Source organism: Peptostreptococcus stomatis DSM 17678 (assembly GCF_000147675.1).
Lineage (GTDB): Bacteria > Bacillota > Clostridia > Peptostreptococcales > Peptostreptococcaceae > Peptostreptococcus > Peptostreptococcus stomatis.
Genome location: NZ_ADGQ01000072.1, coordinates 1 through 53,941, shown reverse-complemented (window position 1 = coordinate 53,941; position 53,941 = coordinate 1). Strand labels below are relative to the sequence as shown.

Annotated in this window: 41 protein-coding genes, 1 other RNA gene, 1 pseudogene and 1 other annotated feature; of the genes and pseudogenes, 36 read left to right on the top strand and 7 right to left on the bottom strand. The window is 37.5% G+C overall.

The features are described 5' to 3' along the window. Window positions 1-52: 52 nt before the first annotated feature. Together HMPREF0634_RS08830 and HMPREF0634_RS08825 are read right to left on the bottom strand one after the other, a co-directional pair. On the bottom strand, window positions 53-1,426 hold the full coding sequence (locus HMPREF0634_RS08830) for an MATE family efflux transporter (RefSeq protein WP_007791243.1): 1,374 nt from the start codon (window positions 1,424-1,426) through the stop codon (window positions 53-55). Then, window positions 1,419-1,892 carry a MarR family winged helix-turn-helix transcriptional regulator gene (locus HMPREF0634_RS08825; protein WP_007791213.1) on the bottom strand — a complete coding sequence of 158 codons (474 nt, stop codon included), beginning with the start codon at window positions 1,890-1,892 and terminating at the stop codon, window positions 1,419-1,421. Before HMPREF0634_RS08825 ends, HMPREF0634_RS08830 begins: the two co-directional genes overlap by 8 nt. 236 nt (window positions 1,893-2,128) lie before the next feature. Between HMPREF0634_RS08825 and HMPREF0634_RS08820 the strand changes: the two genes are divergently transcribed. The 11 genes from HMPREF0634_RS08820 to HMPREF0634_RS08770 all read left to right on the top strand — a co-directional run bounded on the left by HMPREF0634_RS08820 (window position 2,129) and on the right by HMPREF0634_RS08770 (window position 14,347). Then, window positions 2,129-2,914, top strand: a complete 786-nt coding sequence (locus HMPREF0634_RS08820; protein ID WP_007791193.1) for a Cof-type HAD-IIB family hydrolase — start codon at window positions 2,129-2,131, stop codon at window positions 2,912-2,914. A 273-nt stretch (window positions 2,915-3,187) separates the two neighbouring features. Next, the gene (locus tag HMPREF0634_RS08815) at window positions 3,188-4,213 is read left to right on the top strand and encodes a sugar-binding transcriptional regulator (protein WP_007791170.1); all 1,026 of its coding nucleotides are present in this window, start codon (window positions 3,188-3,190) and stop codon (window positions 4,211-4,213) included. Window positions 4,214-4,355: 142 nt separating this feature from the next. Then, the gene (gap, locus tag HMPREF0634_RS08810; protein WP_007791211.1) at window positions 4,356-5,363 is read left to right on the top strand and encodes a type I glyceraldehyde-3-phosphate dehydrogenase; all 1,008 of its coding nucleotides are present in this window, start codon (window positions 4,356-4,358) and stop codon (window positions 5,361-5,363) included. Window positions 5,364-5,623: 260 nt separating this feature from the next. Further along, on the top strand, window positions 5,624-6,823 hold the full coding sequence (locus HMPREF0634_RS08805; protein WP_007791166.1) for a phosphoglycerate kinase: 1,200 nt from the start codon (window positions 5,624-5,626) through the stop codon (window positions 6,821-6,823). A gap of 60 nt (window positions 6,824-6,883) precedes the next feature. Next, window positions 6,884-7,624 (top strand): triose-phosphate isomerase, encoded by a 741-nt coding sequence (tpiA, locus tag HMPREF0634_RS08800; protein ID WP_007791163.1) that lies wholly within the window; start codon window positions 6,884-6,886, stop codon window positions 7,622-7,624. Window positions 7,625-7,643: 19 nt separating this feature from the next. After that, the gene (gpmI, locus tag HMPREF0634_RS08795) at window positions 7,644-9,170 is read left to right on the top strand and encodes a 2,3-bisphosphoglycerate-independent phosphoglycerate mutase (protein ID WP_007791173.1); all 1,527 of its coding nucleotides are present in this window, start codon (window positions 7,644-7,646) and stop codon (window positions 9,168-9,170) included. Between the two features lie 170 nt (window positions 9,171-9,340). Further along, window positions 9,341-10,633 carry a phosphopyruvate hydratase gene (gene eno, locus HMPREF0634_RS08790; protein ID WP_007791232.1) on the top strand — a complete coding sequence of 431 codons (1,293 nt, stop codon included), beginning with the start codon at window positions 9,341-9,343 and terminating at the stop codon, window positions 10,631-10,633. A gap of 226 nt (window positions 10,634-10,859) precedes the next feature. Further along, entirely contained in the window at window positions 10,860-11,090 is a 231-nt protein-coding gene (gene secG, locus HMPREF0634_RS08785; protein WP_007791220.1) for a preprotein translocase subunit SecG, read from the top strand. Between the two features lie 115 nt (window positions 11,091-11,205). Continuing rightward, entirely contained in the window at window positions 11,206-13,350 is a 2,145-nt protein-coding gene (gene rnr, locus HMPREF0634_RS08780; protein ID WP_408635000.1) for a ribonuclease R, read from the top strand. Further along, window positions 13,350-13,805, top strand: a complete 456-nt coding sequence (smpB, locus tag HMPREF0634_RS08775) for an SsrA-binding protein SmpB (RefSeq protein ID WP_007791248.1) — start codon at window positions 13,350-13,352, stop codon at window positions 13,803-13,805. The genes rnr and smpB overlap by 1 nt, the downstream gene beginning before the upstream one ends. Before the next feature lie 65 nt (window positions 13,806-13,870). Next, window positions 13,871-14,347, top strand: coding sequence for a helix-turn-helix domain-containing protein (locus tag HMPREF0634_RS08770; protein WP_007791185.1), 477 nt, complete (start codon window positions 13,871-13,873; stop codon window positions 14,345-14,347). Here HMPREF0634_RS08770 and ltrA read toward each other — a convergent pair. Both ltrA and HMPREF0634_RS08760 read right to left on the bottom strand, forming a co-directional pair. Beyond that, on the bottom strand, window positions 14,330-15,283 hold the full coding sequence (ltrA, locus tag HMPREF0634_RS08765) for a group II intron reverse transcriptase/maturase (RefSeq protein ID WP_243440528.1): 954 nt from the start codon (window positions 15,281-15,283) through the stop codon (window positions 14,330-14,332). The genes HMPREF0634_RS08770 and ltrA overlap by 18 nt on opposite strands. 793 nt (window positions 15,284-16,076) lie before the next feature. After that, window positions 16,077-16,289 carry a MerR family transcriptional regulator gene (locus HMPREF0634_RS08760; protein WP_007791226.1) on the bottom strand — a complete coding sequence of 71 codons (213 nt, stop codon included), beginning with the start codon at window positions 16,287-16,289 and terminating at the stop codon, window positions 16,077-16,079. A 189-nt stretch (window positions 16,290-16,478) separates the two neighbouring features. Between HMPREF0634_RS08760 and HMPREF0634_RS08755 the strand changes: the two genes are divergently transcribed. Continuing rightward, on the top strand, window positions 16,479-17,138 hold the full coding sequence (locus tag HMPREF0634_RS08755) for a hypothetical protein (protein ID WP_040565954.1): 660 nt from the start codon (window positions 16,479-16,481) through the stop codon (window positions 17,136-17,138). Window positions 17,139-17,599: 461 nt separating this feature from the next. Here HMPREF0634_RS08755 and HMPREF0634_RS08750 read toward each other — a convergent pair. Then, window positions 17,600-17,935: pseudogene (locus HMPREF0634_RS08750) on the bottom strand (transposase); the annotation flags it as partial. A gap of 155 nt (window positions 17,936-18,090) precedes the next feature. Here HMPREF0634_RS08750 and HMPREF0634_RS08745 point away from each other — a divergent pair. The 7 genes from HMPREF0634_RS08745 to HMPREF0634_RS09430 all read left to right on the top strand — a co-directional run bounded on the left by HMPREF0634_RS08745 (window position 18,091) and on the right by HMPREF0634_RS09430 (window position 29,651). After that, window positions 18,091-18,576 carry an amidase domain-containing protein gene (locus tag HMPREF0634_RS08745; RefSeq protein ID WP_040565953.1) on the top strand — a complete coding sequence of 162 codons (486 nt, stop codon included), beginning with the start codon at window positions 18,091-18,093 and terminating at the stop codon, window positions 18,574-18,576. A gap of 10 nt (window positions 18,577-18,586) precedes the next feature. Further along, window positions 18,587-19,165, top strand: a complete 579-nt coding sequence (locus tag HMPREF0634_RS08740; protein WP_040565952.1) for a hypothetical protein — start codon at window positions 18,587-18,589, stop codon at window positions 19,163-19,165. Between the two features lie 68 nt (window positions 19,166-19,233). Then, window positions 19,234-19,441: a binding site (T-box leader), on the top strand. Window positions 19,442-19,640: 199 nt separating this feature from the next. Beyond that, the gene (locus HMPREF0634_RS08735) at window positions 19,641-20,471 is read left to right on the top strand and encodes an ABC transporter substrate-binding protein (RefSeq protein WP_007791237.1); all 831 of its coding nucleotides are present in this window, start codon (window positions 19,641-19,643) and stop codon (window positions 20,469-20,471) included. Between the two features lie 19 nt (window positions 20,472-20,490). Then, on the top strand, window positions 20,491-21,765 hold the full coding sequence (locus HMPREF0634_RS08730; protein WP_007791217.1) for an argininosuccinate synthase: 1,275 nt from the start codon (window positions 20,491-20,493) through the stop codon (window positions 21,763-21,765). A 99-nt stretch (window positions 21,766-21,864) separates the two neighbouring features. Further along, on the top strand, window positions 21,865-23,238 hold the full coding sequence (gene argH, locus HMPREF0634_RS08725; RefSeq protein WP_007791251.1) for an argininosuccinate lyase: 1,374 nt from the start codon (window positions 21,865-21,867) through the stop codon (window positions 23,236-23,238). A 308-nt stretch (window positions 23,239-23,546) separates the two neighbouring features. After that, window positions 23,547-23,999, top strand: coding sequence for a hypothetical protein (locus HMPREF0634_RS08720; RefSeq protein WP_040565951.1), 453 nt, complete (start codon window positions 23,547-23,549; stop codon window positions 23,997-23,999). A 93-nt stretch (window positions 24,000-24,092) separates the two neighbouring features. Further along, window positions 24,093-29,651: a cell wall-binding repeat-containing protein gene (locus tag HMPREF0634_RS09430; protein ID WP_007791234.1), complete on the top strand. Its 5,559-nt coding sequence runs from the start codon at window positions 24,093-24,095 to the stop codon at window positions 29,649-29,651. Between the two features lie 1,046 nt (window positions 29,652-30,697). Here HMPREF0634_RS09430 and ssrA read toward each other — a convergent pair. Then, window positions 30,698-31,048, bottom strand: a transfer-messenger RNA (tmRNA) gene (gene ssrA / locus HMPREF0634_RS09585). A 247-nt stretch (window positions 31,049-31,295) separates the two neighbouring features. Between ssrA and HMPREF0634_RS08710 the strand changes: the two genes are divergently transcribed. The 12 genes from HMPREF0634_RS08710 (at window position 31,296) to panD (ending at window position 44,847) form a co-directional block, all read left to right on the top strand. Further along, a complete protein-coding gene (locus HMPREF0634_RS08710; RefSeq protein ID WP_050786382.1) occupies window positions 31,296-31,991 on the top strand; it encodes a GntR family transcriptional regulator in 696 nt (231 codons plus the stop codon). Between the two features lie 395 nt (window positions 31,992-32,386). Then, the gene (locus HMPREF0634_RS08705; RefSeq protein WP_007791228.1) at window positions 32,387-33,631 is read left to right on the top strand and encodes a CaiB/BaiF CoA transferase family protein; all 1,245 of its coding nucleotides are present in this window, start codon (window positions 32,387-32,389) and stop codon (window positions 33,629-33,631) included. An 83-nt stretch (window positions 33,632-33,714) separates the two neighbouring features. Then, on the top strand, window positions 33,715-34,950 hold the full coding sequence (locus HMPREF0634_RS08700) for a 2-hydroxyacyl-CoA dehydratase subunit D (protein ID WP_007791205.1): 1,236 nt from the start codon (window positions 33,715-33,717) through the stop codon (window positions 34,948-34,950). Between the two features lies 1 nt (window position 34,951). Beyond that, a complete protein-coding gene (locus HMPREF0634_RS08695; protein WP_007791218.1) occupies window positions 34,952-36,070 on the top strand; it encodes a 2-hydroxyacyl-CoA dehydratase subunit D in 1,119 nt (372 codons plus the stop codon). Between the two features lie 32 nt (window positions 36,071-36,102). Beyond that, window positions 36,103-37,236 (top strand): acyl-CoA dehydrogenase family protein, encoded by a 1,134-nt coding sequence (locus tag HMPREF0634_RS08690; protein ID WP_007791157.1) that lies wholly within the window; start codon window positions 36,103-36,105, stop codon window positions 37,234-37,236. A 16-nt stretch (window positions 37,237-37,252) separates the two neighbouring features. After that, window positions 37,253-38,044, top strand: coding sequence for an electron transfer flavoprotein subunit beta/FixA family protein (locus HMPREF0634_RS08685; protein WP_007791160.1), 792 nt, complete (start codon window positions 37,253-37,255; stop codon window positions 38,042-38,044). Window positions 38,045-38,099: 55 nt separating this feature from the next. Further along, entirely contained in the window at window positions 38,100-39,107 is a 1,008-nt protein-coding gene (locus HMPREF0634_RS08680; RefSeq protein ID WP_007791175.1) for an electron transfer flavoprotein subunit alpha/FixB family protein, read from the top strand. A 301-nt stretch (window positions 39,108-39,408) separates the two neighbouring features. Next, a complete protein-coding gene (locus HMPREF0634_RS08675) occupies window positions 39,409-40,401 on the top strand; it encodes a 2-hydroxyacid dehydrogenase (RefSeq protein WP_007791224.1) in 993 nt (330 codons plus the stop codon). A 44-nt stretch (window positions 40,402-40,445) separates the two neighbouring features. Then, entirely contained in the window at window positions 40,446-41,771 is a 1,326-nt protein-coding gene (gene brnQ, locus HMPREF0634_RS08670; RefSeq protein WP_007791189.1) for a branched-chain amino acid transport system II carrier protein, read from the top strand. A gap of 153 nt (window positions 41,772-41,924) precedes the next feature. Then, entirely contained in the window at window positions 41,925-43,109 is a 1,185-nt protein-coding gene (locus HMPREF0634_RS08665) for a pyridoxal phosphate-dependent aminotransferase (RefSeq protein ID WP_007791187.1), read from the top strand. A gap of 280 nt (window positions 43,110-43,389) precedes the next feature. Then, a complete protein-coding gene (locus tag HMPREF0634_RS08660; protein WP_007791230.1) occupies window positions 43,390-44,268 on the top strand; it encodes a DMT family transporter in 879 nt (292 codons plus the stop codon). Between the two features lie 183 nt (window positions 44,269-44,451). Continuing rightward, a complete protein-coding gene (panD, locus tag HMPREF0634_RS08655) occupies window positions 44,452-44,847 on the top strand; it encodes an aspartate 1-decarboxylase (protein ID WP_007791246.1) in 396 nt (131 codons plus the stop codon). Window positions 44,848-44,966: 119 nt separating this feature from the next. Here panD and HMPREF0634_RS08650 read toward each other — a convergent pair whose 3' ends face one another. Beyond that, entirely contained in the window at window positions 44,967-46,082 is a 1,116-nt protein-coding gene (locus HMPREF0634_RS08650; protein WP_007791179.1) for an AI-2E family transporter, read from the bottom strand. Window positions 46,083-46,446: 364 nt separating this feature from the next. Here HMPREF0634_RS08650 and HMPREF0634_RS08645 point away from each other — a divergent pair, with 364 nt between their 5' ends. The 5 genes from HMPREF0634_RS08645 (at window position 46,447) to sstT (ending at window position 53,926) form a co-directional block, all read left to right on the top strand. Beyond that, entirely contained in the window at window positions 46,447-46,842 is a 396-nt protein-coding gene (locus HMPREF0634_RS08645) for a hypothetical protein (protein WP_050786381.1), read from the top strand. Window positions 46,843-46,863: 21 nt separating this feature from the next. Next, window positions 46,864-48,837 carry an excinuclease ABC subunit UvrB gene (gene uvrB, locus HMPREF0634_RS08640; protein ID WP_007791222.1) on the top strand — a complete coding sequence of 658 codons (1,974 nt, stop codon included), beginning with the start codon at window positions 46,864-46,866 and terminating at the stop codon, window positions 48,835-48,837. Window positions 48,838-48,967: 130 nt separating this feature from the next. Then, window positions 48,968-49,543, top strand: coding sequence for a nitroreductase family protein (locus HMPREF0634_RS08635; protein WP_007791240.1), 576 nt, complete (start codon window positions 48,968-48,970; stop codon window positions 49,541-49,543). A 15-nt stretch (window positions 49,544-49,558) separates the two neighbouring features. Next, entirely contained in the window at window positions 49,559-52,384 is a 2,826-nt protein-coding gene (uvrA, locus tag HMPREF0634_RS08630; protein WP_007791182.1) for an excinuclease ABC subunit UvrA, read from the top strand. Window positions 52,385-52,663: 279 nt separating this feature from the next. Next, window positions 52,664-53,926, top strand: coding sequence for a serine/threonine transporter SstT (gene sstT, locus HMPREF0634_RS08625; protein WP_007791197.1), 1,263 nt, complete (start codon window positions 52,664-52,666; stop codon window positions 53,924-53,926). The last annotated feature ends 15 nt before the right edge of the window (window positions 53,927-53,941 follow it).

The window sequence follows — 53,941 nt, the reverse complement described above, 5'->3', positions numbered from 1 at the left end:
TAAAAAACCTTCCTAGTCAGGTGACTAAGAAGGTCGGATATTAACCTTGACGCTATTCTTTTTTTGCTTGATTTACCATTCTGTTTGTAAAGGTGAAAAATAGTATTCCTGTTACTATGGTTGCACTTAAGTCAGCTAGTGGCGCCGCATAGAGGATACCATTTAGGCCGAATAATCTAGAAAGGATTAATATGGATGGTATAAGTATCAGAACCTGCCTAAGTAGGGTCAGGAACATGGCCCTCTTTGGGCGTCCTATGGCCTGGAAGAAGTTTGCCCCTATAATCTGGAAGCCAAGGAAAGGAAGGAACATCAACCAGGTTTGTAGGGCGTGGACACTGAAGGCAACAAGCTCCTTATCCCTATTAAACATTGATACTAGTAGGACTGGTATGGTCCTAATCAAGATAAAGCCGAAAGTGGTCATACAGCTAGCAACCATAATAGATAGCCTGGCAGCCTTGTTGACCCTATCGTAGTTCCTGGCACCGTAATTAAAGCTAACTATAGGCTGGAGACCCTGGTTTAGGCCTATAACAGGCAGGACAAGTAGGGTGGCCAGGCTGGTAACTATACCCATACCTGATACGGCTATATCTCCACCATAAGTTATTAGGGCATTGTTCAAAATCAGGTTTAGGATACTACTAAATAGCTGGATTAAGAAGCCCGGCATACCCAAACTTGTAATTTCAAGTGCTAGGGACCTGTCTAGCTTCATGTACCTAAGCTGGATCCTATGTAGGGCACCCCTCTTTAGGAAGTGGTGGATACTCCAAACCATAGATACAAACTGGGATGTTATAGTTGCAATGGCTGCCCCGCTCATACCCATCCTAAAGGCATAGATAAATATTGGGTCTAGTATTACATTCAAACCGGCACTAACCAACATGGTAACCATGGACATCTTAGGTTTGCCATCAGCCCTTAGGAAGTTGTTCATACCCATACTGATAACCTGAAATACAGTACCAATCAGGATAATCCTCATATACTCCTTGGCATGTGGTAGGATAGCTGGGCTAGCCCCGAACCAAATTAGGAGCTTGTCAAGAAAAATCTGGCCAAAGATAGTAATCAATAGGCCAAATATAATTAATAGGGATGTAGCATTACCCAAGACCCTATCAGCTTTTTCGTAGTTTTTCCTACCCAGATTTATTGAAAATAGGGTAGCACCACCCTGACCAAAAAGGATACCAGTTGACATCATGATAATCATGGCTGGGAAGCATATGGTCAAGGCAGCAAGACCGTTCGCTCCAAGGTCTGGACTGTTACCGATATATATCCTGTCTACCACATTGTATAGGGCACTGACAAGCATACCGATAATAGCAGGTACAGAGAACTTATATAATAATTTCAATATTCTCTCGTATCCAAGAATATTATTTTCTAGTGAGTTGTTTTTATCAGTCATTATTACTTATATTTCCTTTCTTATTTTTTTCCTTGCTATTTTCATTAAAGTATTTTTCAGTATTTTGGACCATCTTAAATAGGTATGAATAGACAAGGTCTTTTTCTTCATCTGTCATACCCTCTGTTAGGGTATCTTCCCAAGAGTGTAAAACAGAATAAAGGTCATCCTTGATAGATTTAGCTTGGTCAGTCAAATAGATCCTATTGACCCTCCTATCTTTTTCGTCACTAGTCTTGACAACTAGGCTCTTGCTTAGTAGGGACTGGATTGCCCTGGTTGTAGATGCCTTGTCGATATTAAGGGTATTGGACAGGTCCTCCTGCGAACATCCATCATTCTTATATAAGGCATTTAAAAATGGGTGTTCTGATGCTGTTAAGTTGATATCTTTTAAATGCTCATTTTTATAGATATTTCCCTTCCTATAGAGGATGGATATCATATGTCCTGGATTATTTTTCATAAAGTATAAACTCCTTTATTTATATACTAAATATTATTCATATTTATTCCCTGATTAAATATAATTGATTTATTTGCACATATTAGTTGCTTAGTCAACTAATTATATATTTTACTAAAAATTAGTTGCTTAGTCAACTATATTAAAAAGTTTTTTAAAAATAGATTTATATGCTACAATAGGGAGGAGATATATTTAGTATTAAAAAAGTAATAGCAAAGGTGGGATGAAAACTTATGACAAAGGCAATATTTTTTGATATCGATGGTACCCTTTTGAGTATTAAAACTCACAAGGTGCCTGAATCTACCAGGAGGTCTCTTGAGGAACTTAGAAAAAAGGGGATTAAGCTCTTCTTGGCAACTGGCAGGTCGCCGGCCTGGTTGGGTGCTATAGAGGGGATGTTGGATTTTAAATTTGATGGCTATGTTATGCTAAACGGCCAGTATTGCATATATGAGGGGGAGGTCTTAAGGGATGTGGCCATACCATTGGAGAGTCTGGAACCCCTGATACCCTACATAGAAGAAAATAAGATATCTTGTGAGTTTGTCGAAGAGGGCCATATGTATATAAATATTATAAATGAGAGGGTCCTATCCTTTAGGGAAAAGATAGGAGGTACAGGTTATGATACCCATGTAGAAGACCTATCCAGGATATACCGTCAAAAAACCTACCAACTTTTGGCCTATATAGATGAAAGGGATGAAAAGGAATTTTTAGACCATATACCTAATTGCAAGGCTATGAGGTGGTGTCCTGAATTTGCAGATATTGTGATAGCAGATGGGGGCAAGGACAAGGGCATAGAGGCCCTGTTAGACTATCTAGACCTAGATAGAGAGGACTGTATGGCCTTTGGAGATGGTGGTAATGATATATCCATGCTAGAATATGTTGGTTCAGGGGTGGCCATGGGAAATGCAAACCCACCGGTAAAGCTAATAGCCGACTTTGTTACAAGGGACATAGATGATGATGGTATAGAATATGCCCTAAAGCACTTCGGAGTCCTATAGAATTAGGAATGGGACATAAATTGACCATAACCTTGCAAAAAATTAATAAGACTTTATAGGGGACTAAAAATGTCCCCTATTTTTCTTGTTATAAAAAAACCTTAAAAATATTGGTATAACTAGGCTCTTATGGATATTAAAAAAATGGGCAAAAATAATTCTAAAATATTTCAAAAAAACCTTGCAAATTTTGTCCCACTAGTTTATAATTAAATTGTGGGACGGATAAGATACATCTGGGACGCAAATAGCCGCATAAATGGAGGAAGGTTTATGAAAAATTTAATAGAAGTTCAGAAGAAAATCATTCCTCAGGCTATTGACTTGATGGAAAAGAGATATGCCATACTAAGGCAGATAAATATCAGCCAGCCAATTGGCAGGAGGATGCTTTCTTCAGTCTTGAATCTGAGTGAAAGGACCACTAGAACAGAGATTGACTTCTTAAAGGACCAGAAATTTATCAACATTGATGTCTCGGGTATGACCATTACGAGTGAAGGTCAGGACCTCTTAGAAAATCTAGAGGCTGTCATGGGCGAGATAATGGGCATCAGTGATATGGAAGACAAGTTGAGGGAGTTACTTGGTATAAAGGATGTGGTGATAGCCAAGAAGGTTGGAGACAATAATCTCAAGTCGGTTGCCAAGGCAGCAGCAGAATATCTTTTGAAGAAGATTAACGAATATGACATCATAGCCATAGCAGGTGGTTCCACTATGAGGGAGCTGGCAGAGAATATCGAAACTGGCCAAGAGTATGAAGGGGTAAAAATCCTTCCTACAAGGGGAAGTGTTGGTGCTGAAATTGACCTCCAGGCCAATAGTATAGCAGCCACGATGGCAAAGAAACTTGGTTCTCAAGTGGAGTTTCTCTATATACCGGACAACCTGGATGGTAGTGCTAGAGAAGCCCTGATGTCGGTACCGGATATCAAGCGTACCCTGGACGATTTAAAGAAGGCAGACAGGATATTCTTCAGTATAGGAAGGGCGGATGTGATGGCCCTGAGAAGGGGGATGTCTGAAGCAGAGGTAGACCTGCTAAAAGAAAAGAAGGCAGTAGGTGAAGCCTTTGGTTACTACTTCGATAAAGACGGCCAGATAGCCATGAAGCTAAATACGGTAGGTATAGATATCGATATGTACAGAAATTCAAAAGACGCAAGCCTGGTATTCATAGGCAAGGACAAGGTAGATGCATTCCTGGCCTTGTACAAGATGAACAAAAATCTGAACTTGATAACAGATGAGGAATGTGCAAAAGAACTGATAAACAGGTTATCCAAACAGGGATAACAAAAAAGCAAAGACAAAAAGTAAAAACAAAATTATGGTAAAAGTGTAAAAAGACAAAATCTTAATTCTGGAAGAATTAGACGATGTAAATTTGGTAGAATTAGGTAATATAAAAAACAAAAAGTATTTTGGAGGTAGTAAAATGGTAAAAGTTGCAATTAATGGTTTTGGTAGAATAGGTAGATTAGCTTTAAGAAAGATGATGGAGCAGACTGACAAGTTTGAAGTAGTTGCTATAAATGACTTAACAGACGCTAACATGTTGGCACACTTGTTCAAGTATGATACATCTCAGGGTAGATTCAACGGTGAAATAGTAGTTGAAGAAGGTGCCTTCATAGTAAACGGACATGAAATAAAGGTAATATCTGAAAGAAATCCTGAAAATCTTCCTTGGGGAGACCTAGATGTAGACATAGTACTAGAATGTACTGGCCTATTCACATCAAGAGAAAAGGCAGAAGCTCATATAGTAGCAGGAGCCAAGAAGGTCCTAATCTCTGCACCAGCTACAGGAGACCTTAAGACAATAGTTTACAATGTAAACTCAGATATACTAGACGGAAGCGAAACAGTTGTTTCAGGTGCATCTTGTACTACTAACTGTCTAGCACCAATGGCTAAGGTACTACAGGATAAGTTCGGTATAGTTGAAGGTCTAATGACTACTATCCACGCATATACAAACGACCAGAATACTCTAGATGGCCCTCACAAGAAGGGCGACCTAAGAAGAGCTAGAGCTGCTGCAGGTAACATCATACCTAACACAACAGGTGCTGCTAAGGCAATCGGCCTAGTAATCCCTGAATTAGCTGGTAAGCTTGATGGTGCTGCACAAAGAGTTCCAGTAACTACTGGATCAATAACTGAGCTAGTTTGTGTACTTGAAAAGAATACAACAGTTGAAGAAATCAATGCTGCAATGAAGGCTGCTGCTAACGAATCATTCGGTTATACTGAAGATCAGATAGTATCTAGTGACATAGTAGGTATCAGCTACGGTTCACTATTTGACGCTACACTTACTAAGGTAATGGATGTAGCCGGCAAGCAGTTAGTAAAGGCAGTTGCATGGTATGACAACGAAATGTCTTATACTTCACAGTTAGTTAGAACATTAGGTTTAGTTGGAAGTATGACTAAATAATATAGGCCTGGCTTTTTTAAGAAGATAAAGCCTCGTTGATGCAAGTTATTTTAGTCCGAGGTTAATCCCTCGGACTTTTTTGTTGAAATAAATATGTTATATTATTTATAAAAAATATGTCTATAAATACAAATAATGCGGGAATATATGATATAATATTTATAAATATTGTGTATTTTTATCTGGTTTACTAGGCTAAGCTAGACTTGTATTTATAAGGAGTCATTTGATGACGCAAATAAGTTAAAAGGAGAAGTTCTATGACAATGCTTAACAAAAAGACAATTGAAGACATCAATGTAAGAGGAAAGAAATGCCTGGTTAGATGCGATTTCAATGTACCTCTAAAGGATGGTAAGATAACTGATGAAAATAGACTTGTTGGGGCCATGCCTACAATAAAGTACCTAATAGAAAATGGAGCCAGGGTAATACTTTGCTCACACTTGGGTAAGCCAAAGGGAGAGGCAAAGCCAGAACTATCACTTGCACCAGTTGCAGCTAGGTTATCTGAAATGCTTGGCCAGGAGGTAGTATTTGCTGCGGATGCCAATGTAGTAGGTGAAAATGCCAAGAAGGCAGTAGCTCAAATGAAGGACGGAGACGTAGTTCTACTAGAAAACACTAGATATAGAAAAGAGGAAACTAAAAATGAAGAAGGCTATTCAAAGGAATTGGCATCACTAGCTGAAATCTTTGTAAATGATGCCTTCGGTACTGCCCACAGGGCCCATTGCTCAACAGTAGGTGCAGGTCAGTTCTTAGAAGAAAGAGTTTGTGGTTACCTAATCCAAAAGGAATTAGACTTCCTTGGATCAGCTGTAGAAAATCCAGTAAGACCTTTCCTTGCCATCCTAGGTGGAGCCAAGGTTAGTGACAAGCTAGGTGTAATCAACAACCTGCTAGAAAAGGTAGATACATTGATCATAGGTGGTGGTATGGCCTATACATTTATCAAGGCCCTAGGTCATGAAATAGGAACATCCTTACTAGAAGAGGACAAGGTAGCCTATGCCAAGGAAATGATGGACAAGGCTGAGGCTAAGGGTGTAAAGCTACTACTACCAGTAGATGTAGTATATGCTGACAGGTTTGCAGAGGATGCCCAGCCTCATATCACTGAAGGTAGAGACATACCAGCAAACTGTATGGGACTAGACATAGGACCAAAGACTAGAGAACTGTTTGCCAAGGCTGTAAAAGAATCTAAGACAGTAGTATGGAATGGACCGATGGGAGTATTCGAATTTGAAAACTTTGCCAATGGTACTAAGGCTATAGCCCAGGCTATGGCTGATGTAGATGCAACTACCATCATAGGTGGTGGAGATTCAGCAGCTGCAGTAAACCAAATGGGCTTTGGTGACAAGATGAGCCACATATCAACTGGTGGTGGAGCATCACTTGAATTCCTGGAAGGCAAGGAATTACCAGGTATAGTAGCCCTAGATGACAAATAGGATAAGCTAAGTTTTGTAAATAGAGACTTTATATAAATAAAAGGTAATAAGGAGACAGATATGAGAAAACCAATAATCGCTGGTAACTGGAAAATGAACAAGACAATTAAGGAAGGTCTTGAATTTATAGAAGAAGTAAAGGGACAAACTGAAGGTGACGTAGAAGTCCTAGTATGCGCACCATTCACCCTATTAAAGGACTTGAAGCTAGCAACTAAGGGTACAAATATAAAAATAGGCGCTCAGAATATGCATTATGAAAACTCAGGTGCCTTTACTGGTGAAGTAGCCCCAGCCAACCTGGTAGAAATTGGAATGGACTATGTAATCATAGGCCACTCTGAAAGAAGAGAATATTATGGTGAAACTGATGAAACTTGTAACAAGAAGGTCTTAAAGGCTATAGAAGTAGGCATAGATCCAATTCTTTGCTGTGGTGAAACACTAGAAGAAAGAGAAGCTGACAAGACTATGGACAAGGTAAAGGGTCAGATAGTAGCTGGTCTAGCTGGTGTAAAGGCTGAAGACCTAGCAAAGGTAGTAATAGCATATGAACCAATCTGGGCTATAGGTACAGGTAAGACTGCTACAGCTGAACAGGCTAATGAAGTAATCGCCTATATCAGACAGGTAGTGAGAGACATATATGGAGACCTTGCTGACCAGGTAAGAATCCAGTATGGTGGAAGTGTAAAGCCTGCCAATGTAGCAGAGATCATGGGACAGTCTGATATAGATGGTGCCTTGGTTGGAGGTGCATCACTTAAGCCGGCAGACTTCCTAGGATTATTGAAGTTTTAATAGATAGAAGGTAATAATTATGAAAAAACCAGTAGTATTAACAATAATGGATGGTTTTGGATATACACCCAACAAGGTGGGAAATGCCATAGCCTTGGCAGGAACTCCCCACCTAGATGCCCTATCTGCCAAGTATCCTCATACCCTAATTGAGGCTAGTGGACTAGATGTTGGTCTACCAGGAGGCCAGATGGGAAATTCTGAGGTTGGTCACACCAATATAGGTGCGGGTAGGATAGTATACCAAGACTTAACAAGAATAACAAAGGCAATAGAGGACGGGGACTTCTTTGAAAACCCAGCCTTAGTTGAGGCAATGGAAAATGCCAAGGACAAGAGTCTACATATACTAGGCTTATTGTCAGATGGTGGAGTCCATTCCCATATAGACCACCTAAAGGCCCTACTAGATATGGCCAAGAAAAATGGTCTAACAAGTGTGTATGTCCATGCCCTTACAGATGGTAGGGACACTGACCCCCAGAGTGCTATAGATTATGTAGGTCAAATAGAAGACTATATGAAAGAACTTGGACTAGGCAGGTTTGCTACTGTAGCAGGTAGATACTATGCCATGGACAGGGACCAGAGATGGGAAAGAGTCCAGTTAGCCTACCAGGCCATAGTTGAAGGCCAGGGACCAAGGGCTAAATCAGCATCAGACTGTGTCAAGGCATCATATGCTGCAGATGTAAATGATGAATTTATAGTTCCAACAGTAATAGAGGGGCCAGATGGATCTATAGGAAATATCAAGGCTGGAGACTCAGTGGTATTCTTTAACTTTAGACCTGACAGGGCTAGAGAAATCACAAGAGCCATAGTAGATGTCGACTTTGCAGGCTTTGAAAGAAACCTAGTCCCAACTAAGTTTGTTTGTATGACTACATACGATGCGACAATCCAGGGTGTCCAGGTAGCCTATGGGCCTGAGGATATAGTAAATACATTAGGACAATACCTATCAGACAAGGGAATGAAGCAACTAAGGGCAGCAGAAACTGAAAAATATGCCCACGTTACATTTTTCTTCAATGGTGGTATAGAAAAGCCTTACGAAGGTGAAGACAGGATCTTGATCCCTTCTCCAAAGGTAGCAACTTATGACTTGCAACCGGAGATGTCTGCCTATGACCTATTAGACAAGTTATTGGCAGCCTTGGATGAAGACAAGTACGACCTGGTTGTTGTAAACTTTGCCAACCCTGATATGGTAGGCCATACAGGTAGTATTGATGCAACAAAGAAGGCTATAAGGACTGTTGACGAATGCGTTGGCAGGCTATTTGAAAAGGTAATTAGCCTTGGTGGTAGTGGTATCATCACTGCTGACCATGGTAATGCAGAGCTAATGGTAGACCTGGAAACAGGTAGACCAATTACATCACATTCAACAAACCCGGTGCCATTTATAGTGGTAGGGGATGAATTTAAGGGAAGAGACCTATTGACAGATGGTAGACTGTCAGACATAGCTCCAACCCTGCTGGCCATGCTAAAGATGGACCAGCCAAAAGAAATGACAGGTCATTCTTTGATTAAATAATTCGTTCAGTATATTTTAGAGAAACTTTTACAAATTTACCCATCAATTTATTTGTAATAAAAACAAAAGGTAACGAATATTTAGGTAAAAATTAAGTGATCGATAATAGTTTGTGATATAATATTAGTGATAAAAATTATAAACGTTTTGATAACGAGAGGAGAGAGAATATGTCAGCTATTGAATTAGTTTATGCAAGAGAAGTTCTAGATTCAAGAGGTAACCCTACTGTAGAAGTAGAGGTAGTATTAGAAAGTGGTGCCCTAGGTAGAGCTATAGTACCATCAGGTGCATCTACAGGTGCTTTCGAAGCAGTTGAATTAAGAGACGGTGACAAGGGCAGATACATTGGTAAGGGTGTATTAAAGGCTGTTGACAATGTCAACGAAATAATAGCTCCAGAAGTTGAAGGCCTTGACGCTTTTGACCAGCCAGGAATAGACGGTCTAATGATAGAACTAGACGGTACTCCAAACAAGGGTAAGCTAGGTGCCAATGCTATACTAGGTGTATCACTAGCAGTAGCAAGAGCTGCAGCTGATGAATTGGGACTACCACTATTCCAGTATATAGGTGGAGTAAATGCTAAGCAGCTACCAGTTCCAATGATGAACATCCTAAACGGTGGTGAACACGCAGATAACAATGTAGACGTACAGGAATTCATGATTCTACCAGTTGGTGCTGCATCTTTCGCTGAAGGCCTAAGAATGGGTGCAGAGGTATTCCACGCATTAAAGAAGGTTCTTGCTGAAAAGGGACTAGCTTGTGGTGTAGGTGATGAAGGTGGATTCGCTCCAAACCTTGGATCAAACAGAGAAGCCCTAGAATTAATCGTTGAAGCTATAAAGGCTGCTGGTCTAGAGCCAGGTAAGGATATAATGCTTGGTATGGACGTTGCTGCATCTGAAATGTACAATGAAGAAACTAAGAAGTACGAATTAAAGGGAGAAGGAAAGGTTCTTTCTTCTGAAGAAATGATAGCCCTATTTGAAGGTTGGGTAAATGAGTTCCCAATCATAACTATAGAAGACGGTCTAAACGAAGAAGATTGGGATGGATGGAAGCTACTTACTAATAGACTTGGTAAGAGAATCCAGCTAGTTGGTGACGACCTATTCGTTACAAACACTGAAAGACTTGAAAGAGGTATAGAAGCTGGTGTAGCTAACTCAATCCTAATCAAGGTTAACCAGATAGGTACCCTAACTGAAACTCTTGATGCTATAGAAATGGCTAAGAGAGCTGGATATACAGCAGTTATATCTCATAGATCAGGTGAAACAGAAGATACAACTATAGCTGACATAGCTGTAGCTGTAAATGCTGGCCAGATCAAGACTGGTGCTCCATCAAGAACTGATAGAGTTGCTAAGTACAACCAGTTGTTAAGGATCGAAGAAATTGTTGGTGAATCTGCTAGATACGAACAGTTGAAGTCATTCTACAACCTAAGCAAGTAATAAGAACTTGATATGAATTTTAAGGGGTCTATTTTAGGCCCCTTTTTAATACCTGTCTTTGGTCCTAGGGCCTTTGATTTAGTATTAAAATCGAAAATATGCTTTAGGCCTGAATCAAATTAATAATAAAAACATCAAAAGTCAAAGAAATATTGTAATTACCCCCTTGATGTGTTATAATTAATCTTGGATTTTATAGAAGCAGATTATTATGAAGGAGGACGTGATGTTAGGAAATATATTAATGGCTATACAGATATTTTTAAGTATAGTGATGATAATTGTAGTTTTACCACAACAGAGTAAGCAGAACCAGCCTCAGGTATTTATAGAAGATAGTTCTTCACAGGCTTATTTCAAGCCAAAGGGTAAGGAAGCCTTTTTGAACAAGATGACAAAGATAGTTTCAATATTATTTTTTATAAATGCAATAGCGCTTGTAATGGTAATGAAATAATTAATAAGAGTGAAGATTGGTCGGCAGTGTCAATGGTTTGATGTTGCCGATATTTTTGTATATAAATCCATATATATGTTATACTAGAAGTGAAATTATATTGTTGACTAAGGAGGTGTTGGCAATTATAGACATGATAAAAGAAAGAGTGCTGGATTTGATACATGACCCATCCTACAAGCCTTTGAAGAAGGATGAACTGGCTAAGGTCTTTGTAGAGCACCATGAAGATAAAGAAGAGTTTTTACAAATGTTAGACCAGATGAATGAGGCAGGAGACCTCTTTATAAATTCAAGGGACAAGGTGGCCAGCCTTGAAACCTTTGACCTTAAAAGGGGCATATACAGGGGAACTAAGAGCAGGTTTGGCTTCCTAGTCTCAGACCAGAATGAATATGAAGACATATTTATTGATGGTGATTCCAGGAAGGGTGCCTTTAACGGAGATGAGGTACTGGTAAAAATCACCAGGCCAGCCTATGGAAATAACAAGGCTGAAGGGATAGTAGTTAAGATATTAAAAAGAGCCAACCAAGACCTTGTAGGCCTATTTGTTGGCAATGGTTCTTTCGGTTTTGTCATAGTAGATGACAAGAAGTTTGACATGGATATATTTATACCTAAAAACTACTTTAGTGGGGCAAAAAACAATGACAAGATAGTATGTAGGGTTACTGAATGGCCTAGCGAAGAGGGCAAGAAGCCAGAGGGCAAGATAATAGAGGTACTAGGTCAAAGAGGGGAAAGGTATGTAGAAATCGACTCCATAGTCAGGGCCCATGGTCTGGTAGAGGGCTTCAACCCAAAGGTAATCAACCAGGTAGATAATATACCTGACCATGTCCTAGATGAAGAAATAGAGGGCAGGGAGGACCTTAGGGACCAGCTAATATATACCATAGATGGGGATGATTCCAAGGACTTTGACGATGCCATATCTGTAGATCTTTTGGACAATGGAAATTACAGGTTGGGTGTCCATATAGCAGATGTTACCCACTATGTAACAGAAAATTCACCCCTTGACAGAGAGGCCCTTAAGAGGGCTACATCAGTCTATCTGGTTGACAAGGTAATACCTATGTTGCCAAAGAAGCTGTCAAATGGTATTTGTTCACTAAATCCTATGGTAGACAGGCTAAGTTTGTCCTGTATTATGGAGGTTGAACCAAAAAATGGCAAGGTGGTCAAGTACGATATAGTTAAGTCTGTAATCAGGTCCAAGGCCAGGTTGACCTACCACGAGGTCAGCGAAATCCTGGAAAATAATGACCCTGAACTCAGTGTCAAGTATGGAGACTTTCTCAATAGCTTTAAAAATGCAGGTGACCTGGCTAAAATCCTTAGGAAGAGGAGGTTCAAGAGGGGGGCCATAGACTTTGACTTCCCAGAATCTAAGATCCAGTTAGATGGGCAGGGTATACCTATAAATATAGTCCCTTATGAGAGAAGGACATCAAATAAGCTGATAGAAGAGTTTATGCTTTTGGCCAATGAGACCATAGCAGAGCACTACTACTGGCTCAAGTATCCATTTGTCTACAGGATACATGAGGAACCAGACCTAGAAAAGATTTTGACACTTAGAAACTTTGTCCAGGCTAGGGGGTACTCTATGCGTATAGGAAGGTCTGAGGTAAGGCCGAGTGACCTCCAGGATGTATTAAACAAGATTGAGGACAAGGAAACTAAGCAGGCTATAGGGACTATCATGTTGAGGTCCTTGAAACAGGCTAAATATGCAGCTTCATGCGAGGGACATTTTGGCCTGGCTGCCAAGTTCTACTGTCACTTTACATCCCCTATCAGGAGGTATCCAGACCTCCAGATACATAGGATAATCAAGGAAAATCTAGATGGAAGGTTCAATGAAAAGAGGAGGGCCCACTATGAGGCGATCCTAGAGTCCGTTGCCAACCAATCATCAGTCCAGGAAAGGAAGGCAGTAGATGCTGAAAGAGATGTGGATGACTACTATAAGACAGTCTACATGGAAGACAAGATAGGACAGAAGTTTGAAGGACACATATCCAGCATCACTAGCTTTGGTATCTTTGTAGAACTTGAAAATGGTATAGAAGGCCTAATAAGGCTATCATCATTAGAGGACATGTATGAATACGTTGAAAGTACTAGTGTCTTGGTAGGCCAGAGGACAGGCAGGACCTTTATGCTTGGTCAAAAGGTCGAGGTTGAATTGGTAAATGTAAATGTAGATGCAAGAGAGATAGATTTTGAAATGTTAGAAGGTGGTAACTAATGTCGGGAAAAAAGATTCTAGCGACCAACAAGAAGGCTAGACACGACTATTTTATAGATGAAGTCTTTGAATGTGGTATAGAACTAAAGGGGACTGAGGTCAAGTCAATCAGGCAGGGTAGGGTCAACCTAAAAGAAGGTTATGCCTCTGTAGACAATAGTGAAGTTTTTTTAAAGCAAGTCCATATCAGTCCCTACGACCAGGGGAACAGGTTCAATGTTGACCCACTCAGGACAAGAAAACTCCTACTCCACAAGTCTGAAATTAGGAAACTGATAGGGGCAACCACTGTCAAGGGCTACTCCCTGGTACCCATGAGCATGTATTTAAAAAATGGCAAGGTAAAACTGGAACTAGGACTTGGCAAGGGTAAAAAACTCTATGACAAGAGACAAGACCTAGCTAAAAAGGACGCAATGAGAAGGATAGAAAGAGAGTCCAAGGATAGGTATTAATGTCGAATGTACCGACCCCCAAAAGTTAGACCTAAAAATCTAACGATTGGGAGGTCGGTTTTTTCATGGCAAAATATTCTTTTGAAATTAAGAAAAAAATAGTTTCTGAATACTTATCAAGGAATAAAAGTTCAAGCTATTTAGCAAGAAAATATGGTATTACTAACAAGAACGAGATATTAAAGTGGGTAGCTATATATAAAACACTTGGCGATGATGGTTTAATGCGTTCAAGAAAAAATAAAAAATATTCTTTTGAATTCAAGCTAAATGTAGTAAAATTATACCTAACAAATGAAGTCTCATACAAAGAGCTGGCCTTATCTCAGGGAATTAACAATCTTTCACTGATTCCTAGATGGGTGAATGATTTTAGAAAAGGTGGGCCAGATGCGTTGAAACCTAAAAAGAAAGGTCGGAAGAAGTCATTGAATTCAAATAAAAATGAAACACTTGTAGTTAAAAATATCGTTGAAAGATCAGTGGATACCAGTGCTGAACATATTAAACAATTAGAGGATGAATTATATCACCTGATTTAGTCTCAGTATCCTGTAGTCCATAGACACTGACCACGAACGATATGTTAGTTTCTTGAGCTTTCTCTTGAATCTGTTTATTGAGTCTTTATGTGGTCTGGCTTCCCATTTTCCATTCATTTTCACAAAGCCAAATCCTAGGTACTTGAGCCTTGTTGGTTTTGTGACTTTAGATTTAGTAGCATTTACCTTAAGGCTTAGCTTCCTCTCTATCCACGATGTGACCGTATGCATCACTCTATTTGCAGCTGCACTGCTTGCAACGGTTATTATACAGTCATCTGCATATCTAACGAAGTGCAAGCCTCGTGCTTCTAACTCTTTGTCTAATTCATTGAGCATTATGTTACTAAGCAAAGGAGATAAGTTACCTCCTTGCGGAGTTCCTATAGTGGTTTCTTCATATTTCCCTTTTACCATAACTCCTGCTCTTAGATACTTAGTTACAAGAGATATTACATCTGGGTCTTTCACCGCTTTACCTACCAAGTACATAAGCTTGTCCTGTGGTACCTTATCAAAGAACTTTTCTAGGTCAATATCAACTATGTATGTGTATCCATCATTTAGATATTCTAGTAGCTCTACTATTGCTTGTTGTGGTCTTCTACCTGGTCTAAAGCCATAACTATGTTCACTAAATTGTGGCTCAAACATTGGTGTTAGAACTTGGGTAATTGCTTGTTCTATGATTATATCTACTACTGTTGGAATTCCAAGATTTCGTACTCCACCGTTTGGTTTTGGTATTTCTACTCTGAGTACTGGTTGTGGTTTATATTTCCTTTTGAGGATTTTCGTTTTGATATCTATCCAGTTTTCTTTGAGGTATTTGTTAACATCTTCGATGCTTATACCATCTATGCCTCCGGCACCCTTATTGGCTTTTACCTTTTTGTATGCCATTTTCATATTTTCTTTGGATAATATTTGATTCATTAGTTGTCCCATAGATTGTCTCACTTTCCTAATTTTCTTTTGTACATATTAGCCCTAGCTCCTGTGAAATGTTCACTCCGTTACGTCTTTGCTACTATATTTCTCGTCGGGCTTATATACTCAGTTTGATTAAGTCACTTTGACTTTTAGAATTGTTCAGCCCTTCGCTCCATTTCCATTACAGAAACTTCTCCACTACTATGGCTTCTGCTGACTTCTCACAGTTCGTTGTTACTAGGTTTTCCCTCTGTGAGACCTCACGGGATAAGTCGTCAGTCTTTCCTCGTCTACCTGCCTAATTTACTTACATAAGTTACGTTTGCCTTTTGGACTTTGTGACTTTATGCCCACTCTTCCTTTATGTAAGCCTTGATATTAGGTTTCTGTACGTCAGGCTACGATTTCGCTATTGCTTCTTCTCGCCATCACCTCACGGTGATAACCTTGCAAGTTGCTATGAGGTTCGTCGGCAACTACGCCCTGCATGGACTTTAACCACAGACTGACGGCATGCCCGTCATACCTAAAAATAGGAAGTAATAAAATTACCTCCTAAAAAAACTGAAAATTTTTAATATTGATATACTGCTTGATTCTATGTCGCCTTTTTTAGGCTCAGGTAGTATATTTTTTTGTTCTGAAATAGCATTTAGTTGTTGTTGATCTAATAACTTTTGACATTCAGCAAGACGATTATTTAGTTCTTCAATTTGTCTATTTTTATATCTAATTCCACTTTTAACATATCAACTTGTTTCAAAACTATATCAAAAAGTGCTTCATCTGATGTAGTTTAAAGTGATTTTTGACGTATATCATGATGTGTATCTTTTTTATATAATCCTTGTTTTATAATACTTATAACTACATCATCATAATACTTTACTTTTGATTTTTGATGTACATCAGGTGATGCGATTTCTTTGATGTTGTTTTTTCTAATGTATCTATAAACTTTTTGCTTATCCAATCCTAATTCATTAGCAATTTCTTTTATTGTTTTCATTTTTTCCTCACTGAGTATTATCAATATATTTTTTATACTTATCATTAGAACAGTTTTTTATCACTCTCATAATATATATAGAAAAAACACAAAAAAAATAATAAAAGTTATTGTATTTTTCTGAAAATTATGATATCCTTCTTGGTAAGCGTATTGTTATTTACTAAACAAAATATTAAGGAGGATTTTATGTTTAAAAAAACTACAAGAAAAAAAATTATAGGTGTAGTATTAGCAAGTTTAATGTTGTTTGCATCAACTGTTTCGTCTTTTGCAGACTCAATCGAAACAGTTTCATCAAATGCAGCAGAAAATTATACATTTAATGAGACTGGCGATAATTTTAAAGATTTAGATTTAGATAATACATATGCTAATTCTAAATACGAGACGACGACAGTTTATGTTGATGATGACGAAGGAAATATGATTCCAGTAGAAGTAACTGTAGAAACAAAGGATATATTTTTAGAAGAAGGAACTTCTTTAATGCTTTATTCAACAACACCTAAGCATAGAATTGGTGAAACAAGAAAGGCTACTGCATATGTAAGTAATACTGATATGGGTGTTCCTTCTTTTGGTGCAACTGCTCTTTCTTATGCTGCCAAAAAAAAGGCAGCTAAACTAGCAGCAAAAGCTATTGCAAAAAAATTAGGTGCTCAATTTCTTCCAGGTGTTGGTGTTGTATCATTTTTGTTAAGTGGATTTGCTCTTATTAATGATTATACAGGCAAAAAAGGCGTTGTGTTTACGTTGTATTTAAGATATACTCGTGCAAAATCCAATAAGGATGAATACTTTACATATGGTTGGAGCCCTTATAGGGTAACTATGGCAAGGTATTAATCTATGAAACCAGCAAAGACAAGAATATTGTATGCAATTTATATATTTGTTTTTTTATAAAAATTGTTACATTTATAGTATCGATACTTATATTATTTAAGGACTATTCAAATAATAACCTCACAACAAGCACTTGGATGTTTGTTGCATTGGGACTATTGTCTCTTTTAGCAATAGAAGATAGTATTGATGATTTAAAAAAAATGAAGAAAAACTAATTTTATGTGTTATATTTTTTTGAAATTCATTTGAGTTATATTAGCTTTATGATATAATATGACTTATAATAAAAGGTTGTTTAGTAAATAGCAAGAACAAAGCCCCTACATTGGCAGATGTAGGGGCTTTGTTTCGTTCTGGATCTTATAGTTGTCCATCATAACTACTGTCGATCCATCTACAAATATAGGCTCTATGTCAAATAACGTTGGTGATAATTTAAATCAATAAAATCTATTAAATTATGCGGCAGCATCCGTAGCAAACTGATAGCTATGGATGTTGCCCTTTTGTATTTTATACCTTTCCATTAGCATTATCCTTGCCTTAAAATTCCTAAAACTCCTATATCCGTAGGATACTCTTTTAATTACCTTTATTTTGTTATTTTTACCCTCCACCATAGCATTTGTATAATCATATTTTAATGAGTTTAGCACATACTTTCTAAGCTTTTTAAGGGTTTTTATGCTCTTCCTAAAACACATGGGTGTTTCATCAGTCCTAGTATTTAGAATATCTTCAAGCATAGCTACATCATTTTTAGAGTGTACCGACCCCCAAAAGTTAGACCTAAAAATCTAACGATTAGGAGGTCGGTTTTTTCATGGCAAAATATTCTTTTGAAATTAAGAAAAAAAGGTTGTAAAAAACAATAATTTATCTTCAATAAAAGAACGCTCATATAATGGATATATTGATAGAAATAGTATGTATAATTATATGATGAAATATGCTAAAACATACAATAATAAGGAGTATTTATTTATCATTTAGTGGTCATGATAAAGGAGGGGATTGTGCTAATTTTGGTTCACAAATACTGTATGCAGGTGGTGCAACAAAAGGTGGTGGAGCTATGATGGATAATGCATGGAGACTTTGGGACACAAAAAATGGACCGGCAGAAGGAGGCTATGGTCATGCATGGGTAGCTGCAAAATATCTAAGAGGATATATAATAAGAAATGGTGAAAACTTAGGTCCACAGGGACATGTAATAAGGTATGGTTCTAGTTTAAAAAAAGGTGATTTTTGCTTTTTAGATATCCATCAAAATGGTGGAATTAGCCATACTACCATAGTATCAACTCCGGGTCCTAATTTTAGGATATGTTCACATACTGCCAATCATAAAGATGTACCGATTAATACTGTTCACCCATATGGTAAAAATGGTAACTATAGATCATATGTAACTTTAACGGCTTTATATTAGGAGGAAGCTTATGGCTAAGAGTTCAGTCAAAAAACCCTTATTAGAAAAAATAATATTTGTTCTCTTTGCGTGTCTGATTTTATCAGGGTGTTCAGCTTCAGGCTCTAGTGTTAAAGAAAAGGGTGACCTATATGAAAAAAATCCTGTAGATGTTTGTGAACACTATATAAAGAATTTAGCAAATAAGAAAAGGACCCAATATGTATTTTCCGATATGAATAATGGCCAGAAGGTCTATGATGAGTATTCAGGATATTTTGAGGATAGCTATTTCAAATTATCAGATTTGGTAGATAAAAATAAGATTTTCAGTGATATCGAAGGATTGGACGCGCGAATAAAAGATACTAAAATGATGTATGTAAAACCATCAGCACACATAAATATGCTTACAAATCCACTGAAAATAAAGAGTGAAGACGGCAAGGAAAAGGAATATAAGAATCCTATAGCTCTTGATGTATACTTTAAGTTAGCTTATAAAGATAAAAATAAGGTTTTAGCTTATGATGACGGTGAGAATATGATGACATTTTACTTGCTACAAGACGAATGGGGCAACTATAAAATTTTATCAATAGGAAAGTAGGATATAATAAAAAATAAAAAAAGGTGTTGACAAGTTTAACAAGAAGCAATATAATAATACTCAACTAAATAGAGCCGATGATAAAGAGAGTAACTCAGATGAATTTTCAGCGAGTCGGAGTATGGTGTGAGTCCGATATTGAAGTTTGAAGTGAAGAGAGCTTTTGAGGTTGTTACAGGAAATAATAGTATTGTAGCAGGTTTCCCGCCTTAAGGGTTTGAGAGGATAGTATATCTATCAATAGGAGTGGTAACGCGGAAGTTTTTCGTCTCTTGGACATTTTGTCCAAGAGACTTTTTTATTTGTGATTCCGGATAGCAGATAAAATTTTTGCAGAAACCCTATTTAGATATGATGGCTTTCACTAAGTATCTATTAGATGGATATCCTATCAACAAGAGTGGTAACGCGGAAGTTTTCGTCTCTTGGGCATTATGCCCAAGAGGCTTTTTTGTTTGTTTAAGGAGTGAGTATTATGAAAAAAAATATAAGCAAGTTAATATTATTAGCCCTGACATTAGTACTAGTAGCGGGGTGTACAGCCTTAAAAAATTCTGATGGAAATAATAAGGACAAGACTGATGATTTAGCCAAGATAAAGGCCAATGGTAAGCTGGTAGTCGGAACTGCACCGGGCTATCCACCATTTGAATTTGTTGTAGATAAGTCTGGTAAAAGCCAGGTAGTAGGTGCTGATATAGATCTAGCCAAGAAAATTGCAGACGAGATAGGTGTGAAGCTGGAAATCAAGGCTATGGACTTTGATGCCCTGATAATGGCCCTTCAGTCTTCCAAGGTAGACATGGTAATTACATCTATGACACCAACGGAAGAAAGAAAAAAATCTGTAGACTTTTCAGACGTATATTTTGAAGGAACAAATTCCATCATAGTAAATATCAATTTCAGTAAGGATATCAGTAAAGAGGATGACCTAAAAAATATAGTTCTAGGAGTACAGAGGGGGAGTGTCCAGGAGATATATGCAAAGGAGGTCTTGAAGGCTCCAAAGATAAAGTCCCTAACAGCCATACCAGACCTAATAGCTGATATGAAAAATGGAAATATAGACGGAATCATAGCCAGTACTGTAGTTGCCAAGATAAATGCCAACCAGTATGAGGGGATTAAATTGATAGATGTTAACCTAAGTCAGGCCAACAAGGAAGAGGCAGCCATAGCCATCAAAAAGGGAGAGAACAAGGCCCTTTTAGACATAGTTAACAAGACTATAAAGTCATTAAAGGATAGTGGACAATACGAGGAAATTTTAAACAAGAATATAGATTTAGCGAGCAAGCAATAAGAAGGGGTGGAGAAAAGACATGAAAAATATAGATAATGGAGCAATAGCAAAGGATAAGGAAATAATAAATGGTGGAGAAATTACAAAGGTGGTCTTGGCCTATTCAGGAGGCCTGGACACATCAGTAATCATACCATGGCTAAAAGAAAACTACCAAAACTGCCAGGTAATAGCAGTTTGTGGTGATGTAGGCCAGGGTGATGAGTTGGATATAGTATATGAAAAAGCCCTAAAGAGTGGGGCCGGCAAGTGCTATATAGTAGACCTGAAAAAAGAATTCGTCAAAGACTTCGTTTGGCCGGTCATAAAGGCAGGATCTAAGTATGAAGGCAAGTACCTACTAGGAACATCAGTTGCCAGACCCCTAATAGCCAAGGCCTTGGTTGATGTAGCTAAAAAAGAAGGCGCCCAGTACATATGCCATGGAGCCACAGGCAAGGGTAATGATCAGGTTAGGTTTGAGGTATCAATAGCAGCCCTTAGCCCGGATACAAAAATAATAGCCCCATGGCGTGAATGGGATATCAAGTCCCGTGAAGATGCCATAGACTATGCAAAAGACCACGGCATAGAGGTTCCGGTTACCAAGAAGAGGCCCTACAGCATGGACAGGAATGTCCTTCACCTTAGCCATGAGGGTGGAGACCTGGAAAACCCTGAAAAAGAACCAATTGATGACTTGTGCCTAATATGTACAAGGCCAGAAGAGGCACCGGACCAGGCAGAATATGTAGTTATAGACTTTGAAAAGGGCCAGCCAGTAGCCATAAATGGACAAAAGTTTGATGAGCCACTAGCCCTACTTGAAAAGGCCAATGAAATTGGGGCCAAGCATGGTATAGGTATACTAGACATGGTAGAAAATAGGCTTGTAGGCATGAAGTCCAGGGGTATATATGAAACTCCAGGAGGAACCCTACTAATGGAAGCCCACCAACTTTTGGAAAGCTTGACTCTGGACAGGGATACAGCATCTTTTAAGTCTCATATTGCTATTAAATATGCCCAGCTACTTTATGATGGCCTATGGTATACACCGCTTAAGCAGGCCCTGGATGCCTTTATAGACTCAACACAGGAGACTTGTACGGGTCAGATAAAAATGAAGCTATACAAGGGCAACTGCATACCAGCTGGAATAAAATCACCATATTCACTATACAGTGAAGAAATAGCAACTTTTGGTGAAGATGATGTATATGATCAAAAGGATGCAGAAGGCTTTATACACCTATTCTCCCTACCACTAAAGACCAATGCCAGGATGAGGGCAAAGAGTGGCCTGGAAATATAGGTTATGGAAGCAAAAAAATAGGTAAAAAGAATTAGGCAAAATACATATGTAGGGGATATAAGTTAGAAAAATAAGGACAGGTTGACTGAGGAGGTTAAGATGAAAAAATTATGGGGTGGAAGGTTCCAATCTGAGACCAGCAACATTATGGAAGACTTTAATTCTTCTATTGGCTTTGACTGGAAGCTTTACCACTATGATATAGAGGGAAGTAAGGCCCATGTAAAAATGCTGGCTGAAACTGGAATAATAAGCAGGGAAGAAGCCGGCCTAATAATTGGTGGTCTAGAGGCTATAGAAGCTGATATTGACCAGGGTCTGGTGGAGTTTACCAGCAAGCATGAAGATATCCACATGAATATAGAAGCCCTTCTGATAGAAAAAATAGGTCAAGTAGGCAAGAAAATACATACAGCAAGAAGCAGAAATGACCAGGTAGCCCTTGATTTAAAGCTATATGCCAGGCAGTCTGTAGACAAACTATCAGGCCTATTGAAGGAATGGATTGATATTCTGGTAAATATGGCAGAGGAAAATATTGATACAATAATGCCTGGCTATACCCACCTTCAAAGGGCCCAGCCCATATCACTGGCCCATTTTCTTATGGCCCATGTAGAAATGGCCAGGAGGGACCTACTTAGGCTAGAATCATGGAAATCTATCCACAATACCATGCCACTCGGTAGTGGGGCCCTGGCAGGAACGAGTTTTCCTATAGACAGGCATATGACAGCAAAAGACTTGGGCTTTGAAATGCCAAGTATGAATTCCCTGGACGGAGTAAGTGATAGGGACTTTGTAATAGACTTACTTGGAGCTTGTTCGGTGGGAATGATGCACTTGAGCAGGCTATGTGAGGAGCTGATTATCTGGTCTAGCCAGGAATTTGCCTTCGTAGAGATGGATGATGCCTACAGCACAGGAAGTTCCATGATGCCACAAAAGAAAAATCCAGATGCCTGCGAACTGATAAGGGGAAAAACCGGCAGGGTCTATGGAGACCTCTTGACTGTATTGTCTATGATGAAGGCCCTACCACTGGCCTATAACAAGGATATGCAGGAAGACAAGGAAGCACTTTTTGATGGTGTAGAGACATGGACCAAGGCCCTGATGGTTGCCAAGCCAATGATGAAAACCCTTAAGGTAAAGAAGGATAATATGTTAAGGGCAACTAGACAAGGCTTCCTAAATGCTACAGACCTGGCAGACTACCTGGTTAAAAAGGGGTTGACATTTAGGGACTCCCACAGGCTAGTAGGTGAAATAGTCTTTGATTGCATAGAAAAGGGCATTGGTCTGGAAGATATCAGCCTTGATGACTACAAGGCCTACTGTGACCTTATAGGGGAAGATATATTTGATAATATTGCTATTGAAGCCTGTGTGGAAAGTAGGCAATCCCTAGGAGGCCCTAGCAGGGACCAGGTAGTCAATCATATTGAATTTGTTAGGGGATGGAATGTTTAGCTAATTAGGTCATGTATCCATGTATAGAAGATTGTTAATTGCAGCTATGTGGATGGTCTAAATGAGTGGTATATAAGTAATATTGTTTTTTAGAGCGTAGGAGTAAAACTTCTACGCTTTTTATTTTTCAAGTGAAAAAATATATTTGCAGAAAAACAGTAAGAATTTTTTTAGGTATTTAGCTATATTTAGTAAAATTCACCAAAAAAACTAAAAATAATGAATGTTATTTCTAGTTAAAATATGATATCATTTAATTGGGCTTATAAGCATGGTTACAAATATATGATAAGGAAAGGAGTTTCGTCATGAAAAAAATAATTAATAGTTTGATGGCCCTGTTAATTTTTGCAGGAATGGGATTTGCATTTCTAGGTAATGTATATGCAGAGGGAAATTCTTACCCAGGTGATGGAGCATATACTATAAATGTTTATCATGATCATAATATGACATCTCAGCCAATGAAGGGTAAAGTTGATAAAGCATTTGTAGAGGCTATAATAACTAAGAAAGAAAGTGGTAAATATAGGCTTCAGATTAAAACTCAAAAAATGAAATATTTGGGTGTAAGTGGAGAAATAAAAGAAATGACTATAGATGGAAAAAATTCTACTAGTGCACCATTGTTTGTTTTTGATGATATTAATTTAACTGAATCAAATGGAGTTGTTACAGCTAAGAATGTGTCTGCAAAGATGGAATTAATGGGATTTATTCATAAAAATGTAAATTGCTTTATGAAGTTTACTAAAAAATAATCATATATTAAAAATAGTTGTAAAGAATAATGTATGAAAGAAAATTTGTAGCTATACTTTAATACTTTAATTCTTAAATAGGGGGGAAGGTATGTGAAAAATAGTGTTAAAAAAATTAATAAAAGAATTATCACACTAGTCTTGATGTTTTCAATGGTTTTATCTAATTTTGTCTATCTAAAAGATGTATCATTTGCTGATAATAATTCAGGCAAGACACCAAGTATTACATTAGAAGAAAATAAAGAGTATACCGTTAAACTATATTTGAAAAATCATGGGGATAGTTTTATTCATAATAAAAAGATGCCTTATGATGTTGCTGAAATAAGGAAACATAATCCTGGAAGTCCGGGGTCAGGACCTAATAGTCTAGAGGGTGAGTTTTCACTTGAAGGGAAATTGGTGTATAGATCAGGAAAATATAATATAAAGATACCGGTCGTTACAAGTAGGATAGAACAAAATTTTAGATCAAGAAAACCAATTGTTATAAAAAATAATAATTACATTCTACTGGATGAAATTGAAGGGAAACTATATCCTAAGAATATATTAGAATTGGAGGGAAATACCGAATTTAACAAGGAGGTCGGACAGTTTAAGTATGAAGTTAAAAATATCAACATTGAACTAGATAACTTAGAAAATCATATTTATATAAAAAGTGAACCGACTCTATATTCTGCAACATATGTTGGTAATAAAGAAACGTTGCTATCAGAATATATAATAGATATGGAGGATTTAAGGAGTCAAATAGGTAACCTTGATTCAGTTAAGATAAATCAAATATTTTCATTACTTCATAAAAATATAGAGGACAATGATAATAACATATCTCAGGTTAAGCCTAATACCTTGTTAGTTGACGGACAAAGACTTGACATACCCAACGACCAAGCCTCCTATATGGAATTTAGGAATAACAATATAGGAAAAATAAATTGGGAAAAATATTCCGACCATATAATGTTGATAAGTGATGATACTAGCAAGGAAGATGCCCAAGATGCACTAAATGGTCCATTGGGAGGAATGTATGTTAATGGAATTAAATATCTGAAAGCGATTTCACTATCAGAGAAAGGAACATACAAGGGGATCCTATTAAAAGATGGAGAAAGAATAAAAATACCTACAAAAGAACAAGAAGGAAATATATTTGCAGAAGATCCAGATGACGAAGATAGTGTAGAAGAGAGTTTTTCTGATGTTTGTTCAGAGGTAATAAGGGTAGTCTTTGAACAAATTGATACTAGTGCCTATGCCTCAGACCTAAATTTGGATGCTAAAAAAGAAGAAATTAGCAAGATTGCAGACAAAAAAGAAAAAGCTAATAAGATTGAATCAATATTAAAGGAAATATATGAAAAAGAGATTAAAAAACCTTCTATTCAAGATACATATAATATAGAAACTAGTGATGGTATTGTTAAAATAAAGAAAGAAAAGTTAAAAGAAGTTAAATTAAAAGAATACGAAGAATATAAGGCTGTATTGAATAAACTTGACGAAAGTAAATATACATGGCCATTAGGAATATATAAGGATAAAGATGAATTGATAAAGGCATATTCAGATTTATATAAAAATAATACAAGTACTAAAAAGTTAAAAATAAAGGCAAAGGAGTCATATGGTGTAGACTTCAATGATAATAAAGAATATGCTAATAAAATAGGATATCCAGCTTCCTTTAACTTTAAAACAGAAAATGACTATATGGATAAGAGGATAGATTATAAGTTTACTTTAGATGGAAGTGAACCTACTATGGAATCCGAGTCAGCAAGAGAAGTTTCAATTAATGAGGGACGTGTGGCATTAGATACATCTGCTTCCATGAAAGGTATGGACCCTGATGAATTTGGTCCATTAGGAAAGATGCCAGATAGTCTTTTTTATGGAAAGAACACAACAATAAAAGTAAAGGCTTTTTCGGATGGATTCGAGCCATCAGATACACTTGTACTCAATGTTAAACATGAGCAACTAAATACGAGTAACTTTCTACAGAAAAAAGTGTTTTTTAATGGAAAATATCATGAAGCTACTATAGGAGTATACGATATATTTGAACATTTTAAAAATTGTATATATTATGATACAGAAATTATGCTCGATGAGGTTAATTCTGGTCCAGTTTATGAAAAAGTAAAGAAAAAAATAAACGAAGATAAGCTACATAATTTTACCCTTTTGGACTACAAACTACTTGATTCAAATGGAAGCTTAGCTAAAATGAAAGGGGATTGGAAAACTGATGCATTTAATGATGGAAAAGGAAACTATGTATTAAATATATCAGTGAATTTAAATGAAGGAAGAGACCTGTATCCTATTCAGCTTAAGAGTGGAAAAATAGCCATGTATAGGGTAAGTGAGGACGGAGAACTTACAAAGATAAAAATTGGTAATGCCAATGGTGTTAGATATATTTCAAAAGAAGAAAGCAAACTAATACTAGATATAAATAATAATAAAGGTATGTTTGTTATAGCACAAATAGAGGATGATAAAAATTTAGAAGACTTGAAAAAAGAGTATTCTGAAATGATTGCCTTCCTTTCTAGCAAAGATAGCAGCTTGATTTATGAAAAAAATTCATTAGAAAAATTGAAAAGGGAAGCAGAGGCTGTTAATAAAGAAATAGAAAAAGAAACAAACAAAGAAAATGTGCGTAATCAACTAAATGATTTAAAGAAAAAAATTCATGAACTAAAAAAGACGACTTTTGATAGTTATAAGTTAGAACTTTTAGAAGAACTTACAAATGCTAAATCACCGGTAACAAGGGTATTAAAAACTACTGATTCAATAAAAGCTTTGGATTTAGCCATAAAAGATGCTGAATCCAAGCTAGATGCCAGTGATGAAGAAAAAAAGGTCGCAATTAAAAAACTTAAGGCTGCAGTCAATGATTTAAAAATGATTGCTACCGATTTTGCAAAGCAACCAGAAAATTTAGCTGATGGTGAGTACGAAGTACCAATTCAGTTAAGGCATTTCAATCGTAATAATGATACCTCAATGGGTAATGCAGCAATAGAAGGACTGGCTATATTAAAAGTGGCTTCTGGAAAACAAAGTTTGATTTTTGATTTAAAAGGTGTCACAATTGGTTCAGATACTGGTAGGGTGATTAAATTACAGTATTTTGAACCTAAAAGCAAGGTGAATAGAGAATCTGATTTAGGTGAACCTAAGAATCCAAATATTATTAAAAAAGAAAAAATCAAAGGTTTTGACGGCAAAGAGAGAGAGTATATACAGAAGGTAGAGCTTCCAATAGATAGCGATAAGTCAAATCCAATGAGGTATATAGGTATTTCTGTAGATGTTATGAATGGCATATTTGAGGGGAATCCAGAAAAGGATGCCTTCCAGTATGCACCAGTTGTAATAGACTACAGGCAGTTAAAACCTGTAAATGGAACTCAACCAAATCCTCAGCCAGATCCAAACCCTCAACCACAACCAAATAAGTGGAATGTTCCGGTTCAGCTAAAACATGGCTATGAGGATAAAAATTCTATGGGTTCAGCAGCCCTACTGCCTACAGCGACAATAGAGAAGAAGAGCAATGGTAAATATGAATACACTATCAAATTTAAGGGAATCCATGCAAACTTTGGTTCCAAGGAATTTTATGGACATCTTTATGGATTAAAAATATATAAAGATGGTTTTGATAGTGAAAAAACAGAAATACAAGCATCAAAAACTCTTAAGGACAAGGATATTGTTGGTCAAGAAAGGGACTTCCCTGCAGAGTATAAATTTACACTTGATAAGCTATCTGACCTAGTTAAAATACAGGTGGCAGTAGATGCTATGGACGCCATAATGAATGGAGGACAAGCACCTTATGATATCGCAGGAGCAAAGTGGAAGGGTGCACAAAATGCTAGATTAATACTAGATATTTCATCCATACCAAAGGAACCGAATCCTAGCAATCCGACTCCTGACCTTCCGAAACCAGACGAATCTATTGAAAATGCAAAGGCTCAATTAAAGAAAGATCTAGAAATTGCCAAGCACCTGGTTAATTCTGGCATAGCAAAGGGCAATTCAAAAGGAATACTTGAAAGGGCTATTAAGAAGGTTGAGGGAGTATTAGGAAAATCAAATCCTACATATTTGGAATTAGTAAGTGCATCACAGGTTCTTAATTTTGCAATATTGAGCATAAAGGACGATGCAAATCCAAACGACAATATTAAAACTGATGAAAAAATTGATAAAGGTAAGTTAGATGGTGGAATAGTTGACAAAAATGATGATAAAGATACTAAGATATATTCTGTACCGGCAAAGTTATGGCATGCCTATGAAAACAAAGAATCAATGGGTAATCCGGCCATGGAAAAAGATATCATTGTAAAAGTATCTAAAAACAAATTTGAATACTATGTAAGCTTTAAGGGGCTTAGCTTTGCTAACAAGTATGGTCATTTGTGGGACCTATCCGTTTACGATACTGGTTTAAATGGAAGCCTTAGACCAGCTATAATAGACAAGGAATATAGGGATACTGATCTTGAGGGCAAGCAGAGAACCTTCCCAAAGAGGTATAAATTTATCAGAAATGGAAAGGAAGATAAAATTTATGTAAAAGTAGCAGTGGATGCTATGGATGCTATTAGCAGTAACCAGGCTAGTACATATGACAAGATAAGCAAGGGGGCAGGTAGCCAAAATGCTATTTTAGTATTTGACTGGTCAAAGGCAAAAGAGTACACTGACAATAATGCTAATGATGAAAACAAGTCAAGGATATCAGGAAGAGACAGGTATGAAACATCTGCACTAATAAGTAGGCAATACTTCAAGAATGCAGATACAGTTGTACTAGCGAGTGGAATCAATAGTGCAGATGCATTGGTATCAGCTTCATTTGCAAAGATTAACAAGGCGCCTATACTACTATCATCAAAAGCGGATATACCTTCAAGTGTAGAGAATGAAATTTCTAGACTGAAGGCAAAGAATATAGTAATAGTAGGAGGAAATTCATCAATTTCACCAGCAGTTGAAAAGAAATTAAAAGATGCTGGATATAAGGTGTCTAGAATATCAGGTTCAAATAGGTATGAAACAGCCTCTATCCTAGCTCAAAGGGTAAGAGACCTAGGTGGATCTAATAAGGCCATATTAATAAATGGTGAAAAGTCTGCAGATGCACTTACAGTATCTAGTCTGGCAACTAAGTCTGATATACCAGTACTCTTGGTTAACAGTCGTAAGATAGATTCATCTGTAAAATCAAAGCTAGATTCTTGGAATGTAAATGAGTTGCTTATAGTTGGTGGAAGTGGATCTATTCCAAATTCCATTGTTAACAATATTAGGGCTAATAAAAAGAGGAGAATTGCAGGTGCTGATAGGTTTGATACAGCTATAGAAATAGCGAAAGAATCATATTCAAATCCTAAAACAGTAATGCTATCAAATGGATATAATGCAATTGATGCATTATCAGCAGGAGCAGTGACAGAAAAGGCCCAGGCACCGATATTACTTGTAAGAAAGGACAGCATACCATCAAAGGTTAGGTCAATGGTTGATAATAATTCAAGCAAGGCTGTATTGTTGGGTGGTGTGAATACTATAAGTAGTTGGGTAGAATCAAGTTTAAATAAGTAAGACTTATTAAAGAAATTTTATCCCCTAGTAACTTTAATTACTAGGGGATTTTTCGAGAGTATAGAATTTTTTCTGTTAATTTGCCTTCTATGGTAATTTTGTCAATTTGAGCACGTACTATTAATATTGTTATTCATATAGGATTCATGGTATTATATTTGTGTTGTCTTTCCCATACTGGGCAACCAGAAAGGGGGTGAACAATTGTGTATAATATTATTATTTCCTTAACAACTTCTATCATAGCAAGTATAATTGCCTATTATATTTGCAAGTGGCTAGATAGCAAGTTATAAAGACAACTAGCACGAAAAAAGGCTTACGTATTGCAGTACGTAGGCCTTATTTTTGTGAACAATTATGTCCAAATATTACTATTTCCTTTTATGCTTATATTATACCATAGATTTATATATTTGTATCATGTTTATGAATTTTATCATAAAGTTTTATATTTTACAACTTATTCACCACTTAAAATAATTAATTGGTGGAGATGAGGGGAAACGATAAAACATAAATTATATTTTAATAGTTAATTATATAATGGCTATATTTCAATGTTTTATAGGGTAGGACAGTTGAAAAAAAGTGTGGTTTTTAGTCATAACAGCGTACAGTTGTGTTACAATTGTGTTATTTTTCATGTTATATAATCATTCAAGAACATATACTATCAATGTTGTTATTTGTATAGAATTCATGGTATTATATTTGTGTTGTCTTTCCCATACTGGGCAACCAGAAAGGGGGTGTATAACAATGATAAATATTATTCTATCCTTAACAACTTCTATCATAGCAAGTATAATTGCCTATTATATTTGCAAGTGGCTAGATAGCAAGTTATAAAGACAACTAGCACGAAAAAAGGCTTACGTACTGGGAATACGTAGGCCTTATTTTTTGTGTATAACAATGATGTTATATACTTCTATCCTTTTATGATTATATTATACCACAGATTTATATATTTGTATCATGTTTATATATTTTCTCATAAAGTTTTACATTTTACAACTTATTCGCCACTTAAAATAATTAATTGGTGGAGATGAGGGGAGTCGAACCCCTGTCCGCAAGCCCATTCCCTGCTACGCCTACATGCTTAGTCATCTCTTTTAAAATCTCAACTTTCTTGGCACCGAGTGACAGGTTCCAAGATCATCCAGTCCTAATTAGTCCACTATGGGTCAGGACAAGCCCCAAAGTAGTTCCCTGCATAAATAGCGTCAGCCCTTAATCGGCAGGAGGATTAAGAGGGACGAGCTGCTACTAGGCAGCTAATAAATTGTTTTCGTTTGCGTTTGTTTTAAATCCCCCAGTTTTTACGTGACCCAGAGTAACACGACATGCTGTCTCAAGTTCAAAACCCACGTCGAAACCGGTACACCCCCGTGTATAGTTCCAAACGAAGTTAATCAATTAATTATAGCATACTTAAGAAGAATATTCAAGTGGACATAGGTGGACGAGGCCTATCCTGTAAATAAATGTTTTTGTGGGCTGAAAAGCTTGATATAAGCCATTTAAAATTGTCTTTTAAAAATCTTTTAAAAGTTCAGAAAAATAGGTGCAATTATAAATTGACGGTCACCCATTAAAGTGGTATACTAGTATTGAAATATGTGTGGAGTTGATATTATGGAGAAAATGTTATCCTCAGACTTTATTTATTCTGATATTTTGGACAGAATAATTAGTTTGAAGTTAAGCCCGGGAAGCAAGATTAGTGAGAATCAGATATGCGAGGAGTATAATGTGTCAAGGTCAGTGATCAGGCATATTTTTGCAAGGTTGGCACAGATTAATTTTCTGACAGTATATCCTCAAAGGGGGACTTATGTCAATTATATTGATTTGGAGTACATAAGAAATGCCCTTTTGATTAGGTTGTCTATAGAAAAGGAAATCTTGTACAGGTTTATGCAGAAGGAAGACAAGTCTGATATTATCACTAAGATGAAAGAAAATATGAAGCAGCAGGAAAAGTTCTATCACGAGAACGAGTATTTGATAGAGTTCAAGGAACTTGATGAAGAGTTCCACAACTATATTATAATGAGTGTTGAGAACAATGCTATTTTGCCGCTTATAAATGACCATTTATTGCATATCAGTAGATGGAGGAATGTATATATAAAGTCAGGATACAAGTTGAGTAAGCTTATAGATGAGCATAAGAGTATTTTGGAGGCTATTGAGGCAAACGATACTGAGAGGGCCTTGAGGTGTATGAATAACCATATTGATACGGTATCAGGAATAGCCAGTTTAGACCCCGAATATCTATCATATTTTAAGGGTGCAGACCAGGATTATATCAAGCTTATGAAGTAGTCCTATATTTGATTTGAATGGCTGGCATGATTATTTTAAAAAAGTGTTTACAAGGTAAAAAATATATGATAAAGTATTGTCAATGACTGGTATACAAGTAGACTAAAATTAAAAAATATGGCATTTTGCCTAAAATAATTTTAATAAAGAAATTGAAATATGCTATATACAAAATAAATATTTGAGATTTGTGTAAAATATTTTATTTTGTGTAATTTTTGTGTGTTTGGCAAAGGCTTGCCTTGTTAAAGCTGAAAATGACCAAATACATGCATATATACTTTTGTTTTTAAATTTAATTTAAAATATAAAATGATTATGGGTATGGTCATATGCCTATAAGACTAATAGTAATTGGTAATCATTAAATGTTATTTTAGTAGGAGGTATTTGTAATGAGTACAAGAAAGAAACCATTAGAAGGTGTCAAAGTTGTTGAACTTGCTAACTTTATAGCAGCTGCTACAACAGGAAGGTTCCTAGCAGACTTAGGAGCTGATGTTATAAAGGTAGAAAGTGCTAAGGGAGATCCGCTTAGGTATACTGCCCCAACAGAAGGTAGACCTCTTGATATGTATGAGAATACTACTTGGGAGTTGGAAAACGCTAATAAGAGATGTATATCTCTAAACATGAAGGATCCTAAGGGTAAGGAAGCTTTCTTCAAGCTACTTGATGAAGCCGATATCCTTATAACTAACTGGAGAGTTCAGGCTCTACAGAGAGCAGGTCTTGACTATGAAACTTTAAAGGTTAAGTATCCAAGTCTAGTATATGCTATGTGTACTGGTTATGGTGAATACGGTCCAGACAAAGACCTACCAGGATTTGACTTCACTGCTTTCTTCGCAAGAGGTGGATATCTTGAAAATCTAAGACAGAAGTCAGATGTTCCTATGAACGTTGTTCCAGGTCTAGGTGACCACAATGTTGGTATAAACCTTGCTGCAGGTGTACTAGCTGCTTTATATCACGCTAAATTAACAGGTGAAGGTGAAAAGGTTGAAACAAGTTTGTTCGAATCAGCTATATTCAACATGGGTATGATGATTCAGGCTGCCCAGTACAAGGATTATGGAACTCCATATCCAATCAATATCAGAGAAGCTAGTAACCCAGTTAATGCTGCTTGGTATACTAAGGATGGAAGGTATGTTCAGACTTGTATGCCTGACTACAATACATACTTCAAGAAGTTCTTCACAGCTTTAGGATTAGATGAAATGGTGAATGATGAAAGATTCTTCCCAGTTCAGAATGTAATCGCTAACAACTTGGGAACAGAAGTATATGACAGAGCAATGGCTAGGTTTGGTGAAAAGACTTATGAAGAATGGGCACCAATCCTTACAGCTGCTGATATTCCATTCGCACTAGCTAAGTCTTGGGAAGAATTATTAGAAGATGAACAGGCTTGGGCAAATGACTGTTTCTACAAGATGCAGTATCCAAAGGGAGAAAGAATCCTTTGTAAGCACCCAGTTAAGTACCAGGAAATGGGACCTACTCCATACAACAGAGGACCATTCATAGGTGAACACGGTGTTGAAGTAATGAAGGAACTTGGCTATTCAGATGCTGAAATCAATGAAATGCTAGAAGCTAAGACATTATTTGTTTGGGAAGACGAAAACAAATAATAGTATATAAATAACAATTAATAAGATATGGGAGTTTGTCTAGGTGACTTAAGTGGACGACCTAGGCGAGAAAGGAGCTTATCATGAGTAATACAGGAATGGTAGAAGAAAAGCCGGCAAAAGTATTGTTAGGAGAAATTGTTGCAAAGCACTATAAGGAAGCTTGGGAGGCAAAGAATAATGGTGAACTAGTTGGATGGTGTGCATCTAACTTCCCACAGGAAATATTCGAAACTATGGATATAAAGGTTGTTTATCCAGAAAACCAGGCTGCTGCTATATCTGCTAAGGGTGGCGGACAGAGAATGTGCGAAATAGCTGAAAATGAAGGATATTCAAATGATATCTGTGCTTACGCTAGAATATCTTTGGCATACATGGACGTTAAGGATGCTCCAGAATTAAATATGCCACAGCCAGACTTCGTTGCTTGCTGTAACAATATTTGTAACTGTATGATCAAGTGGTATGAAAATATAGCTAAGGAATTGAATATACCTTTAATTTTAATAGACGTTCCTTACAACAATGACTACGAGGCTGAAGACGATAGAGTTGAATATCTAAGAGGTCAGTTTGATTATGCTATCAAGCAGTTAGAAGAACTAACTGGCAAGAAGTGGGATGAAAAGAAGTTTGAAGAAGTAATGGAAGTTTCTCAGAGAACAGGTAGGGCTTGGTTAAAGGCTACTGGATATGCTAAGTATACTCCATCACCATTCTCAGGCTTTGACGTATTCAACCACATGGCTGTTGCAGTTTGTGCAAGAGGTAAGATAGAATCAGCTATAGCATTCGAAAAGCTAGCTGAAGAATTTGACGAAAACGTAAGAACTGGTAAGTCAACATTTAAGGGCGAAGAAAAGTTCAGGGTGTTATTTGAAGGTATAGCATGTTGGCCACACCTAAGACATACATTCAAGCAGCTTAAGGATGCTGGTGTTAATGTCTGTGGTACAGTATATGCGGATGCTTTCGGATATATCTATGACAATACATATCAGTTAATGCAGGCTTACTGCGGAACTCCAAATGCTATTTCATACGAAAGGGCAACTGATATGAGACTAAAGGTTATTGAAGAAAACAATATAGATGGTATGTTAATCCACATCAACAGAAGTTGTAAGCAGTGGTCAGGTATCATGTACGAGATGGAAAGAGATATTAGAGAAAAGACTGGTATACCAACAGCTACATTCGATGGTGACCAGGCCGATCCAAGAAACTTCTCTGAAGCTCAGTATGATACTAGAGTACAGGGTCTTATAGAACTAATGGAAGCTAATAAAGCTGCAAAGATGAAGGAGGCGCACTAATATGAGTAATATAGATGTATTGTTAGGTAAACTTGATGTAAGTCTTTTGGGACAGGTAGACAAGTATGTTTCAGAAGGTAAGAAGGTAATAGGTTGCGCGCCAGTTTATACACCAGAAGAATTAGTATATGCTGCAGGCATGGTACCAATTGGTGTATGGGGTGCAGAAGGTGAAGTAGGTCTATCAAAGGAATACTTCCCAGCATTTTATGCAGCTATAATCCTTAGATTAATGGACCTTGGTTTAGAAGGTAAGCTTGACAAGATGTCAGGTATGATTATACCGGGACTAAGTGACGGTCTAAAGGGACTTAGCCAGAACTGGAAGAGGGCTATAAAGCAGGTTCCGGCCCTATACATAGGCTATGGTCAGAACAGAAAAATTGAAGCTGGTATTACTTACAATGAAAAGCAGTACATCAAGCTAAGAGGACAGTTAGAAGAAATAGCTGGTTGCAAGATAGAAGATGCTAAGGTTGAAGAGGCTATAGTTCTTTACAACAAGCACAGAAAGGCAATGCAGGAATTCAGTTCTCTAGCAGCTAGTCACTTAAATACTATTACACCTATTCTAAGAGCTAGAGTAATGACAAGTGCCTTCTTGTTCGACAAGGCAGAACATTTAGCTATATTGGAAGAATTGAATAAAGAATTAAAGGCGTTACCTGAAGAAAAATTTGCTGGCAAGAAGGTAGTTACTACTGGTATTCTTGCAAATAGCCCAGGTATGCTAGAAATACTAGATGAGTACAAACTTGGTATAGTTGATGACAATATCAACCATGAATCAGGCCAGTTTGACTACCTAGTTGATGAAGGTACTGGTAATCCAGTTAGAGCCTTATCTAAGTGGATTTCAGATATAGAAGGAAGTACTTTGTTGTATGATCCAGAAAAACTTAGGGGACAGATAATAATTGACAAGGTTAAGAAGCATCAGGCAGATGGTGTTATATACCTAATGACTAAGTTTAGTGATTCTGATGAATTCGACTATCCAATCATCAGAAAAGAATTAGAAAATGCAGGTATCTTGCATATACTAGTTGAGGTTGATCAGCAAATGACTAACTTTGAACAGGCGAAAACAGCATTACAGACTTTCGCTGATATGATTTAATTTAAAAAATTAAAATTTTAAGGAGGCAATCTATGATTTTCGAAAAAGAACATGAATTAGTTCGTCAGCTAGCTAAGGAATTCGCTGAAAATGAAATTAAACCAACTGCAGAAGAAGTTGATGAAACTGGCGAATTTCCAATGGAAATTTATCAAAAAATGGCTAAAGCTGGATTTTTAGGTATTAAGATACCAAAGGCTTATGGGGGTTCAGGTGGAGACCACCGTTCTTATGCAATAGTTATGGAAGAATTGGCTAAGGCATCAGGTGTATCTACTATATGGATATCATCTCCAAACTCACTACAGTCAACTCCAATATTAAGAGATGGTACTGAAGAGCAGAAGGAAAAGTATCTTAGACCAATGGTTACAGGTGAAAAACTGTTCGCTTTCGGTCTTACTGAACCAGGAGCAGGATCAGATGCAGCATCTATATTGACAACTGCAGAAAAAGATGGTGATGACTATATATTAAACGGAAGAAAAACTTTCATAACTGGTGCTCCAGTATCTGATTATGTAATAGTTTTCGCTAAGACTAATCCAGAATTAGGTGTTAAGGGTATATCTACTTTCGTAGTAGACTCAAAGCTAGAAGGCGTATCTTTTGGTAAGGCAGAGAACAAGATGGGTATGATTGGTTGCCCAACTAGTGATGTTGTTCTTGAAAATGTTAGAGTTTCTAAGGATTGTATGCTAGGAAGAGAAGGTAAGGGATTTATCAACGCTATGAAGACTCTAAGTGTAGGTAGATTAGGTATTGCTTGCCAGGCTCTAGGACTTGCAGAAGGTGCTATGGAAGAGGCTATCAAGTATGCTAAGTCTAGACACCAGTTTGGTAAGTCAATAGCTAAGTTCCAGAATACTCAGTTCATACTAGCAGAAATGGAAACAAAGTTAGCAGCTATGCGTCACCTTGTTTATGATGCTGCTTATAAGATGGATTTAGGACAAGCAGCTGATAAGGAAGCTTCAATGGCTAAATTGTTCGCTACAGAAGAAGCAAAATGGATAATTGATAAGGCATTACAGATTCATGGTGGATATGGTTACATTAAGGAATATCCAGTTGAAAGAATGTACAGAGACATCAGAGTAACTTCTATCTACGAAGGTACATCTGAAGTTCAGAAGATGGTTATAGCATCAAGCTTATTGAAATAAGGGGAGGTATAGATAGATGAAAATTGTAGCTTGCATAAAACAAGTACCAGATACAACAGAGGTAAAACTTGACCCTGTAAAGAATACTTTGATCCGTGATGGTGTACCTAGTATCATAAACCCTGACGATAAGGCAGGTCTTGAGCTAGCACTTCAGATCAAGGAATCAGTTCCAGGATCTACTTTAACAGTAGTATCAATGGGACCTCCACAGGCGGAAGTTGCACTTAGAGAAGCATTAGCTATGGGAGCAGATGATGCAGTTCTAGTAACTGACAGAGCTTTCGGTGGAGCAGATACATGGGCGACATCTTCAACAATAGCTGGTGCACTTAGAAACATAGATTACGATATAATAATAGCAGGTAGACAGGCTATAGATGGTGATACTGCACAGGTTGGTCCACAGATTGCTGAGCATCTTGGAATACCACAGGTATCTTATTGTGAAGAACTAAAGGTTGAAGGTGATAAGTTCATCGTTAGAAGACAGTTCGAAGATAGATATCATATAATTGAAATAAAGCCACCTTGCCTAATTACTACACTAAGCGAAGAAATAGACCCAAGATACATGACAGTAGGCGGTATATTCGATGCTTATCAGAAGGAAATGAAGGTTTGGGGATTGAAGGACATTGAAGACAAACTAGATCTTTCAAATATCGGTTTAAAGGGTTCACCTACAAACGTTAAAAAGTCATTTACAAAGCAGGCTAAGGGCAAAGGCGTTAAGCTAGAAGGATTAACTCCAGAAGAAGCAGCTGATGCAATTCTTGCTAAGTTACAGGAAAAGTATTTTATATAAGATACTAAAGAATTACAATTATAAAAAAATAATGATTTGAAAGGAAGATTACCTAATGAACAAGGATATTTATGTAGTAGTTGAACAGGTAGACGGTGTCGTTCAAAAAGTAGGCATCGAGCTAATTGGTATAGCAAGTAAATTGGCAGCTGACCTAGGACAGGAAGTAGTTGCAGTTTTACTAGGAAAAGAAGTAAGGGGATTGGCTGATAATCTAATCCACCACGGAGCAAATAAGGTTATATGTGTAGAAGACCCAATTTTGGAACACTATGCAACTGAACCATACACTAAGGCATTAAATGCAGTTGTAGAAGCTAAGAAGCCAGAAATAGTACTTTACGGTGCTACTTCAATAGGTAGAGACTTGGCTCCTAGAGTATCTGCGAGAGTACATACAGGTCTAACAGCTGACTGTACTAAGCTAGAAATAGATCCAGAAACTAAGTTATTACTTATGACTAGACCAGCTTTCGGCGGTAACATCATGGCTACAATAGTTTGTAAGGAATTCAGACCTCAGATGGCGACTGTAAGACCAGGTGTTATGCAGGCCCTTCCTACAGACACATCTAGAACTGGTGAAGTAGAAGTATTCCAGGTTGACTTTACTGATGCTGATATGAACATCAAGATCAGAGAAGTAATCAAGGAAAAGCATGCTAAGGTTGATATAACAGAAGCTAAGGTTCTAGTATCTGGTGGTAGAGGTATCGGTAGCCCAGAATACTTCGATGTATTAAAGGAATTAGCTGACGAACTAGACGGTCTTGTTACTTCTTCAAGGGCTAACGTTGACGCTGGTTGGATTGGTAGAGAAAGACAGGTTGGACAGACTGGTAAGACAGTTAGACCAGACCTATACATGGCTTGTGGTATATCAGGAGCTATACAGCACTTAGCTGGTATGGAAGATTCTGAATTTATCGTGGCTATAAACAAGGATGCTCAGGCTCCTATATTCGATGTAGCTGATTTAGGTGTAGTTGGTGACTTACACAAGATAATGCCTATATTAATCGACAAGGTTAGAGCATTAAAGGCTGAAAAGGCTAACATGTAATTTTATTAACGAAAGAGAAAATTTATTTCAACAGATTTTTAAAAACAGCTGTTTAGATAATACTGTGGACATAAAATTTCTATAGTAAAATACAAAAACTTATTGTATAATATACCTAGGGATTTGCACTTCTCCCTAGGTATAGCGTACAATAGGTTTAAAAATGGACAGAATTGTAGAAATTTTTACAAGGATGTCTAAAAAATTTAAACATATTGGTTAAATAAATAACAGTTTGTTTAAATTTATTTATATTTTTTATTATACAAACGCTTATTAGCTAGAGTTAGGGAGGCAAAATATGGTTAAGGTTAGAGTAACTTGTAACAAAAATATTATTGAAAGATTTGGTGTTAAAAAACCAGAAGGTTGGGATTTCCAGTATATTAAGTATCCTTGTTCAGATGAGGAACTAGTTGAACAGTGTAAGGATGCTGATATAGTATTCTGTGGTCCAGTTGATCATTTCAGAAGAGAAGTAATAGAAAAACTTGATAATTGTAAGCTTATACATTCATTAGGCGTAGGTTTTGACAAGATAGACCTAGAAGCCGCTAAGGAAAAGGGTATTTATGTTTGCAATAATAGGGCCGTTAACGCAGTGCCAGTTGCTGAATTAGCTGTTGGACATATGATAACATCTTTAAGAAGAATGCCAGAAGCAGATGCTAAGATAAAGGCAAAGGGTGTTGACGGATTTAATGAAAGCTTCAGAGAGTATCAAGTTAAGGGTCAGAGCGAATTGAGTTCAAGAGTAATAGGACTTGTTGGATTGGGTGCTATAGGTAAGGCGGCCGTTAGAATGCTTAAGGCATTTGGATGCAAGATCCTTTATTACGATGTATTCAGAGCTTCTGAAGACTATGAAAAAGAAAATGATCTTACTTTCTGTACATACGAAGAAATACTTGCTCAGTGTGATATTATTTCTTACCATGTTCCAGTTTTAGATAATACTAGAAATATGGTTCGTAAGGAAACAATAGAACAGATGAAGCAGGATGCAGTAATAATTAACGTTGCAAGAGGAGAAATCGTTAACAATGAAGACCTAGCAGAAGCTCTAAATAATGGTAGAGTATTTGCAGGACTTGATGTTATAGCTCCTGAACCACCAAGTGCTGATCATCCTTTATTTAACCTAACTGAGGCTGGTAAGGCTAGATTATCAATTACTCCTCATATAGCAGGAACAACTGATGATGCTTTCATTAGAATGTCAGAATGGTCATATGCAGACATGGTTAAGGTTATGAATGGCGAAAGACCTAACAACGTTGTTAATGGTCTTTAAAGACTAAGCCTATATGGCAAATCTATTTTAGAAGGTGAATGAGTATGGAAATTAAAAGAAAAGACGTTATCGTTTGTGGTTTTGCATTATTTGCAATTTTCTTTGGTGCTGGTAACTTGATATTCCCACCACACCTTGGTGTTTTAGCTGGTGACAGATGGTTCACAGCTATGATAGGGTTCTTAGTTTCAGACCCAGTTTTACCTATACTAGGTGTTATCGTTACAGCTAGATTAGGTGGTAGGGCAGATGACCTTGGTAAGAGGGTTAGTCCTAAGTTTGCTAAATTGATTGGTACAATTGCTATCTTGACAATTGGTCCTTTCTTTGCAATTCCTAGAACAGGTGCAACAACACATGAAATATTTATTAGACCATTGTTCCCATCAGTTCCAATTTGGGTTACTTCTATAGTATTCTTTGGTTTAACGCTTTATATTACATTGAATCCTGGTAAGGTTATAGACTTTATAGGTCAGTATCTTACACCAGCCCTATTGATAATCTTGGCGATTATCGTGGTTATAGCTATAGTTAACCCACCAGATCCTAAGGTTACAACAGATGTATCAGGACTATTTACAATGTCATTTAAGGAAGGTTACCAGACAATGGATGCCCTTGGTTCTCCACTAATGGCTGGTATAGTTATAAGTGACCTTATCAGACGTGGATATACTGACAAGGAAGTTCAGTTCAAGGTAAGTGTTCAGGTTGGTATAGTTGCATTCATCCTACTAGCACTAGTTTACGGTGGTTTAACTTATGCAGGTGCTACAGTAGGTGGTCACTTTAACGGTGAAACTGAAAGAACTGTACTACTTATAGGTATGGTTGAATTAATGCTAGGTAATGTTGGTAAGGTATTCATGGGAATAGCAGTTGCTCTTGCTTGTTTGACAACTTCAACAGGACTAAGCTCAACTTGTGGTAACTACTTTGAAACTATTTCAGGCGGTAAGTTAAAGTATAAGCATATAGCTATAGTTACAGTTGTTATAGCATTCGTTCTTTCTCTAATCGGTGTTGATGGACTTATAGCAATAGCAGTTCCAATCCTATCAGCTATATACCCAGTTATCATAGTACTTATATTCATGTCTATCTTTGACAAGAAGATTAAGTACAACTGGACTTACACAGGTGCAGTAATAGGTGCATTCGCAGTAGCTTTAATAGAAAGTATAAACCTTGCATCAGTAATGAGAGGTGGAAACCTACTAGCAGGTGCAGCTAAGGCTTGTACTTCATTGCCACTAGGAACATATGGATTTGAATGGGTTGTTCCAGCACTTGTTTGCTCTATAGTTCTTACATTGATAAGTGCAGTAGCAAAAGTTGGTAAGACTATAAATGATCCACTAGATTAATTTGTATTGAGACTTATCGTGCGAATTAAGCAATTATAAAAAATGCATATGACTTTAAATTTGATTCCTCTGGGCTAAGACCTGGAGGAATCAAGTATTAAATATAACAAGTTATAAAAAAGATTTCTAACATTTAATTAGGAGGTAATTATTATGATTTCTCAGGAAATGGTAAAACTAGGTACAGCAAAATCAATAATCAGAGAATTAGCAGGATTCGGTGCTAAGAGGGCAGCTGAAATAGGTGCAGAAAATGTATTAGACTTTTCATTAGGTAACCCTTCAGTTCCAGCTCCAAAGGAAGTACAGGATGCAATAGTAGACATAATAAAGACTTATGAGCCAAAGGTATACCATTCTTATTCTTCAGGTGCTGGTCATGATGGTTGTAGAACAGCTATAGCTGATGACCTAAATAAGAGATTCGGTACTAAGTATACTAAGGACAATTTATTGATGACTTGTGGTGCAGCAGCATCTCTAAACATAACTCTAAAGGCTTTAATCTCATCTGCTGATGATGAAATAATGGTTCTAGCTCCATTCTTCCCAGAATACACAGTATTCATCAATGGTCAGGGTGGTAATCAGGTTCTAGTACCTTGCAAGGACGATATGCAGTTAAATGTGGAAGGTGTAAAGGCAGCTATAACTCCTAACACTAAGGCTATAATAGTTAACTCTCCTAACAACCCATCAGGTGTTATCTATACACTAGATGAAATGAAGGCTCTAGTTGAACTATTGGAAGCTAAGGAAAAAGAATATGGTCATCCTATATACATCATAGCTGACGAACCATACAGAGAGTTGGTTCTTATAGATGGTCTTGAAGTTCCATTCATACCAAACCTATACAAGAATACAGTAATCTGCTATTCTTGGTCTAAGTCTTTATCTCTGCCAGGTGAAAGAATTGGTTATATCCTAGTTCCAAACGAAGTAGATGATGAATTACTTATGGCAGCAGTAGGTGGAGCAGCAAGAGTACTTGGTTACGTTTGTGCACCAACACTATTCCAGCTTGTAGTTGAAAGATGTGTAAGTGTACCACCAAACGTTGAAGTATACAAGAAGAACAGAGACCTTCTATATGATGGTTTAACTAAGTTAGGATACAAGGTTGCTAAGCCAGCTGGTGCATTCTACCTATTCATAGAAGCTCCAGATGGAGATTCTGAAAAGTTCTCTGAAAAGGCTAAGGCTCACGATATGCTAGTAGTTCCTGGAACAGGATTCGGTTCAAAGGCTCACATGAGATTATCTTATTGTGTTGAAACTGAAAAGTGTGAAAAGTCACTAGCAGTATTTGAAAAGTTGATGGCTGAATATAAGTAATATCCTGTATTAAGCAAGCAATCTAAAATTGGAAAGTATATTCTGATATAAGAGAAGTGTCGGCATTTTATGCCGGCACTTTTTTGGCGAATCATCAAGTATCCTGATAGCACTGAAAAATGGCTCTATATCAAATAAGGTTGGTGATAATTTAATTCAACAAAATCTATAAAATTGTAGTTCTATAATATTTAATATATCAAGATTCTTGCTTAAGTCAGCTAAAAAAGATATAATAAATAGTGGTTTTATTTATTATCGATTATTAAAGGAGAAAGAAATGTTTATTGGTGAAATAACAGCCTTGATGGCATCTTTTTGTTGGACTATAAGTAGTACAATTGTAGAAAAAAAGGGGGTTGGTTTTTCTGCAGTAGCTATGAATGTAACCAGGCAGATAGTAGCATTCTTGGCAATAGGACTTATAATAGTCTTTTTTAACAGGTCAAGCTTATCAACCAGCCTTAGTTTCAGGGGGGCTTTTTTCCTGGCCATGTCTGGCCTGATTGGCTTTTCCCTGGGTGACTCCTTCTTGATGAGTGCCTTCACTAGGATTGGGGCCCAGATTACCCTCCTGATATATACAATATCACCGGTTTTAACGGCTGTATTAGGCAGGATATTCTTTGGGGAAAAGCTGACTCCTAGGAATATAGTAGGTATGCTGGTTGTAATTGGGGCTATTATGTTGGTAATAGCCAAGGGTGGATCATCTAACCTCAAGGTCAAGGGGGATCCAAGAGGTCTCTTATTTGCATTTTTAGCATCAATTGGCCAGGCCTTGGGTGTTCTTTTCAGCAAGGCGGGTCTAGAAAATATACCAGCCCTGCCAGCTACGGAAATAAGACTCTTGGGAGGCTTGGTAGGTATTTTGGTAATATGTAGCATAACTAAGTCTTGGCCAGATGTAAAAAGGCTCTTGACTTCAAGGCAGGGAATTGAGGTAACTATGAGTAATGCCCTGATAGGAACTACCATAGGTGTAGTCCTGTCTATGCTTGCTATTAAATATACCAAGGCGGCAGTAGCATCAACCCTTATGACAATGTCACCCGTTATGATTATTCCTATAATGTACTTCTATTATAGGCATAAGGTAAGCAGGTATGAGGTGGTTGGAGCAGTCTTGTCAGTAGTCGGGGTGGCATTACTAGTATAGTAAATCTAAATTGGAAGAGTTTTTATATTTCTTGTATTAGCCTAATATTTGTGATAATATGTACTGGGAGATAGAATTCAAGAGAATCTATACTCACAAGCCGGTTTATTTGTAATTTTATTGTAGAGCTTATATTCAAAAAATGAGACTCATGATCTCAGTAAAATTAAGGGGGAAATATCGATGAAAGTAGATATGTTATGTGGTAAAATACATAGGGCTACAGTTACCCAGGCAGAGTTGAATTATGTAGGGAGTATAACTGTAGATGAAGACTTGCTGGATGCAGCTGGTATAAGAGAGTACCAAAAGGTCCAGATAGTTGACATAGACAACGGAAACAGGTTTGAAACATATACAATAAGTGGAGAAAGAGGCAGTGGCATAATTTGTTTAAATGGTGCTGCGGCCAGGTGTGTCAGTGTAGGCGACAAGGTAATTATAATGGCCTACTGCTCATGTGACTACGAAGATGCTAAGGACCACAAGCCAAGGGTAGTATTTGTGGATGAAGACAACAAGGTTCACAGGTTAACACGCTATGAAAAACATGGTAGAATAGAGGACTTAAATCTATAGGCAAAGGGTAAATAGCTAGTACCAAGTTCCTAGATAATATTAAAAATAAACTGAAGATAAATAATATATTAAAAGGTGTAGACAAGTCATGTGATGACAGGTCCACACCTTTTTTATCGTTATTCTAAAGCTTTTTGTTCTTTATTTACATAGTCTTTAAGGATCTTATACATGCTGGCTATTATTGGAACACCCAGTATGATACCGGTGATACCAAATAAACCACCACTGATTATAATTGCAACAAAGACCCAGATTCCAGGTAGGCCTATGGAAGAGCCTACAACTTTTGGATAAATCAAGTTACCCTCTAACTGCTGTAAAATAATTAGGAATAGCAAAAATGCAAATGCCCTAAGAGGATTTACAGACAGGATCATCAGGAAACCAAAGAGTCCGCCCAGGTAGGCGCCTATTATAGGTATCAGGGCCGTTACACCTACAACAGAACCTATCATAAAAGCATATGGGAAACCTAAGATTAGCAGTCCTGTAGAGCATAGGACGCCCAATATTATGGCTTCTATAAACTGGCCTATAAAAAATGCCTTAAAGGTATTGTCAGTAACCCTAAGTAGGTAGTAAAACTTGTCCAGTATAGGCTGGGGTATAAAAGTTGCAAATAGTCTAGCAAACTGGCTCTTTAGCCCCTCCTTGCCAGCCAGGATATAGATGGCTATAATTAAGGCAATTACAATATTAGCAATTACACTAAATATTGAATTTATTATATTAAGTATATCACCAGCCCAAGTAGTTGATAGGCTGACTAATTTCTTCAAGATAGCCTGGGCATCTAAATTACTAGAAAGGAGCTTGGACTGGAGTGAAGGAAATTCATTTGACAGGCCAGCCAAGAATTTCATTATTTCATTGTATATATTTGGAAAACTATTTGTAAATACTTCTATAAATTTGGAAATCTGAGGTATTATAATCCTAGACACAAGCAGGATAATAAGAAGGAAGAATGCCAGTGATAAAAGTATCGATATAGGCCTCTTCAGTTTTCTTACCAACTTTGTATTTACCTTATCAAGTAGCCTTTTTTCAAGATTTTCAACTATAATATTGAGTATAAAGGCTATAAAGCAACCTAGTATTATTGGGTTAAGGACTGTAAATATCTTGTCCAAAAGGGAATATATATCCTTGATATTTAGGACGACAAGGGCAGTTAGGCCAAAGACCAGACTGACAAATACTATTCTTCTCTTAAAATTTATGCTATTCATGGGTCATCCTCCTAGTTCGACTTGATGTGTTTAAATTCACATAGCTAATTATCAATTTGGATTATACAGTTTGAAATATAATCTTAATACGATTTTACATTATAAAAAAATATAATACAAGTATCAAAATTTCTAAATTACAAGTATATCCAGTGTATATAGTTATATCTTAATATCAGTTAAAGTGGTATAATAATAGTACAAAGTAAACTTAAATTGCTTTGTGCTTGCTATAATATTTATTTAATATTCTTACCTGTAGCTTATTAAAGGGTCTTTAAGAAATATATATTGCTTGTGGACTTATTATAGACTGATTATTAAGACTAGGAATAAGGCAGGTAACTTTAGAGGAGGTATTATCATGACAAAAGTATTTAATGATGAAAAAGTTTTGGTATCTTTTGAAACTAAGAGGAAATTAAGTTTGGAAAAACAGGGGACAAATATGCTAGCCAGTTGTCTACTAGGACGTAGTAAGATTTCTGGTATAGAGCCGGATGTGTATACTATTTACCTTACTGACAAGACCTTCTTTGCAGAATATAGTAGGAAGAGCCTACATGGTGATATACCTAAAAGGGTTACAAAGTTGAATATACCTTTGACTGATATTAAGAAGGTTGAATTCAGGAAAAAGGACGGGCAGGAATGTCTATACGTGTTCAGTGCCTGGGCTAAGGAATATTATTTTGAAATTGAAAATGAGGAAGCTAGGCTAGCAGCAGAAAAAGTAATAGCCTATATAAATGATAAGTAGGATAGACAGGAGATGCATAGGATGGATTTTAAGTTAGTTTCTGACTATGTGCCAACAGGAGACCAACCGGAGGCCATAGACAGGATATCTCAATCCATAGAAGAAGGTAACAAGTACCAGACCCTGGTAGGTGTAACAGGGTCTGGTAAGACTTTTGCTATGGCAAATATAATACAGAGGGTGAAAAAGCCTACCCTGGTTCTAGCCCATAACAAGACCCTGGCAGCCCAACTCTATAGTGAGTTCAAGGAATTTTTCCCTGAAAATGCTGTTGAATACTTTGTTTCATACTATGACTACTACCAACCTGAAGCCTATGTGGCCCACAGCGATACCTATATAGAAAAGGACGCAAGCATAAATGATGAAATTGACAAGCTAAGGCATTCGGCTACAGCTGCTATATTGGAAAGGGATGATACTATAATAATATCATCCGTTTCTTGTATTTATGGCTTGGGTGATCCCAAGGACTACAAGGAACTGATGTTATCACTAAGGCCCGGCATGGTTAGGGATAGGGACGACATAATCAAGAGGTTGGTGGAAATCCAGTATGAAAGAAACGATGTAAACTTTATCAGAGGTACCTTTAGGGTTAGGGGGGACATTTTGGAAATATTCCCGGCCAGTAATGACGAGAAGGCTATCAGGATAGAGTTTTTTGGTGATGAAATAGATAGGATTACGGAGATAGATTATGTCACAGGTAAGGTGGTTGGCCAGAGAAACCATGTGGTAATATTCCCGGCATCCCACTATGTAACTACACCCGAGAGGATAGAAAGGGCTATTGGAACTATCGAGGAAGAACTTGACCAGGCTATAGCTGACTTTAAGTCAAGGGACAAGCTTTTAGAGGCCCAAAGGATAGAGCAGAGAACCAAGTATGATATAGAGATGCTGAGGGAAATTGGCTTCTGTCAGGGGATAGAGAACTACTCTAGGCACATAACAGGCAGGTCCAAGGGTGAAAAACCATATACATTGATGGATTTCTTCCCGGATGACTACCTGATAATAGTAGATGAATCCCATGTGACCATTCCCCAGGTCAGGGGTATGTATGCTGGTGATAGGTCTAGAAAGAAGTCCCTTATAGAAAATGGCTTTAGGTTGGAGTCGGCCTATGATAATAGACCACTTAACTTTGAAGAATTTGAATCTAATATACACCAGGTCCTATTTACTACTGCTACACCTGGACCTTATGAAATGGAGCATACAGAGGTATTTGCAGAACAGATAATAAGGCCTACAGGTCTATTGGACCCAACTGTAAGCGTAAGACCGGTTGAAAACCAAATAGACGACCTTATAGTAGAGATAAATAGAAATGTAGACAAGGGCGAAAGGGTCTTAATTACTACCCTTACAAAGAAGATGAGTGAAGACTTGACCAAGTACCTCCTGGAGTCAGGTATCAAGGTAAAGTATATGCATTCTGATATAGTAACCCTTGAGAGGACAGAAATAATTAGGGACTTGAGACTTGGCAAGTTTGATGTATTGGTGGGTATAAACCTCTTGAGAGAGGGGTTGGATATACCAGAAGTCTCTCTTGTAGCCATCTTGGATGCTGACAAGGAAGGCTTCCTAAGGTCAGAAACATCAATGATACAGACCATAGGGCGTGCTGCCAGAAATTCAAATGGTAGGGTCATCATGTATGCTGACAGGGTAACTGACTCTATGCAGAGGGCAATCTCTGAAACTGAGAGAAGAAGGGCTATCCAGATGGCCTATAATGAAAAGTATGGCATAGTTCCAAAGACTATACAAAAGGGTGTAAGGGACAGCATTGAGGCTACAAGAATAGCAGAAGAAGTAGAGTCATATGATGTAAATGACATAAGAGCCCTAAAGGATGAGGCACAAATTAGCCAGGCTATTATAGTTATGAAGTCAGAAATGATGGCTGCTGCTGAAAATCTAGAGTTTGAAAAGGCTGCTGAACTTAGAGACAAGATTATGATATTAGAGAAAAAGCTCTAGTCCTTGCCTATATTAGGATGATACATAGGAAAGAATTAATAATTAAATACCCATATTGGGTATAAATAACTAGTAAGAAAAATAGCAATACGATAAACACGAAGATAAGGTATGGAAAGGTGGTAATACTATGAATTTCAAAGAATTAGTCAAATCAAACAGAACTTGTAGAAGATATGATGGTACAAAGTCTATCACTAGACAGGACCTACTAGATCTTGTAGACCTGGTAAGGTATACTCCTTCTGGTATGAACAAGCAGGCTCTTAGGTTTGCCATAGTTGCTGATGAGGAAACAAATGCTAAAATATTTAGGACTTTGTTTTGGGCAGGTTATATAAAGGATTGGGATGGGCCTATTGAGGGCGAGAGGCCAGGTGGATATATACTTGGATTTGAAGACACTAATTATGGTAAGCCTATGCCAGAGGATATTGGTATAGCAGCACAGACAATAGCCCTAGGTGCAAGGGCTGAGGGTAAGGCTGTATGTATAATCAAATCTTTTAAGAAGAATGAAATAAAGGAGGTCCTAGGTATAGCTGACAACTTAAATCCAATACTAGCTATACCAATAGGATATCCTCTAGAGGAGGTTGTAATAGACGATATACATGCAGGTGATGATATTAAGTACTATAGGGACCAGGACCAGGTCCACCATGTGCCAAAGATAGTCACTGAAGACTTATTGATAAACAAGTAGGGGAAGGGGAAGATTTTGAACGAATATATAAGGATAAAGGGGGCTAGAGAAAACAACCTAAAGGCTGTTGACCTCGAGCTACCTAGAAATAAATTTATAGTTTTTACAGGCCTATCAGGATCGGGTAAGTCATCTCTTGCCTTTGATACCATATATGCAGAGGGCCAGAGGCGGTATGTGGAGAGTTTGTCTTCATATGCCAGACAGTTCTTGGGCCAGATGGACAAGCCTAGTGTAGACTATATAGATGGCCTATCTCCGGCTATTTCCATAGACCAGAAAACTACATCTAAGAACCCTAGGTCAACTGTGGGTACAGTTACAGAAATATATGACTACCTAAGACTCCTATTTGCCAGGGTGGGCAAGGTCCATTGTCCCCAGTGTGGCAAGTTGATCAGTCAAATGACCATACAGGAGATAGTAGATAGGGTTATGGAATATGAAGAAGCGAGTAGGCTCCAAATCCTATCCCCTGTAATCAGGGGCCAGAAGGGAACCCACAAAAAGACCCTAGACTTTATTAGGAAAGAGGGTTATGTCAGGGTAAGGATAGATGGGGAAAACTATGATATAAATGATGACATAGACCTGGAAAAAAATAAGAAACACAGCATAGAGATAGTTGTTGATAGAATTATAGTAAAGCCAGGTATTGAGGCCAGGTTGGCAGATTCAATCGAGGCTGCCGTAAAATTGTCGGATGGCCTGGTAGTAGTCCAGGATATTAGGCAGGAAGAGGAAACTATGTTTTCTACAAAGTTTGCCTGCCCAGACCACGGTATAGGTATAGAAGAATTGTCTCCAAGGATGTTCTCCTTTAATGCTCCCTTTGGAGCCTGCGATATGTGTAATGGACTAGGGGAGAGCAAGGAAGTAGACATAGACTTGATTGTACCAAATAGAGACCTAAGCCTAAAACAGGGGGCTATTGCAGCCTGGTCTAGTAATGGGCTCAATGACAATACCTATTACTCTATGATGATCCAGTCCCTATGCAAGGTATATGGTGTATCCATAGACACTCCTTTTAAGGACCTACCTGATGATTTTGTTGAGGAATTGCTTTATGGCAAGGAAAACACCCTCCTAACCTTTGAATTTGATTCCAAGTTCAGTGGCATGAAGACCTACCAAAATTACTATGAGGGGGTAGTTGTCAATATAGATAGGAGGTATAGGGAAACCAACTCAGAATTTATGAGGGACAAGCTAGAAGACTTCTTTGCAGAAAATCCATGTCCTAAGTGCCATGGTCAGAGGTTGAAACCGGAAGTCCTGGCAGTAAAGGTAAATGATAAGAATATAATGGAGGTTACTGACCTATCTGTTGAAGGCCTAATTGACTATATTTCTAGTCTAGAATTGAGCCAGAAGGACCAGGTCATAGCAAAGGATATAGTCAAGGAGATAAGGGAGAGGGCATCCTTCCTAAACAATGTAGGTCTAGGATATCTTACCCTATCAAGAAAGGCAGGAACCCTTTCAGGTGGTGAAGCCCAGAGAATCAGGCTGGCTACCCAGATAGGGTCGGCTCTGACAGGTGTCTTATATGTCTTGGATGAGCCTAGTATAGGTCTCCACCAGAGGGATAATGACAAGTTGATTGCCACACTTAGGAACCTGACAGACCTGGGAAATACCCTGATAGTGGTAGAACATGACGAGGATACTATGAGGGCAGCAGACTATATAGTAGATATAGGTCCAGGTGCAGGTATACATGGTGGTGAAATTGTGGCTGAGGGTAGCCTTGACCAGATTATAGAAAACAAGGATTCTATAACTGGCAAGTACCTGAGTGGTCAAATCAAGATACCCCTACCAGAAAAGACAAGAGAGGGCAATGGTCTCTTCCTTGAAATAAGGGGGGCCAGTGAAAATAACCTAAAGGATGTCAATGTCAAGTTCCCACTTGGAAAGTTTATCTGTGTGACCGGTGTATCAGGGTCAGGTAAGTCAACCCTAGTCAATGAAATCCTCTACAAGGCTACTACTAAGAGGTTAAACAAGTCTAGGATTAGACCTGGTAGACACAAGGAAATCCTAGGTATAGAGAATATAGACAAGGTTATAAATATAGACCAGAGTCCAATAGGTAGGACTCCTAGGTCCAACCCGGCTACATACACAGGTGTATTTGACATGATTAGGGACCTTTTTGCATCTACAAATGAGGCCAAGGCCAGGGGCTACAAGAAGGGCAGATTTAGTTTTAACGTCAAGGGTGGCAGGTGTGAGGCCTGCAAGGGAGATGGTATATTAAAGATAGAAATGTTCTTCCTGCCAGATGTCTACGTACCTTGCGAAGTCTGTAAGGGTGAGAGGTATAACAGGGAGACCCTACAGGTTAAATACAAGGATAAGTCCATAGCAGATGTTCTTGAAATGAACGTTGAAGAGGCCTTAGAGTTTTTTGAAAACATACCTAGTATAAAGAGAAAGCTGGAAACCCTAATGGATGTTGGTTTGTCCTATATAAAACTAGGCCAGCCATCTACCCAGTTATCAGGAGGAGAGGCCCAGAGGATCAAGCTGGCTACAGAACTAAGTAAGAGACCTACGGGTAGGACACTTTACATCCTAGATGAACCTACAACAGGTCTGCATTCAGAGGATGTAAGAAAGTTGATTGAAGTCCTACAAAGACTGACGGATACTGGCAATAGCATTGTAGTAATAGAGCACAACCTAGATGTGATCAAGACTGCCGACCATATTATCGACCTGGGACCAGAGGGTGGTAATAGGGGAGGTACTATAATAGCAACGGGTAGCCCAAGAGAAATCTGTCAAGTGGAAGAGAGCTATACCGGTCAGTACTTAAAGAAGATGATTTAATATTGAAAATAATCTAGTTAGGGCATAGTACCTGGCTAGATTATTTTATTAAAAAAAACATCTACAATATAGGTATTAAGGTGTAAAAGGGAAAACGATATAAAATGTAAGGGTATACTTTTTGACAGAATTAATAGTATAAGCATGTTTTCCCTGCTTTACATTATATATTAAGGTTAAAGGCGAAAAGTAAGGCTGTAAATTATTTTTTTTATGTTTGATTATTCTTTTGTTTTGTTATATAATAGCTTTATCTAAATTAAGAGGAGGTTTGAGTTTATGAGAGATTTACTCAGAAAATGGAATAGCATAAGCCTTGTTAAGCGTATCATAGTTGGTATGGTTATAGGTGCTATCTTGGGTGTTGTAGCACCAAAGGCGGTAGCAATAGGTATGCTAGGTACATTATTCGTTGGTGGATTGAAGGCAATCGCACCAGTTTTGGTATTCGTTTTGGTTATTGCTGCTATATGTCAGCATCAGGCAGGACAGAAGACAAATATGAAGAGCATTATTGTTCTATATCTAATTGGTACATTCTCAGCAGCATTAATTGCAGTAGTTGCAAGCTTTATGTTCCCAGTTAAGCTTATATTGGCAGAGGGAGCAACAGATGTAACAGCACCAGGTGGAATTGCAGAAGTTTTAAAGGCATTATTAATGAATATAGTAGACAATCCACTAAATGCAATTGTTAATGGTAACTACATAGGTATACTAACATGGGCACTTGTATTTGGATTTGCTTTGAGAAAGGCAGCTGATAGTACTAAGAAGATATTGACAGACATATCAGAAGCAGTATCTCAGGCAGTTAAGTGGGTTATCAGCTGTGCACCATTTGGTATTTTGGGTCTAGTGTATAACACAGTATCTACAAATGGTCTAGGAATATTCTCAACTTACGGTAAGCTTTTACTAGTATTGGTTGGAACAATGTTCTTTATAGCCCTAGTTGTAAACCCATTCATCGTATGGGTGTGTACAAGAACTAATCCATATCCATTGGTAATGAGAACATTAAAGGATAGTGGTATGTATGCCTTCTTTACAAGAAGTTCAGCAGCCAATATACCAGTAAACATGAACTTGTGTAAGAGTCTAGGTCTAGACAAGGATACATATTCAGTATCTATACCTTTGGGAGCGACAATAAACATGGCAGGTGCAGCCGTTACAATCGCTGTACTAGCACTAGCAGCAGCGCACACATTAGGTATTAAGGTTGATATGCCAACTGCTGTTATACTAAGTATTCTATCAGCTGTGTCAGCTTGTGGAGCATCAGGAGTTGCAGGTGGTTCATTACTATTGATACCTCTAGCTTGTTCACTATTCGGTATACCAGCAGATATATCAATGCAGGTTGTTGGTGTTGGTTTCATAATAGGTGTTATCCAGGACTCTTGTGAAACTGGTCTTAACTCATCAACAGACGTTCTTTTCACAGCTACAGCTGAACTAATGGAAAGAAAGAAAAATGGTGAAAAAGTTGACTATGCAAGCATAAAGGCTGCAGCAGCAGAAAATAATACTCTATAATTTAAGATTATTTAA

Coding starts and splice junctions, on each gene's coding strand:
- HMPREF0634_RS08830 (WP_007791243.1), bottom strand. CDS start 1,426: ATGACTGATAAAAACAACTCACTAGAAAATAATATTCTTGGATACGAG.
- HMPREF0634_RS08825 (WP_007791213.1), bottom strand. CDS start 1,892: ATGAAAAATAATCCAGGACATATGATATCCATCCTCTATAGGAAGGGA.
- HMPREF0634_RS08820 (WP_007791193.1), top strand. CDS start 2,129: ATGACAAAGGCAATATTTTTTGATATCGATGGTACCCTTTTGAGTATT.
- HMPREF0634_RS08815 (WP_007791170.1), top strand. CDS start 3,188: ATGAAAAATTTAATAGAAGTTCAGAAGAAAATCATTCCTCAGGCTATT.
- gap (WP_007791211.1), top strand. CDS start 4,356: ATGGTAAAAGTTGCAATTAATGGTTTTGGTAGAATAGGTAGATTAGCT.
- HMPREF0634_RS08805 (WP_007791166.1), top strand. CDS start 5,624: ATGACAATGCTTAACAAAAAGACAATTGAAGACATCAATGTAAGAGGA.
- tpiA (WP_007791163.1), top strand. CDS start 6,884: ATGAGAAAACCAATAATCGCTGGTAACTGGAAAATGAACAAGACAATT.
- gpmI (WP_007791173.1), top strand. CDS start 7,644: ATGAAAAAACCAGTAGTATTAACAATAATGGATGGTTTTGGATATACA.
- eno (WP_007791232.1), top strand. CDS start 9,341: ATGTCAGCTATTGAATTAGTTTATGCAAGAGAAGTTCTAGATTCAAGA.
- secG (WP_007791220.1), top strand. CDS start 10,860: ATGTTAGGAAATATATTAATGGCTATACAGATATTTTTAAGTATAGTG.
- smpB (WP_007791248.1), top strand. CDS start 13,350: ATGTCGGGAAAAAAGATTCTAGCGACCAACAAGAAGGCTAGACACGAC.
- HMPREF0634_RS08770 (WP_007791185.1), top strand. CDS start 13,871: ATGGCAAAATATTCTTTTGAAATTAAGAAAAAAATAGTTTCTGAATAC.
- ltrA (WP_243440528.1), bottom strand. CDS start 15,283: ATGAATCAAATATTATCCAAAGAAAATATGAAAATGGCATACAAAAAG.
- HMPREF0634_RS08760 (WP_007791226.1), bottom strand. CDS start 16,289: ATGAAAACAATAAAAGAAATTGCTAATGAATTAGGATTGGATAAGCAA.
- HMPREF0634_RS08755 (WP_040565954.1), top strand. CDS start 16,479: ATGTTTAAAAAAACTACAAGAAAAAAAATTATAGGTGTAGTATTAGCA.
- HMPREF0634_RS08745 (WP_040565953.1), top strand. CDS start 18,091: ATGCTAAAACATACAATAATAAGGAGTATTTATTTATCATTTAGTGGT.
- HMPREF0634_RS08740 (WP_040565952.1), top strand. CDS start 18,587: ATGGCTAAGAGTTCAGTCAAAAAACCCTTATTAGAAAAAATAATATTT.
- HMPREF0634_RS08735 (WP_007791237.1), top strand. CDS start 19,641: ATGAAAAAAAATATAAGCAAGTTAATATTATTAGCCCTGACATTAGTA.
- HMPREF0634_RS08730 (WP_007791217.1), top strand. CDS start 20,491: ATGAAAAATATAGATAATGGAGCAATAGCAAAGGATAAGGAAATAATA.
- argH (WP_007791251.1), top strand. CDS start 21,865: ATGAAAAAATTATGGGGTGGAAGGTTCCAATCTGAGACCAGCAACATT.
- HMPREF0634_RS08720 (WP_040565951.1), top strand. CDS start 23,547: ATGAAAAAAATAATTAATAGTTTGATGGCCCTGTTAATTTTTGCAGGA.
- HMPREF0634_RS08710 (WP_050786382.1), top strand. CDS start 31,296: ATGGAGAAAATGTTATCCTCAGACTTTATTTATTCTGATATTTTGGAC.
- HMPREF0634_RS08705 (WP_007791228.1), top strand. CDS start 32,387: ATGAGTACAAGAAAGAAACCATTAGAAGGTGTCAAAGTTGTTGAACTT.
- HMPREF0634_RS08700 (WP_007791205.1), top strand. CDS start 33,715: ATGAGTAATACAGGAATGGTAGAAGAAAAGCCGGCAAAAGTATTGTTA.
- HMPREF0634_RS08695 (WP_007791218.1), top strand. CDS start 34,952: ATGAGTAATATAGATGTATTGTTAGGTAAACTTGATGTAAGTCTTTTG.
- HMPREF0634_RS08690 (WP_007791157.1), top strand. CDS start 36,103: ATGATTTTCGAAAAAGAACATGAATTAGTTCGTCAGCTAGCTAAGGAA.
- HMPREF0634_RS08685 (WP_007791160.1), top strand. CDS start 37,253: ATGAAAATTGTAGCTTGCATAAAACAAGTACCAGATACAACAGAGGTA.
- HMPREF0634_RS08680 (WP_007791175.1), top strand. CDS start 38,100: ATGAACAAGGATATTTATGTAGTAGTTGAACAGGTAGACGGTGTCGTT.
- HMPREF0634_RS08675 (WP_007791224.1), top strand. CDS start 39,409: ATGGTTAAGGTTAGAGTAACTTGTAACAAAAATATTATTGAAAGATTT.
- brnQ (WP_007791189.1), top strand. CDS start 40,446: ATGGAAATTAAAAGAAAAGACGTTATCGTTTGTGGTTTTGCATTATTT.
- HMPREF0634_RS08665 (WP_007791187.1), top strand. CDS start 41,925: ATGATTTCTCAGGAAATGGTAAAACTAGGTACAGCAAAATCAATAATC.
- HMPREF0634_RS08660 (WP_007791230.1), top strand. CDS start 43,390: ATGTTTATTGGTGAAATAACAGCCTTGATGGCATCTTTTTGTTGGACT.
- panD (WP_007791246.1), top strand. CDS start 44,452: ATGAAAGTAGATATGTTATGTGGTAAAATACATAGGGCTACAGTTACC.
- HMPREF0634_RS08650 (WP_007791179.1), bottom strand. CDS start 46,082: ATGAATAGCATAAATTTTAAGAGAAGAATAGTATTTGTCAGTCTGGTC.
- HMPREF0634_RS08645 (WP_050786381.1), top strand. CDS start 46,447: ATGACAAAAGTATTTAATGATGAAAAAGTTTTGGTATCTTTTGAAACT.
- uvrB (WP_007791222.1), top strand. CDS start 46,864: ATGGATTTTAAGTTAGTTTCTGACTATGTGCCAACAGGAGACCAACCG.
- HMPREF0634_RS08635 (WP_007791240.1), top strand. CDS start 48,968: ATGAATTTCAAAGAATTAGTCAAATCAAACAGAACTTGTAGAAGATAT.
- sstT (WP_007791197.1), top strand. CDS start 52,664: ATGAGAGATTTACTCAGAAAATGGAATAGCATAAGCCTTGTTAAGCGT.